Annotated in this window: 44 protein-coding genes and 4 tRNA genes (1 of these 48 running past the window's edge); 11 read left to right on the forward strand and 37 right to left on the reverse strand. The window is 37.6% G+C overall.

From position 1 onward, the window contains the following. The 3 genes from dnaA to OLM56_RS00015 are packed head-to-tail and all read left to right on the forward strand — an operon-like array spanning position 1 to position 2,659. Positions 1 to 1,428 (forward strand): chromosomal replication initiator protein DnaA, encoded by a 1,428-nt coding sequence (dnaA, locus tag OLM56_RS00005; RefSeq protein ID WP_121375030.1) that lies wholly within the window; start codon positions 1 to 3, stop codon positions 1,426 to 1,428. Positions 1,429 to 1,478: 50 nt separating this feature from the next. After that, entirely contained in the window at positions 1,479 to 1,946 is a 468-nt protein-coding gene (locus tag OLM56_RS00010) for a low molecular weight protein-tyrosine-phosphatase (protein ID WP_121375031.1), read from the forward strand. Further along, the gene (locus OLM56_RS00015; RefSeq protein WP_121375032.1) at positions 1,943 to 2,659 is read left to right on the forward strand and encodes an SAM-dependent methyltransferase; all 717 of its coding nucleotides are present in this window, start codon (positions 1,943 to 1,945) and stop codon (positions 2,657 to 2,659) included. Before OLM56_RS00010 ends, OLM56_RS00015 begins: the two co-directional genes overlap by 4 nt. Before the next feature lie 75 nt (positions 2,660 to 2,734). On the opposite strand, the gene OLM56_RS00020 is transcribed toward OLM56_RS00015, so the two are convergent. The 5 genes from OLM56_RS00020 to dapF form a co-directional block, all read right to left on the reverse strand. Continuing rightward, on the reverse strand, positions 2,735 to 3,376 hold the full coding sequence (locus tag OLM56_RS00020) for a peptidoglycan-binding protein LysM (RefSeq protein ID WP_121375033.1): 642 nt from the start codon (positions 3,374 to 3,376) through the stop codon (positions 2,735 to 2,737). A 97-nt stretch (positions 3,377 to 3,473) separates the two neighbouring features. Continuing rightward, positions 3,474 to 4,334, reverse strand: coding sequence for a YfiM family protein (locus OLM56_RS00025; protein ID WP_264527900.1), 861 nt, complete (start codon positions 4,332 to 4,334; stop codon positions 3,474 to 3,476). Positions 4,335 to 4,390: 56 nt separating this feature from the next. Further along, positions 4,391 to 5,431: an endolytic transglycosylase MltG gene (mltG, locus tag OLM56_RS00030; RefSeq protein ID WP_264527901.1), complete on the reverse strand. Its 1,041-nt coding sequence runs from the start codon at positions 5,429 to 5,431 to the stop codon at positions 4,391 to 4,393. Between the two features lie 17 nt (positions 5,432 to 5,448). Beyond that, complete coding sequence (locus OLM56_RS00035) at positions 5,449 to 5,982, reverse strand: GNAT family N-acetyltransferase (protein WP_264527902.1); 534 nt, start codon at positions 5,980 to 5,982, stop codon at positions 5,449 to 5,451. A gap of 22 nt (positions 5,983 to 6,004) precedes the next feature. Beyond that, positions 6,005 to 6,787: a diaminopimelate epimerase gene (dapF, locus tag OLM56_RS00040; RefSeq protein WP_264527903.1), complete on the reverse strand. Its 783-nt coding sequence runs from the start codon at positions 6,785 to 6,787 to the stop codon at positions 6,005 to 6,007. A gap of 181 nt (positions 6,788 to 6,968) precedes the next feature. On the opposite strand from dapF, the gene OLM56_RS00045 reads away from it, so the two are divergent. From OLM56_RS00045 to OLM56_RS00070, 6 genes are all read left to right on the forward strand, one after another. Then, on the forward strand, positions 6,969 to 8,360 hold the full coding sequence (locus OLM56_RS00045) for a S1C family serine protease (protein ID WP_121375038.1): 1,392 nt from the start codon (positions 6,969 to 6,971) through the stop codon (positions 8,358 to 8,360). A 153-nt stretch (positions 8,361 to 8,513) separates the two neighbouring features. Then, a complete protein-coding gene (locus OLM56_RS00050) occupies positions 8,514 to 9,962 on the forward strand; it encodes a glyceraldehyde-3-phosphate dehydrogenase (protein WP_264527904.1) in 1,449 nt (482 codons plus the stop codon). A gap of 165 nt (positions 9,963 to 10,127) precedes the next feature. Next, entirely contained in the window at positions 10,128 to 10,805 is a 678-nt protein-coding gene (locus OLM56_RS00055) for a C1q-like domain-containing protein (protein WP_264527905.1), read from the forward strand. A 77-nt stretch (positions 10,806 to 10,882) separates the two neighbouring features. Next, a complete protein-coding gene (locus OLM56_RS00060) occupies positions 10,883 to 11,350 on the forward strand; it encodes an OsmC family protein (RefSeq protein ID WP_264529031.1) in 468 nt (155 codons plus the stop codon). A 12-nt stretch (positions 11,351 to 11,362) separates the two neighbouring features. After that, positions 11,363 to 11,821, forward strand: a complete 459-nt coding sequence (locus OLM56_RS00065) for a GNAT family N-acetyltransferase (RefSeq protein ID WP_264527906.1) — start codon at positions 11,363 to 11,365, stop codon at positions 11,819 to 11,821. Continuing rightward, on the forward strand, positions 11,822 to 12,235 hold the full coding sequence (locus OLM56_RS00070; protein ID WP_264527907.1) for a DUF1801 domain-containing protein: 414 nt from the start codon (positions 11,822 to 11,824) through the stop codon (positions 12,233 to 12,235). It begins immediately after the preceding gene. A 50-nt stretch (positions 12,236 to 12,285) separates the two neighbouring features. Here OLM56_RS00070 and OLM56_RS00075 read toward each other — a convergent pair whose 3' ends face one another. The 6 genes from OLM56_RS00075 to OLM56_RS00100 form a co-directional block, all read right to left on the reverse strand. Further along, positions 12,286 to 14,553, reverse strand: a complete 2,268-nt coding sequence (locus tag OLM56_RS00075) for an aconitate hydratase (RefSeq protein ID WP_121375044.1) — start codon at positions 14,551 to 14,553, stop codon at positions 12,286 to 12,288. Between the two features lie 317 nt (positions 14,554 to 14,870). Further along, a complete protein-coding gene (locus tag OLM56_RS00080; RefSeq protein WP_264527908.1) occupies positions 14,871 to 15,998 on the reverse strand; it encodes an acyltransferase family protein in 1,128 nt (375 codons plus the stop codon). 80 nt (positions 15,999 to 16,078) lie between these two features. Continuing rightward, positions 16,079 to 17,032: an AAA family ATPase gene (locus OLM56_RS00085; protein ID WP_121375046.1), complete on the reverse strand. Its 954-nt coding sequence runs from the start codon at positions 17,030 to 17,032 to the stop codon at positions 16,079 to 16,081. Positions 17,033 to 17,083: 51 nt separating this feature from the next. Continuing rightward, on the reverse strand, positions 17,084 to 18,514 hold the full coding sequence (locus OLM56_RS00090) for a peptidylprolyl isomerase (RefSeq protein ID WP_264529032.1): 1,431 nt from the start codon (positions 18,512 to 18,514) through the stop codon (positions 17,084 to 17,086). Continuing rightward, on the reverse strand, positions 18,477 to 19,325 hold the full coding sequence (locus tag OLM56_RS00095; protein WP_264527909.1) for a hypothetical protein: 849 nt from the start codon (positions 19,323 to 19,325) through the stop codon (positions 18,477 to 18,479). Before OLM56_RS00095 ends, OLM56_RS00090 begins: the two co-directional genes overlap by 38 nt. Then, positions 19,326 to 21,296, reverse strand: a complete 1,971-nt coding sequence (locus OLM56_RS00100) for a peptidylprolyl isomerase (protein ID WP_264527910.1) — start codon at positions 21,294 to 21,296, stop codon at positions 19,326 to 19,328. A gap of 252 nt (positions 21,297 to 21,548) precedes the next feature. On the opposite strand from OLM56_RS00100, the gene OLM56_RS00105 reads away from it, so the two are divergent. Beyond that, positions 21,549 to 23,138 carry a peptide chain release factor 3 gene (locus OLM56_RS00105; RefSeq protein ID WP_121375050.1) on the forward strand — a complete coding sequence of 530 codons (1,590 nt, stop codon included), beginning with the start codon at positions 21,549 to 21,551 and terminating at the stop codon, positions 23,136 to 23,138. 69 nt (positions 23,139 to 23,207) lie between these two features. Here OLM56_RS00105 and OLM56_RS00110 read toward each other — a convergent pair whose 3' ends face one another. The 24 genes from OLM56_RS00110 to OLM56_RS00225 all read right to left on the reverse strand — a co-directional run bounded on the left by OLM56_RS00110 (position 23,208) and on the right by OLM56_RS00225 (position 52,740). Continuing rightward, on the reverse strand, positions 23,208 to 23,411 hold the full coding sequence (locus tag OLM56_RS00110) for a hypothetical protein (protein ID WP_121375051.1): 204 nt from the start codon (positions 23,409 to 23,411) through the stop codon (positions 23,208 to 23,210). Between the two features lie 12 nt (positions 23,412 to 23,423). Beyond that, positions 23,424 to 25,661, reverse strand: a complete 2,238-nt coding sequence (locus tag OLM56_RS00115) for a T9SS sorting signal type C domain-containing protein (protein WP_264527911.1) — start codon at positions 25,659 to 25,661, stop codon at positions 23,424 to 23,426. Positions 25,662 to 25,903: 242 nt separating this feature from the next. Beyond that, positions 25,904 to 32,848, reverse strand: a complete 6,945-nt coding sequence (locus OLM56_RS00120) for a T9SS type A sorting domain-containing protein (protein ID WP_264527912.1) — start codon at positions 32,846 to 32,848, stop codon at positions 25,904 to 25,906. A 952-nt stretch (positions 32,849 to 33,800) separates the two neighbouring features. After that, a complete protein-coding gene (locus OLM56_RS00125) occupies positions 33,801 to 34,112 on the reverse strand; it encodes a DUF3467 domain-containing protein (protein ID WP_121375054.1) in 312 nt (103 codons plus the stop codon). 3 nt (positions 34,113 to 34,115) lie between these two features. Next, a complete protein-coding gene (gene rpoC, locus OLM56_RS00130; RefSeq protein WP_121375055.1) occupies positions 34,116 to 38,417 on the reverse strand; it encodes a DNA-directed RNA polymerase subunit beta' in 4,302 nt (1,433 codons plus the stop codon). 96 nt (positions 38,418 to 38,513) lie between these two features. After that, positions 38,514 to 42,326, reverse strand: a complete 3,813-nt coding sequence (gene rpoB / locus OLM56_RS00135) for a DNA-directed RNA polymerase subunit beta (protein ID WP_121375056.1) — start codon at positions 42,324 to 42,326, stop codon at positions 38,514 to 38,516. 256 nt (positions 42,327 to 42,582) lie between these two features. Then, positions 42,583 to 42,954, reverse strand: coding sequence for a 50S ribosomal protein L7/L12 (gene rplL, locus OLM56_RS00140; RefSeq protein ID WP_121375057.1), 372 nt, complete (start codon positions 42,952 to 42,954; stop codon positions 42,583 to 42,585). A 53-nt stretch (positions 42,955 to 43,007) separates the two neighbouring features. Beyond that, on the reverse strand, positions 43,008 to 43,508 hold the full coding sequence (gene rplJ, locus OLM56_RS00145; RefSeq protein WP_182492643.1) for a 50S ribosomal protein L10: 501 nt from the start codon (positions 43,506 to 43,508) through the stop codon (positions 43,008 to 43,010). Positions 43,509 to 43,530: 22 nt separating this feature from the next. Then, complete coding sequence (gene rplA, locus OLM56_RS00150) at positions 43,531 to 44,220, reverse strand: 50S ribosomal protein L1 (protein WP_121375059.1); 690 nt, start codon at positions 44,218 to 44,220, stop codon at positions 43,531 to 43,533. Between the two features lie 8 nt (positions 44,221 to 44,228). Then, positions 44,229 to 44,669: a 50S ribosomal protein L11 gene (rplK, locus tag OLM56_RS00155; RefSeq protein WP_056069304.1), complete on the reverse strand. Its 441-nt coding sequence runs from the start codon at positions 44,667 to 44,669 to the stop codon at positions 44,229 to 44,231. 69 nt (positions 44,670 to 44,738) lie between these two features. After that, positions 44,739 to 45,290, reverse strand: coding sequence for a transcription termination/antitermination protein NusG (gene nusG / locus OLM56_RS00160; protein ID WP_121375060.1), 552 nt, complete (start codon positions 45,288 to 45,290; stop codon positions 44,739 to 44,741). Between the two features lie 8 nt (positions 45,291 to 45,298). After that, the gene (gene secE, locus OLM56_RS00165; RefSeq protein ID WP_056069298.1) at positions 45,299 to 45,496 is read right to left on the reverse strand and encodes a preprotein translocase subunit SecE; all 198 of its coding nucleotides are present in this window, start codon (positions 45,494 to 45,496) and stop codon (positions 45,299 to 45,301) included. Between the two features lie 15 nt (positions 45,497 to 45,511). Then, positions 45,512 to 45,582: transfer RNA gene (locus tag OLM56_RS00170), tRNA-Trp, on the reverse strand. Positions 45,583 to 45,641: 59 nt separating this feature from the next. After that, positions 45,642 to 46,835: an elongation factor Tu gene (tuf, locus tag OLM56_RS00175; RefSeq protein WP_121375061.1), complete on the reverse strand. Its 1,194-nt coding sequence runs from the start codon at positions 46,833 to 46,835 to the stop codon at positions 45,642 to 45,644. A 54-nt stretch (positions 46,836 to 46,889) separates the two neighbouring features. After that, positions 46,890 to 46,961, reverse strand: a tRNA-Thr gene (locus tag OLM56_RS00180). An 83-nt stretch (positions 46,962 to 47,044) separates the two neighbouring features. Continuing rightward, positions 47,045 to 47,125: transfer RNA gene (locus OLM56_RS00185), tRNA-Tyr, on the reverse strand. 34 nt (positions 47,126 to 47,159) lie between these two features. Next, positions 47,160 to 47,233 (reverse strand) — tRNA-Thr (locus OLM56_RS00190). Between the two features lie 91 nt (positions 47,234 to 47,324). Continuing rightward, positions 47,325 to 47,627 (reverse strand): ribosome hibernation-promoting factor, HPF/YfiA family, encoded by a 303-nt coding sequence (gene hpf, locus OLM56_RS00195; protein WP_121375062.1) that lies wholly within the window; start codon positions 47,625 to 47,627, stop codon positions 47,325 to 47,327. 32 nt (positions 47,628 to 47,659) lie between these two features. Next, positions 47,660 to 48,556, reverse strand: coding sequence for a tyrosine-type recombinase/integrase (locus OLM56_RS00200; RefSeq protein WP_264527913.1), 897 nt, complete (start codon positions 48,554 to 48,556; stop codon positions 47,660 to 47,662). A gap of 72 nt (positions 48,557 to 48,628) precedes the next feature. Beyond that, a complete protein-coding gene (rpsU, locus tag OLM56_RS00205) occupies positions 48,629 to 48,823 on the reverse strand; it encodes a 30S ribosomal protein S21 (protein ID WP_121375064.1) in 195 nt (64 codons plus the stop codon). A 72-nt stretch (positions 48,824 to 48,895) separates the two neighbouring features. Beyond that, a complete protein-coding gene (locus tag OLM56_RS00210) occupies positions 48,896 to 50,065 on the reverse strand; it encodes an acyl-CoA dehydrogenase family protein (RefSeq protein ID WP_182492645.1) in 1,170 nt (389 codons plus the stop codon). Positions 50,066 to 50,269: 204 nt separating this feature from the next. Next, positions 50,270 to 51,139, reverse strand: coding sequence for a ComEA family DNA-binding protein (locus tag OLM56_RS00215; protein WP_264527914.1), 870 nt, complete (start codon positions 51,137 to 51,139; stop codon positions 50,270 to 50,272). 48 nt (positions 51,140 to 51,187) lie between these two features. After that, positions 51,188 to 51,415, reverse strand: coding sequence for a hypothetical protein (locus tag OLM56_RS00220; RefSeq protein ID WP_056071361.1), 228 nt, complete (start codon positions 51,413 to 51,415; stop codon positions 51,188 to 51,190). Between the two features lie 56 nt (positions 51,416 to 51,471). Further along, positions 51,472 to 52,740: a DUF2851 family protein gene (locus OLM56_RS00225; protein ID WP_264527915.1), complete on the reverse strand. Its 1,269-nt coding sequence runs from the start codon at positions 52,738 to 52,740 to the stop codon at positions 51,472 to 51,474. A gap of 113 nt (positions 52,741 to 52,853) precedes the next feature. Between OLM56_RS00225 and OLM56_RS00230 the strand changes: the two genes are divergently transcribed. Further along, positions 52,854 to 54,527, forward strand: coding sequence for a PNGase F N-terminal domain-containing protein (locus OLM56_RS00230; protein ID WP_264527916.1), 1,674 nt, complete (start codon positions 52,854 to 52,856; stop codon positions 54,525 to 54,527). A 62-nt stretch (positions 54,528 to 54,589) separates the two neighbouring features. Here the strand turns inward: OLM56_RS00230 and OLM56_RS00235 are convergent, their stop codons facing one another. Both OLM56_RS00235 and OLM56_RS00240 read right to left on the reverse strand, forming a co-directional pair. Beyond that, a complete protein-coding gene (locus tag OLM56_RS00235; RefSeq protein ID WP_264527917.1) occupies positions 54,590 to 55,951 on the reverse strand; it encodes a pyridoxal-phosphate dependent enzyme in 1,362 nt (453 codons plus the stop codon). 127 nt (positions 55,952 to 56,078) lie between these two features. Then, positions 56,079 to 57,671: the 3' portion of a putative porin gene (locus tag OLM56_RS00240; RefSeq protein WP_264527918.1), read on the reverse strand. It continues 378 nt past the right edge of the window; 1,593 of the gene's 1,971 nt are visible here — the last part of the coding sequence; its start codon lies beyond the right edge, outside the window; it ends in the stop codon at positions 56,079 to 56,081.

Below are 57,671 nucleotides of genomic sequence, written 5' to 3' on the forward strand. Positions count from 1 at the left end.
ATGAACAAAACTGCGCAATCGGTATGGGAAAATTGTCTCTCATTTATAAAGGACAACATTCAAGATCAAGCCTACAAAACTTGGTTTGAACCAATTAAATCGGTTGAGCTAACAGACAATGCTTTATATATTCAAGTTCCTAGTAAATTTTTCTATGAATGGCTAGAAGAACACTACGTTAAATTATTAAAAGTTGCGTTGACAAAAGAACTTGGAAAAAACGCAAAGTTACTGTATAAAATCAAGATGGAAAACACTTATGGCAACAAACAGCCGTTTACGGAACAATTGCCAAGTGCTCATCGTTCTCCTGTAAAAGCTCAGGATGTCGACGTTCCATTGCAAAATAAAAATCCAGAGCTAAAAAATCCGTTTATCATTCCTGGAATCAGAAACGTAAAAATTGAATCACAACTAAATGCAAATTACAGTTTTGACAATTTTCTCGAAGGTGATTCTAACCGATTAGCGCGTTCTGCAGGTATGGCTGTTGCTAACAAACCAGGAGGAACTTCTTTTAATCCGTTGTTGATTTTTGGTGGTGTTGGTTTGGGAAAGACGCACTTAGCTCATGCTATCGGTGTAGAAATCAAGGACAAATATCCTGAAAAAACGGTACTTTATATTTCTGCCGAGATTTTCACGCAGCAATATATCGACTCGGTAAAGAAAAATACACGTAACGACTTTATTCATTTCTATCAATTAATTGATGTCTTGATTATAGACGATGTGCAATTCTTATCTGGAAAGACAGGAACGCAAGACGTATTTTTCCACATTTTCAACTACCTGCACCAAAACGGAAAACAAGTCATCCTTACTTCCGACAAGGCTCCAGTAGACATGCAAGATATCGAGCAGCGATTGCTTTCACGTTTCAAGTGGGGACTTTCAGCCGAATTGCACCAGCCTGATTACGAAACAAGGATTTCTATCTTAAAGAATATTTTGTACCGTGATGGTGTTGAAGTTCCAGAAGAAATCATTGAATATGTAGCCAGAAATATCAAATCGAATGTCCGTGAATTAGAAGGAGCTATTATTTCCTTGATTGCACAATCTTCTTTCAACAAAAAAGAAGTGACTTTAGATTTGGCAAAACAAGTCGTTGAAAAATTCGTAAAAAACGTAAAGCGCGAAATTTCGATCGACTATATCCAAAAAGTAGTTTCAGATTATTTCCAATTGGATTTGGACATGCTTCAATCAAAAACAAGAAAGCGCCACGTGGTACAAGCCAGACAGCTAGCCATGTTTTTCGCTAAAAAATACACAAAAGCCTCTTTAGCCAATATCGGATCTCAAATTGGAGACCGCGATCACGCAACCGTATTACACGCCTGCAAGACCGTCGACAATCTAGTTTCGACAGACAAACAGTTTAAGAAATTTGTTGACGATATCAATAAGAAATTATCTTTATAAGAATTCAGACCTTCTGAAATCCAAAATCTGATAACCTACATTTTACAATTATGCCTGTAAAAATCTTGATGGTCTGCCTCGGAAATATTTGCCGTTCGCCTTTGGCAGAAGGAATTTTACAATCTAAACTCCCTCGAGACAAATTCCTCGTAGATTCAGCCGGAACGGGCAATTGGCATGTTGGCAAACAGCCCGACTCTCGTTCTATAGCCATTGCAAAATTAAAAGGACTTGATATCTCAAGACAGAAAGGGAGATTATTTACAACAAAAGATTTTGAAACCAACGATTATATTTTTGTAATGGACAATTCCAATTATAAAGATGTGATCCGATTGGCTCCAAATGCAGAAGCAAAATCAAAAGTCAGCTTGATCCTCAACGAACTTTTTCCTGACGAAAATGTAGACGTCCCTGATCCGTATTTTGGATTGGAAGACGGATTCGCAAATGTATATGGAATGCTGGACGAAGTCTGCGACATCATAGCTGAAAAACTTATAGCAAAACATCAATGAAAATCCTAGGAAAATTATACCTGATCCCAACCACTCTTGGCGAAAGCGATCCGATGGACGTATTGCCTCAGACCGTTAAAAGAGCCATAGACTTCATTGATTATTATATTGTAGAAAACGAAAAAACAGCCAGAAAATCTATCAAAGCTGTCCATCCTGAAAAGAAACAGCCCGATTTAAAAATCAGCCTACTAAACAAACATACGGAAGTCAAAGAACACGCCCAAATGATTGCTCCTTGCCTTCAAGGAATCAATGTCGGGCTAATGTCAGAAGCCGGATGTCCGGGTGTTGCCGATCCAGGTGCTGCCATCGTCAAAATTGCGCATGAAAAAGGAATTCAGGTTGTTCCGCTTGTAGGCCCTTCTTCCATCTTATTAGCTCTTATGGGTTCGGGGATGAACGGACAAAGCTTTGCCTTCAACGGTTATCTTCCGATTGACAAATCGGAGAAGAAATCCGCCTTAAAAAATTTAGAAAAACTATCGCACGACAAAAACCAGTCGCAGCTTTTTATAGAAACACCTTATAGAAACAATAAACTTTTAGAAGACATTCTTCAGACTTTACAGCCGAACACACATTTATGCATCGCATGTGATATTACGCTGCCGACTGAGTACATCAAGACTTTAAGAGTAGCGGATTGGAAGAAAACAAAAGTCGATTTGCACAACCGACCTTGTATTTTTATCATCCATAAAATGTATTAGGCTAAAATAGATCTAAATAAAAAAGGAAGACTGACAAAATCAATCTTCCTTTTTTATTTTAAGCAAATCTGACGATTAGTTCAGCTTCACCTTTGCGTTCATATTGGCAATGATATGCGAAGTATCATACCCTCCAAATAGTTTAAAATAACTTTTCATTGAAGTACCAAAGCCGTCTTTGAATTTGCGTCTTCCGTTGCTATTCAGATAGCTTTTTACAGAACCCGCGCCGCCTAAATGTGCTGCAGCCAAGATTCCAGATTCGGTAATTTTTACGCCGTTGATAATCTTTCCTTCAAATTTTTCAATTTCTGCCGCAAGCTGTGCTTTGTTGATAGAAAGCAATGCTTTGAAAGCTTTTTCTTGAAGTCTTGGACTATTCAGGAATTCTACTTTGCTTTTAATTCCAATAGAACGCAAGGCAGACATACCAAATTGGTATTTTCCCATGTATCCGAAAGAATTAACTAACTTGTATTGGCCTTGAGATTCTCTGATGGCGATTGCCTGTTTAAAGCCGGTGTACGATTTCCCTGTGTAAGGAAGTTCTAGATTAACATATTGGCTTTCATCTTGTGTGGGAACGGTGCAAATGATTTCTTCATCTTCTCCTACATAAAACCAAGAGTTTTTTTCTGATTCTTTAGATGTAAAACCTAAAGTAATGAATGCGACTGAGACTATCAGACCCGCAAAAAAGTAACATTTTTTTATCATAAATTTGATTTCTCAAGCCCTGTCACCATCTTGAAATTTCTACGGGGCAAATATACGATAAATAATATGAATCTGAAAATCAGGCTGTTAATGTTTTCTAAAAATAGACGAAGTGCCATTTTACACCGCCTAACTCCCTGAATTCTAAAGTAGGGGCAGGAACTTTCACAGAATTAAAAATGGAAAAAAGCGTCTTTAAAAAGTGAGAATTGGTGTTAATTTTAGTCAAGTCAACATCCAAACTCAGGTAAAATTGTCTTGTTCTTTCCTTTTCTGGAAGAAAAATAGTGTTCACTAGCTCATCGTTTGCGGTAATCATTCCTTCACCTCCGTAACCAACGGCAACGTTCAGCCATTTCGGAATTTTTGACTCTTTAAAAAAGGAATGGATATTTGCCGAAAGCCAATACGTCTGTCCATTATAATCTTTCAAGATTTCTTCAGAAAAAGAAGTGCCCAAAACATCAGGCCTTGCTTTAGCATATGGAGTTCGATGAAAGGAGAATTTAGGAACTATACGCTGCTCTTTCCATAGCAGTTCTTGAGAAACGTATAATGCGGTTCCTGAAGCATTTGCTGCAACATCGCCCCAAGAAAATCCCCATTCAGAAGAATAACCATCTAGGATTTCAACAGCTGTCAGAAACACGAAACCTGTCGTGGCGCCATAAATGAGCTGGTCTTCTTTAGAAACGCCGCTCCAATCCAAAAGCTCGGCTCCAAAACGGCCAATATGATAGGACGAATAGACGTGCCCAGCTTTGTCCATCTGCAGCCAATGGGCATTGTCATTTTTAAAATGGAAGCTTGATTTTTCGTAATCGCTATACCAAAGCTGATTCAATCCGACTAAAGCCCCGCCAATTGCTATGCTTTCTGAGATTACGACGGTATTTCTTCGGGGAATATTTAAACTATCAGATGGCTTGAGAAAATCCTGAAATTGATTTTGCGCCAAGCCATCTGAGACTATTAGAAAAAATAAAAAATATACTACTTTAGAGAATCTCAAAACTATCTCTTGATTCCTTGTTTGTTAACCCAAGCCACATATTTCTGGCGATTTACTTCATGCTGTGCAGGAGTTACCGCAAACTCATGGTATCCAAAATTAGTAACACTGGCACAGAAATAAATATAATTGTGTTTTTCTGGATTCAAGACCGCATCGATTGCCGTCACGTCGGGCATTGCAATCGGCCCAGGAGGCAATCCAGTGTTTCGATATGTATTATAAGGAGAAACGGTCTCCAAGTCTTTGTACAAAACTCTTTTGATAACTCGATTAAAATCATTGGCTTCTTTTTTAACGGCATAAATAACCGTCGGATCCGCTTCCAGCTTCATTCCAGACTGCAGTCTGTTTAAATAGACACCTGCAACTCTAGGTCTTTCATCTGTTTTTACTGTTTCTTTATGCACGATTGAAGCCAAAGCTGAAACTTCAAGCGGCGTAAGATGTAGTGCTTCGGCCTTTGCCTTTCTGTCTGCATTCCAAAAATTGCGGTATTCTTTTGCCATTCTATCGCGGAATTTTTCCGCAGACGTATTCCAGAAAAATTCATAGGAATTGGGAATAAACATGCTCAATACATTTTCTTCCGTAAATCCGTTTTCTTCTAAAAATGTCTTGTCTGTAAACGCTTTCATCAAAGACGTGCTGTCGGCTTCAATCTGAGAACCAATTCTTCCCGCAAAATCTTCTAATCTTTCTTGATTATTGAAAGCGATTTTTGTTTCTAAAGGTTGGCGTAAGGAGTTAATAATATCGTTATTATTCATTCCTTTTTTCAAAAGAAATTTTCCTGCTTTTACATTCGTTACATACGATTTTTTCTCGGCAACCATTTTAAAGTTGTCCATATTATCAATGTATGGCGCCACAATTTTCTCTACAGAGGCATAATCAGAATCGGTAGGAATATATACGAAAACTTCTTTTTCATCAAATTTTGTATTGGCAGAAAAAATCTTTCTGTAAAGCATATAGCCGTAAATAGACAAGGCAAGCACTAAAAGCACTGAAAATATGACAAGGATTTTTTTAATTTTCACTTTGTAAATGTTTTTTTTTAAGATTGCTGATTGATTAACTGAAACATCGCTTCGTCTTTATAAACGCCGTCGATGAGATTCCATTGTTTTTTTATTCCGATTTTTTGAAAGCCAAAATTAGTAAAAAGCGTGATACTTGCTTCATTCTCGGGATTGATATTTGCAAATAGCTGTTTTACGTTTAATTGCTTGAAAGAATAACCTATTAGGAGTTCAAGTGCTTGTGAACCGATACCTTGATTTCTATTTCCTTCATCTTTGATAATAATTCCGATACCCGCACGATTATTTCTCGGATCGTATTCGAATAAATCAATCAATCCTACCGCTTGAAAAGTATCATTTTTACAGATTGCCAAACGCAATTGTTTTGCCTCATAAATGTCTTGATGTGCATTTTCTAGATATTGCCGGATGAGAAAACGACTGTATGGCGTCTGCGTATTGCTGAATTCCCATATCGATTCATCGTTTTCAATCGCAAAGATAAACTCAATATCTTCAGGTTCTAGAGCACGCAGGTAGATGTTTTTTCCTTGCAGGGTTATCATTCCGATTAAATTAGGCGTTAGATTAGACTGAAATATTTCCTTCAAAGACAAAGGCAGCTGGGCCTTTCAAGAAAACATCAACATATTTCCCTTCAGTTGGAGTAAAAGAAACTTCGAGTTTTCCGCCTTCTACATTCAGGTTGATTTTGTTAGATTCCGTCTTTTCCAAAGCTTTCATGGCTATGGCTACAGCTGTCGCGCCAGTTCCGCAAGAAAGCGTCTCATCTTCAACACCTCTTTCATAGGTTCTTAGTGAAAAAGTGTCAGCAGATTTTTGACTTACAAAATTCACATTACTTCCTGCCTTGCCATATAATTCGCCATATCGGATTGCCGCGCCTTTTTCTTTTACTTCGAAATGCTCTAAATCTTCTACCAATTGCACATGATGCGGCGAACCTGTATCTAAAAATACGTAATCATGTTCGATTCTGACTTCATCGACATCTTTCATCTGCAAGGAAACAATTCCGTCATCAGAAATAGTAGCATGATGCAGTCCGTCTGTAGCAATAAAAGTTGCTTTATTTTCGATAATCCCTAAGCTTTTAGCAAAAGCAACCAAACATCGTCCTCCGTTACCGCACATGGAACTTTGGTTACCATCAGAATTGTAATAGACCATTTTGAAGTCTGTCGAATTGTCATTTTCTAAAAGAATCAATCCGTCAGCACCTATCCCGAAACGTCTGTCGCAGAGGCTTTCTACCAGTTTGGTATTATTTTTGGAAAATACATCTTGACGATTATCAATCATGATAAAGTCGTTCCCGGTTCCTTGATATTTATAGAAATTGATTTGCATTTCGAAATTTTATTTTATTCAACCCTGTCAGAGTTCTTAACTCTGACAGGGTAAAATTAATTACAACAAAAGTACGAATATTAATGAAAAGTTAATCATTGTTAATCGTGAGTTAAACTCAAAATCACGATACAATTTTCAATCTATATTTACGATTAAATAACTTAATTATTAACATACTATGAAAAGATTTTCCGGTTTATTCTTAGTGTCCCTATTAAGTGGCGCGACCACTTTGGGCGCTTACAAGCTGTTTATCGAAAATGACGGCTTATTATCTAACAACAAAAAATCAATCGTAACCTCGGCCCCCGCCAATTATACCAAAAATGTCGGACTGGGTGCTGAAGCAGTTGATTTCACTGCCGCCGCAGACAATGCGGTCCATACCGTAGTCCATGTGAAGAATCTTTCTTACAGGACTGTGACCAATCCGATGCTTGAATATTTTTACGGTTATAAAGGAGGCCAGCAGCAAGCGCAAGTCGGGACTGGATCTGGAGTCATTATTTCTGAAGATGGCTACATTGTGACCAACAATCACGTAATCCAAGATGCTTCAGAACTTGAAGTAACCCTAAACAATAGCGATACCTACAAAGCAAAGCTGATTGGAACTGATTCTAAAATGGACATCGCCCTGCTCAAAATTGATACAGGCAAAAAAATGCCTTATGCTGTTTTTGGAGATTCTGACAACGTGAAAGTTGGGGAATGGGTTCTTGCTGTAGGAAATCCTTATAATCTGACCTCAACAGTTACGGCTGGAATCGTTTCTGCTAAAGCTAGAAATTTGGACCAAAGAGGAATCCAATCTTTTATCCAAACTGACGCGGCTGTAAACCCAGGAAATAGCGGAGGCGCTTTGGTAAATACAAGAGGAGAGCTTATCGGAATCAACACTATGATTTCTTCAATGACAGGTTCTTATGTAGGGTATTCTTTTGCCGTTCCGTCGAATATTACTCGAAAAATTATCGAGGATATTATGGAATATGGAAATGTTCAAAGAGGAATTTTAGGCGTTCAAGGCGGCGAATTGAACAGTGCCGCTTCTAAAGAATTAGGAGTTTCTGAAACCAAGGGTTTTTATGTAAATGATGTTACCGAAGATTCTGGAGCCCAAAAAGCGGGTCTTAAAAAAGGTGATATCATCATTAAACTTGACAACCAGAATATTGCCACGTATGCAGAGCTTTCAGCATTTGTAAATACAAAAAGGCCGGATGATATTGTCAAAGTTACCTATTTGAGAAACGGAAAAGCTTTTGAAGTTCCTGTAAAACTTTCTAAGAATGAGTTTTTCAGCTATGATTATAACGGATTGCAGTTAGAAAATATCAGCTCTGATGACAAGAAAAGAATGAACTTGTCGTACGGAGTCAAAATCAAGGATGTTGCTAGCGAATATTACAGAGGCTTAGAAGGAAGTATTATCCTAAAAATTGACGACATAAAAATTGAGGATGTTAAAAAAGCATCGAGCGTGCTGTCTAGAAAACAGCAAAATGAGCCGACAAAAATCGAAATGCTAAATAGAAATGGGCAAATCGAGCGCTATATTTTCAGATAAAAAAACAAAAATTTCTTTTGCGAAAAGCCAGTTGACAAAGCTGGCTTTTTTTATGCAAAATTTTTGGCAAAATACTTTACGAAAACGTTTGAAATCTATACTTTTGCGCCATCGAAATATATTACAACACAACTAAACTACATTTTTTACATTATGACAAAGAACGCGTTATACGAAAAAGAGCTTTCTTTTCAGGCAGACCGAAGAAGAGCTGGCGTAGAATTCATCAAAATCATCAGCGATTTATGGTATGATAAATCTATCGAATTGGTTCTTTTCAAAAACCAGCTGATCAACACAAACGTGAGCGATATTATCAATCTTCACGAATATGCTGGAGAATTTGTCGGGAAGCCGATTAATGTTTTTGATTCTGTCGAAATTGCTCGTGCTATCTTATCACTAGACTTGCCACCTGCAAAATTGGACATCGGAAAGCTGACGTATGAATATCACTTGGAAGACAACAAGTACAACGACGCAAAGGCTTTTGTAATCGACAAATTAAGAAATGCAAAAGATTTCAAAAACAACAAGCCGAAAGATGTCGTATTGTATGGTTTTGGACGTATCGGAAGATTATTGGCTCGCGAGCTGATGTCTAAAACCGGAAAAGGAACACAGTTACGATTGAGAGCTATCGTAGTTCGTGAAAAAAATGATGCTACAAGCTTAGAAAAAAGAGCCTCTCTTTTGAGATACGATTCTATCCACGGAGATTTCCAAGGTTCTGTTGCTGCCGATCCAGAGAACAATGCTTTGATTATCAATGGAACAACCGTTCATATCATCACAGCAGGAAGTCCTGAAGAAATTGACTACACGACTTACGGAATTTATGATGCTTTGGTAATTGACAATACGGGTGCTTTCACGACTCAGGAAGCTTTAGCAAGACACTTGAAATCTCAAGGCGTGGACAAAGTTTTGCTAACTGCTCCAGGAAAAGGCGTTCCAAATATCGTACATGGCGTGAACCACACAGAATACAATCCGGATGAAGTTAATATCTTCTCTGCAGCATCTTGTACTACCAATGCCATTACTCCTATTCTAAAAGCTGTAGAAGATACTTTGGGCGTGGTAAAAGGACATTTAGAAACGATTCATGCCTATACTAACGACCAAAACTTGGTCGATAACATGCACAAGAAATACCGTCGTGGAAGAGCTGCTGCTTTGAATATGGTTATTACAGAAACAGGTGCCGGAAGTGCCGTTGCAAAAGCATTGCCAAGCCTTGCTGGAAAACTAACTTCAAATGCTATCCGTGTTCCAGTTCCAAACGGATCATTGGTCGTACTAAATCTTGAAGTAAGCAAAGAAACTTCTGTTTCAGAAATCAACGAAATCATGAAACGTTATGCTCTTGAAGGCGAGTTGGTGGAACAAATCAAATATTCGCTTAACAACGAGCTTGTTTCTTCAGACATCGTAGGAACTTCTGCTCCATCGATTTATGATAGCAATGCAACGATTGTTTCTGGCGACGGAAAAAATATTGTACTATACATTTGGTATGACAACGAATATGGTTACAGCCACCAGGTAATTCGCCTTGCGAAATACATTTCTAAAGTAAGAAGATATTCTTACTACTAGTGGTTTTTTGAATTTTAATTTTGGTAAAAATCCGTCGTAGCAATATGGCGGATTTTTTTATCTTAAAAACATTCTCAAAATGAAACCTTAAAAACACTTATATTCTCATTTTGAGATTTTATAGATTTATTTCGTAACTTTGATTTGCCACCAAATCTAAAATTTATGAAATCACTAGTGCTCAGCCTTATGATCCTACTTCCTATTCTTGGCTTTTCCCAAATAGGAATCGGCACGACAACTCCAACAGCAACTTTGGATGTAAATGGAGATTTTAGGATACGCACCACTACCAGCAATACCCGTGAAACTGCCGCGAAAGATTCTATAATGGTGGTAGATGCCTTGGGAAATGTGCAACGAATTTCTGCTAAGAAAGTCATCGAAAGCCATCTTAAGACTTTTATCAAAGGAGGATTTGTTTCTGGAAGTCCGGCCACAATTAGCTTGAGCATTCTAGCCAATTCCTACACCACTATACCTTTCAATACTATAGAATTTGACACCAATAGCGAATACAACACAACAACCAATACTTTTACCGCAAAACAACCCGGAATCTATTCTGTCTATGTTGCGATTAAGGCAAATCCTGGCCTTGTTGCAGCAAGTGATTTTGGGGTAGCAGTATTCAAAAACGGCATTATAAATGCTAAGGAAAGTTATATTAATGTCCAGCTTTTAGGAATTAATATTAATCCGCCCAATCGGTCTATCCAGACTTTGATGCAACTGAATACGGGCGACACTATAAGCTTTAAAGGCTATAGCGGCGGAGTTCTTACCGTAGGCATATTAACTAGTGGAGACGAATCTTATTTTACCATTCATCAGGTACGGTAAATTTTCTCTCATAAAAAGGCAATGAGACTTTATCGAAATTAGCTAAATTTGTGAAGCAACCAATTCATCTTCACAACATGCATCCAGAACACAATTACCAACTTACAGTCCGATGGACAGGAAACAACGGAACAGGCACTTCAAGCTATAGGGCTTATGAAAGGAGCCATACAATCCAAATTGACAATAAAGTTGACATCAAAGGTTCGTCAGATCCTGTATTCCATGGAGACAAAACCGTCCATAACCCAGAAGATCTTCTGCTCGCTTCGCTTTCGGCTTGCCACATGATGTCGTATCTTCATGTATGTGTCAAAGCCGGGATAGTCGTAACCGATTACATTGACAATGCTACAGGAAAGATGGCCGTCAGCGATGACGGATCGGGTCATTTTACAGAAGTCACCTTAAACCCTATCGTAACAGTAAGCGATTCTTCCATGCTTGAAAAGGCGAATGAACTGCATAAAACGGCCAATCAATTATGTTTTATCGCCAACTCTGTAAATTTTCCGGTAAAACATATTCCGAAAAGCAAAGTTTAATCACCTTATTCTATGTCAATTAAAAGAACAAATTCTGAAGACAGCCACTTTCAAAAACTTGTTATTCTTCTCGACCAAGACCTTAAGATCAAAGACGGCGATGAACATTCCTTCTTCTCACAATACAACAAGCTCGACCATATAAAAAACGTTGTCCTCTATTATGACGAAGGTCTTGCTGCAGGATGTGGAGCTTTTAAACATTATGATGATACTACTGTAGAAATCAAAAGGATGTTTGTGCTTCCTGAAACCAGAGGAAAAGGAATCGCTTACAAAATCTTGAAGGAATTAGAAACGTGGGCAAAAGAACTAGGCTATTCCGCCTATATACTTGAAACCGGACAAAAGATGGTCGAAGCTATCAAGCTGTATGAAAAAGCAGGATACCATCGAATTCCTAACTATGGACAGTATGAAAATATTGAAAGCAGCGTATGTATGGCGAAAAGTCAAGTAAAAACAATATAGATGGCAAAATCAAAAGGTACTAACGAAGAGCAGGTAACAGAATATATCCAACAACTTAATCCGACACTTGCGAAAACAATAACATTTCTAAGACAGACTGTCTTAGCTGTAGATAAAGAAATTGGCGAGCACATCAAATGGAATTCTCCAAGTTTTTATTACTCTGGAGAAATGAAGCCTTTTGACCCGAAGGAATATAAAAGGGACATCTTGGTACTTAACATTCATCGCAAGGAAACCATTTTGCTTGTCTTTCCGACAGGAGCAAAAATCAACGACTCATCCGGATTTCTTGAAGGAAATTATACTGACGGAAGAAAAATTGCCCAGATAAAGGATTTAGAAGATGCAAAAAGCAGGCAAAAAGATTTAGAAAATGTACTAAAGGATTGGCTGAGCCAAGTTGAAAAATAAAAAAACTCCCGATTTCTCGGGAGTTTTTTTATTTATAAAAGAAATATCAATTAAGCATTTCCTGCAGCCGCGATCAAGTTCAATGCAGAACCTGCAACGAACCAGCCGATCTGACCTTCATTATAGGTATGATTTGCCAAGATAGTTTCTGTTGTTCCATTATCATGGAAAAGCTCGATTGTAAGAGGCTTTCCTGGAGCAAACTCTTTCAAATCTACAAAATTGAAAGTATCATTTTCTTGGATTTTATCATAATCTGCTTCATTAGCAAAAGTAAGCGCTAACATTCCTTGTTTTTTCAAGTTTGTCTCGTGAATACGTGCGAATGATTTCACCAATACCGCTTTTACGCCAAGGAAACGTGGCTCCATTGCCGCATGCTCTCTAGACGAACCTTCACCGTAGTTATGGTCACCCACAACAATTGTCGGAACTCCAGCAGCTTTGTATTCTCTTTGAACCGCAGGAACTGAATCGTATTTTCCATTCAATTGGTTTTTCACAGAATTTGCTTTTTGATTGAAGGCATTGATTGCTCCGATAAGCATATTATTTGAAATATTATCTAAATGTCCACGGAAACGCAACCAAGGTCCAGCCATAGAAATATGGTCAGTTGTACATTTTCCGAAAGCTTTGATAAGCAATTTAGCTCCGATAATGTTTTCACCGTTCCAAGGCTCGAAAGGTGCTAATAGCTGCAATCTTTCAGAAGTCGGGCTCACAACAACCTGAACACCAGAACCATCTTCAGACGGCGCTTGGAAACCAGGATCTTCAGCATCAAATCCTTTTGGAGGCAATTCATTACCAGTTGGCTCGTCAAGCATTACTTCTTGTCCATCTTCGTTGATCAATTTATCAGTAAGCGGGTTGAATCCTAAATCACCTGCAATCGCCAAAGCTGTAACCAATTCCGGAGAACCTACGAATGCCAAAGTATTCGGGTTACCATCGGCACGTTTTGAGAAGTTACGGTTGAACGAGTGAACGATTGTATTTCGTTCTTCTTTTTCAGCTCCTTCTCTATCCCACATTCCGATACATGGTCCGCAAGCATTTGCGAAAACGGTAGCACCAATCTTATCAAATGTGTCGATAAATCCGTCTCTTTCGATAGTATAACGAACAACTTCAGAACCTGGAGTGATTGTGAATTGTGCTTTTGTTTTTAAATTTTTGTCAGCTACTTGCTTAGCCAATGAAGCGGCACGAGAAATATCTTCGTATGAAGAGTTTGTACAAGAACCGATCAAACCTACTTGGATTTGCAATGGCCAGTTATTTTTTTCAGCTTCTTCTCTCATTTTAGAAATTGGCGTAGCCAAATCCGGCGTGAAAGGACCGTTCAAATGCGGCTCTAATTCAGAAAGATTGATTTCGATAACTTGGTCGAAATATTGTTCCGGATTTGCATAAACTTCAGCATCTCCAGTCAAATAAGGAGCAACTGCATCAGCAGCTTCCGCTACATCAGCTCTTCCTGTAGATTTTAAGTAACGACGCATTGAATCGTCATAACCGAAAGTAGAAGTCGTAGCACCAATTTCTGCACCCATGTTACAAATAGTACCTTTTCCAGTACAAGACATTGCTGTTGCACCTTCGCCAAAATATTCTACTATGGCACCCGTTCCACCTTTAACGGTAAGAATTCCTGCTACTTTCAAGATAACATCTTTTGGAGCTGTCCAACCTGATAATTTTCCTGTCAATTTGATTCCGATTAGTTTAGGGAATTTTAATTCCCAAGCCATACCCGACATTACGTCAACAGCATCAGCACCACCAACACCGATAGCTAGCATTCCCAATCCACCAGCATTTACTGTATGTGAATCGGTACCAATCATCATTCCTCCCGGGAAAGCGTAATTTTCAAGAACTACTTGGTGGATGATTCCTGCACCTGGTTTCCAGAAACCGATTCCATATTTATCTGAAACTGATGAAAGGAAATCAAAAACTTCATTACTTTGTGTTTTTGCTCTCGCCAAATCGGTTGCAGCATCAACTTTTGCTTGAATCAAGTGATCGCAATGAACTGTAGTAGGCACGGCAACTTTATTTTTTCCGGCGTGCATAAATTGCAATAGCGCCATCTGTGCCGTTGCATCTTGGCACGCTACTCTATCTGGAGCAAAATCAACATAATCTTTTCCTCTTGTAAAAGCTTGGGTTGGGTTTCCTTCCCAAAGATGTGAGTACAAAATCTTTTCTGAAAGCGTTAACGGGCGACCCACCAACTGACGTGCTTTATCAACACGTTCTGCCATTGTCCCGTATGCTTTTTTAATCATTTCAATATCAAAAGCCATAATGTGTAATTAGTCTATTTTGTTTATATTTTAGTTTGTTTCTTTGCACTGCAAATTTACTGAATTCCGCTCACATTTGAACTATTTTTAATAAAAGCGGGATTTCAAAAGATTATTATTCCTAAAATCTAATTTTTAGTGATTATTATTAAATTATAATTAAAATTGAATTAATTTTTTCCGTTTTTGTTAATTTAAAAAGTTTTTTTTGTCAAATTCGAAATTGAAATGGACTGAAATAGGAGCTTTAAAATTAAGAATGTTTCTAAATTACAGGCACTAGGCAGAAAACTGTAAAAAAAGCGCACTTTGGGGCATTATTTTTTTGATTTCTCTCTCAAATCCATAATAGGTTTTTCATAAAAGACATAGAGTCCAAAACTGAAAATTATCGTCAGTAGAAGATATACAATTGTAAAAATATGCAATTGAATTTCCGAAAAATCATTAACAGGAAAAAAGTATTTCATCAGCTGAAGTATTACGCTATAATGCAGTAAATAAATCGAATAGGAAATCAGACTGATAAAAACGATTGGTTTCTTTGCTATTGAGTTTTCAGATTTCCACCCTGACAAAAAAGGAAGAAATAGCGCTATGCATGCAGAAACTGCCGGAAGGTATATTGTATACAAAATGATGTTCTGGCTTTCGGCAGTCAAGGCCATTTTTCCAAACCCGAAAAATATAAACAAGAGCCCAATGATTCCAATCAGCAAGAAGACTGCTTTATTTTTTTTCCAGAAATCATAGTATTGGCAATATATCCAGCTTGATAGTACACCATAAAGAATAGCATCTAGTCGATAGACAACTACAGCTTTTAATGAAACATTCCAATCGTTTAGGCTTGCAACCGCAGTATTTCTATATAAATACATCTTTGCCACTAAAGACAGAATCAGCAACAAGCACAAAAGGATTATAAAAAAGAGTGATTTGTTTTTTGGCTTTGCGATATAGGCCGCAGAAAGCAGCAAAAATGGCAATAGCACATAAGCCCATTCTTCGACGGATAAGCTCCAAGATTCAGGAAAAAAGGCTGGCATAGGACCTGAGAAATTTTGGAGGAAAAAGAAATATTTCCACAACGACTCAATCTTATAGCCTATGATTCCTGCTATTATTATATTGGCAAGCAGAATAAGGAAATAATTAGGAAGTGTTCTAAACCATCTTCTCTTTAGAAATTTCATTATGTGGGAAAACGAAAAATCGTGTTTCAGAAAAGACTGCAACAGTATCTTACCAATAAGAAATCCGCTTAAGACAAAGAAAATTTCTACTCCTAAAAAACCGAACAATTTCAGCAATTGCGCAAAAAAACTATTGCTTTCAGGATAAATCCAAAGGCAATGCGAACTCAAAACCATTAAGATGGCTATGGCTCTCATAAGATCCAAACCGAAAATGCGACGGGAATCGTTTAGTTGTTTTTTCAGCAATTGTATTTGTATTTCTACTCAAATATAAATACAAATTGTGAATTAATCTGATGCGATAGAATTTGTTATTACAAACAAACTTACATCAGTTTTTGGATAATCATTTCTTCCGTAATTCCTTCGGCATCTGCCTTGTAATTCTTGATGATTCTATGACGAAGAATTCCAGTTGCAACTGCTTTCACGTCTTCGATATCTGGAGAAAATTTCCCATTGAATGCGGCATGAGCTTTTGCGGCCAATATTAAGTTTTGCGAAGCTCTTGGCCCTGCACCCCAATCTAAGTAGTTTTTAATATATTCATTAGACAGTGGATTGTCTGGACGTGTTTTGCTTACTAAAGTCACGGCATATTCAATCACATTATCTGCTACAGGAATACGGCGTATGAGTTGCTGAAAGTCGATAATTTCTTGTGCAGAAAAAAGCGGATTTATTTTTTCGGTAAAATCTGTCGTCGTGCTTTTTACTACTTGGACTTCTTCAGAGAATGATGGATAATCCAATTTTATTGCAAACATAAAACGGTCAAGTTGGGCCTCCGGAAGCGGGTACGTTCCTTCCTGCTCGATTGGGTTCTGTGTTGCTAAAACAAAATAGGGCAATGATAATTTATAGTGTTGACCAGCAATTGTAACTGCTCTTTCTTGCATTGCTTCTAAAAGCGCTGCTTGCGTTTTAGGAGGCGTTCTGTTAATTTCGTCCGCTAAGATTATGTTGGAAAAGATCGGTCCTTTTATAAATTTAAACTGCCTGTTTTCATCAAGAATTTCGCTTCCGAGAATATCAGAAGGCATTAAGTCTGGCGTAAACTGTATACGTTTGAAATCTAGTCCTAGTGCTTGAGAAATAGTATTGACCATCAAGGTTTTTGCTAATCCAGGAACCCCTACCAAAAGGGCGTGCCCTCCAGAAAAAATACTTAACAAGATTTGGTCAACAACGACTTCTTGTCCTACAATTATTTTTGAGATTTCTTTCTTTAGCTCTATTCTTTTCTGAACTAAATTCTGTATTGCAGCGACGTCTGACATCCTATGAATTGTGTTAGTTAAAATTTCGGTTTTACTATTGCAGTACGCTAATTATTTTTTAACCCAGTTGTTTACAAAAGTACAGTCTCTGTATTCACCGTTGATTTTGATATAGGTTTCTTTGATTTTTTCTTCAGTCCAATCACCAATTGCCTTAATCTGTTTTTCTTTTAAAGCCAAGTCTTTTATTTTCAAATAATCCAAGGCATAATCGGCAGTATGTGCATCATAGCGTTTTGTAACTGTAATTAGCTTATAGGTTTTACGACCCAATCTATCTTCATCAACAATAGGCTGTGACACTTGTCCTTCTTGCAGATCAGAAACTTGAACATACAGAGAAGGATCCATTTTTGTCAAATCAAAACGCGGATCTAATGTCTGAGGATTTGTAAGAACCCCGCCATTTGCTCTAGTTTCTTTTTCATCAGATGAGCTTCTAGCTGCGTCGGCAAATGTAATGTCTCCATTCACTATTTTATTCCTGATTCCTACGATTTCGTCTTTAGCCTCTTGCATTGCTTCTTCAGAGATTTTCGGGATTAATAAGATGTGTCTCAAATCGACATCCTGTCCACGGATTTTTTCAACCATGATGATGTGCCAGCCATATTCTGTTTCAAAAGGTTCAGAAATCTGGCCTTCTTCAAGACTGAACGCTCTTTCTTTAAATTCTTTGACCAAATTATTTTTCCTGTTGACCCTCATGAAACCGCCGTTGGATTTCGTTCCTTCATCTTTACTGTACAAAACAGCCTTACTAAAAAAGCTACCATTTCCTGAAAGCACATCGGTCCTGAATTCATTGAGCTTGTCAATGACTTTTTGCTTTTCTGCTTTTGTAACTTCAGGGTTTATGACTATTTGAGAAACCTCAATCTCAGCTCCAATTTGCGGCAAGTCTTCTTTTGGAAACTTTTTGAAAAAAGTTCTTACTTCTTCTGGAGTGATTTCTACAGCTTCAATGATCTTATTTCTCATTTCGGAGGTAAGCTTGCCCATTTTCAAGATATCGAAAAAATAGGTTCTAAAATCTTCTTCAGTAGGTCTTTTGTATATCTTAAGCAATTTTTCCATTGATCCTGCACGTTCCACAAAAGCATCGATTCTTTCTTCCATCATATTATTGATTTCGGCATCGGTCACAACGATACTATCTTGGATTGCTTGGTGCGCATATAATTTATCTTCCAGCAATTTGCCAAGAATCTGGCAACGAGTAATATCTTTTGTCGGATTTCCTTGACTTGTAATTTCTATATAAGCAATATCAATATCAGAATCTAAAATCACATAATCACCTACTACGCCAATAACGCCATCGATTTTCTGTTTTTGGCTCACAGGCTTCGGAGCAACAGTTTTTACTGTATCGCTCTGAATAATTTCCTGTGCATTTGCAGCATTGAAAAACGCAGCAAAACCAAAAACCAGGCAAGCATTTTTAATTATAGATTTCATACTTCTCATTTTTAATGGCATCATCGGTAATATCTTTTTCAAATTTTTTTATTAATTCTAATTTTCTTTTGTTTAAAATCACTTGCTCCAATGTGGGCTTTATGTATTCGTACGGGCTTACTTGATTTTTATCTAAAACATTCGTGACTTTTACAAGATAGACGTCTAGAGAATCTTGCTTTTCAATAGATTTCCCGCTTGAAATATATTGTGCTCTGTTGTCTGGAGTGATAAAAGGCAATTTTCTATAGACCTGATTCATTTCTACCCAAACGGAGTCATTCAGTACGAAGCTTTTGAACTGCATCCCATACGTATCCCAAAATTTCTTGTCTGATTTTCTATAATCAAAGAATTTGCTTTTTATGGTCTGGAATTTCGGATGATCTTTCGGCAAATGAATATAACGCAGTTTGACCAAAGTTCCGTCTGTCTTGAAATTCTCTTTATTTTCTTTATAATATTCTTTTAATTCTGCTTCCGAAATTACCGTATCGACTGTTGTTTTTACGATTTCTTCTAGATAGCCTTTTGTATATAAATCGATTTTATACTGCCTGATCAGCTCATTGTATTCTGCTTGTTTTTCAGAACTCAAGTTAATCTCTGCTGCGTTCATCATCAGTTTTTGTGATGCCCAGCGGTCGATAAAACTTCTTACGATGACAATACTGTCTTCCTTTGAAGTTCCAGGCGGTACCAGATCCTTGATTTCATCTTTAAACAAGTAGGAGTCATTTACTCTTGCAATTGCCTGTGGCTTTGCTTCTGGCTTAAAATAGCTGCATGAAACAAAAAGCAATAGCAAAATTATGACTGCGTACTTTATCATTTATGATTTGATCTGCTTTTTTACTTTTTCAAAAGCAGGCTGGTTTACGTTTACCTTAAATTCCTGTTTTAAGTCACCTACCCATTTCTCTTCGAGATACTGCTGATAATCGTTGATTACCTTTCCTCTTGCTTCGTCCAGCGTTTTTGGTCCGGCTTCCAGATGCTTGTTTATTTTCACGATAAAATAGTATTCCCCATCTTTTATGATGTCAGAAACTCCGTCTTTTTTCACCAATCCTTTTGGCAATGCGTCGCTATTTTCTTCGAAAATCCCAGCATTTGACATTACATCTACTTTGCCATTCAGGTTCAATTTTTCTTTTATAAAGTCAGCTGTTTTTCCTTGTTTCAATAGTTTCTGTGCTTTTTTAGCAACATCCATTTTTGTAGAAGTCAGCACTACAGCATCCAACCTATTCCCCCAACGGTAATTATTTATACGGGATTCATAAAAATTCTGCAATCCGATAGTATCAGTTTTTGCTTTTTCCCAAATTTCTTTTTCCATCAGGTCAAAAAGCAACAGGCCGTCACGGTACTCTTCCATTACGGCAGCAAAATCAGGAAACTCGTTCTCTAAATTATTATTATACAATTCATTGACTTTTACATCAACAAATTCTTGGTATTTTTTATCCACCAATTTACCAATTGGTTTAATCGTATTTTCGCCTCGCTGTTGGGTTGCCAAAAACTTAAGGAACTCTTCTCCTGTAATTGCTTTTTTGTCGATTGTAACTAAATCTCCGGCAAAAGGTTTTGTGTTTTCAGGAAGTTTCCACTCTCCCATGTAGAATTTATCAGTTACTGTTTTTGAAAGCGCAGCATAAAGCTTGTCGTTTCTTTTTACAGCATATTTCTTTTTCAGTTTTTCTGTCAAGGAATTGGTAATCAACCTTGAACGCTCGTCTTTTCTGATCTTGTTATCTAACTCTGCTTGCATTTCCTCCAACGTCTTAACTGGATGTCTTTCAATCAACTTTATGATATGCCAGCCAAAGTTACTTTCTATTGGAGCCGAATAATCATTAGGATTTTTTAATGCAAACGCAGCGTCTTCAAACTCTTCAGAACTTAGCTGTCCAGAGCCAAAACGGTTTAATAAACCACCTTTAGAAGCAGAAGATTTGTCTTGAGAGAATTGTTTTGCAAGGCTTTCGAAGTTCTCGCCTTGCTGTAATTTAGTATAAATTTCTTGTATTGTGTTTTTTGCTTTTTCAGATTCTTCAGGATTCTGATTCTGCGGCTTCAAAATCATGATGTGCGCAACCGTAAGTTCGCCACGGTTGTCTCTCACGTCTTCCACTTTAATTATATGATATCCGAAACGTGTTCTTGTGATTTTAGAAACTTGTCCTTTTGGAGTTTTATAGGCCGCCGATTCAAAAGGATACACCATTCTGAAAGCAGAAAAATAGCCTAATTCGCCTTTGTTTTCTTTAGCAGATGGATCTTCAGAATATTTAACCGCTAGCTCTCCAAAATCTTCTCCTTTTAAAGCTTTTTCTCTTACCTCAACTGCTTTTTTATAGGCTTTCAAGGTATCTTCAGGAGAAGCATTTTCATCGACCATAAACAAAATATGAGCGGCCTTGATTTCTTTTAGCGATCTTTTGTAGCTTTCTTCAATAAGTTCCTGAGTCACTTTTGAATCGGTCAGATAATTTTTAGAAAGCTGATTTCTGTAAGATTTCAATTCAGCTTGGTAAGCCTGTCCGTTTTGAAGACCAAGTTTGTTTGCTTTGTTAATCTTCAGTTTGTAACCAACGAATAAATCGAGATATTGATTCAAATCTTTTTGAGATTCATCTTTTACCAAATCAATATTCTTGTTATAAACCCTTGCAAACTCGTCAGTATAATAAGGCTTATCATCAATTGTAAATAAAACTTCCTTATTGGCATTTTGAGCAAAACTCGTAAAATTCGCAGAAAGCAGTACTCCGAAGAACAATTGTTTTAAATTCATTATGTAAATTCTATAAGTTGGAAAAAAATTAATTTAACGCCTAGATAGCAATCAACAAAAGTAACAATTCAATTGCATTAAACAAGTACGGCCCTTACTATTAACAAAAATTTATTAACAAATTATTAGAGATATTTTCATCAATTAAGAAGCTGTATTTGCAAAAAAGCATAACTCCGATTTTCTCTTATTATTATACGCTGATTATTTGTTTAATAAATAGTATTTTTGCAATCCATTTTTATACAGGATATGAGTTTTCAAAAAGAAATAGAAAGAAGAAGAACTTTTGGGATTATTTCGCATCCCGATGCCGGAAAAACGACACTGACAGAAAAATTGCTTTTGTTTGGAGGCGCGATACAGGAAGCTGGGGCCGTAAAAAACAACAAAATCAAAAAAGGGGCTACTTCCGACTTTATGGAAATCGAGCGCCAAAGAGGAATTTCGGTTTCTACGTCTGTTTTGGCATTCAATTACAAGGATAAAAAAATCAATATTCTCGATACTCCCGGCCACAAGGATTTTGCTGAGGATACTTATAGAACACTTACAGCAGTCGATAGCGTTATAGTCGTAATCGACGTTGCAAAAGGGGTTGAGGAACAGACGGAAAAATTAGTCGCTGTCTGCCGTATGAGAAATATTCCAATGATTGTTTTCATCAACAAATTAGACCGCGAAGGAAAAGATGCTTTTGACTTGATGGACGAAGTGGAACAAAAATTAGGCTTGACTGTAACGCCATTGAGCTTTCCGATCGGAATGGGATATGATTTCCAAGGAATTTACAATCTTTGGGAGAAAAATATCAACCTTTTCAGCGGAGACAGCCGTAAGAACATCGAAGAAACGATTGCTTTTTCTGATGTGCAAAGTCCTGAATTGGAAAAAATCATCGGCCAAAAACCGGCTGACAAACTTCGTGAAGAATTAGAGCTAATCGATGAAGTCTATCCTAAATTTGACAGAGGAGCTTACCTAGAAGGAAAATTACAGCCTGTGTTTTTTGGTTCTGCGTTAAACAATTTCGGGGTGCGAGAACTTTTGGACTGTTTCGTAGAAATAGCGCCATCGCCAAGACCAAAAGAATCAGAAACAAGACTGGTCGATCCTTATGAAAATAAGATGTCAGGATTCGTATTTAAGATCCACGCCAACATGGATCCAAAACACCGCGACAGATTGGCCTTCGTAAAAATCGTATCTGGAACATTTGAAAGAAACAAGCCGTACTTGCACGTACGTCAAAATAAAAACCTGAAGTTTTCAAGCCCGAATGCTTTCTTCGCAGAAAAAAAGGAGATTGTCGATATTTCATATCCAGGCGATATCGTTGGATTGCACGATACAGGAAATTTCAAAATCGGTGATACGTTGACAGAAGGTGAATTGATGAGCTTTAAGGGAATACCAAGCTTTTCACCAGAGCATTTCCGTTACATCAACAATGCAGATCCAATGAAATCCAAGCAACTTGACAAGGGAATCGACCAATTGATGGATGAAGGCGTTGCACAGCTTTTCACCTTAGAAATGAACAACAGAAAAATAATCGGTACCGTTGGGGCTTTGCAATATGAAGTTATCCAATACCGACTTGAACACGAATATGGTGCTAAATGCTCTTATGAGAATTTCCCTGTGCACAAAGCTTGTTGGGTAAAACCTGATGATGCCAAAAACGAAGAGTTCAAAGAGTTTAAGCGTATAAAGCAAAAGTTTTTAGCTCATGATAAATACGGACAGTTGGTATTTTTAGCGGATTCTGATTTTACCATCCAAATGACGCAGAGTAAATATCCGACAGTGAAATTATTCTTTACTTCGGAATTTGAATAAAGATAAGATTACAAATAAAAAAGGCTGTACGATTTGTACAGCCTTTTTTGTGAACCTTAATAATAAAGCTTACGCTTTTTTGGTTTTTCCTTTGATGAAAGAATAGCCCAAGATTACGCCTGCTAAAAGCATAGGAACGACATAATCATTAATTGGCGCTTGTGGTCCATCTTCGTCATCTGGTGCTTCAGAAGGATTTTGTGCAAAAGCGGCAGTACTTAAGAATAATAGAAATAATAAGCTTGCTATTTTTATTGTAATTGAGTTTTTCATATTCCCTATATATTAGTAAACGATTTTTTTGTTAGCCGTTCCATTTTCGGCAGTAGTAATTTTTACAACCAATACTTGGTTTGCGATAGCAAGATTTGAAATCACGGCAGTAGCAGCATCAACATTATTTCTTGAATAAACTAGACGGCCGCTGATATCATAAAGCTCGATTTTGTTCATGATATAATTTCCTGAATTGATAACAAGGCTTCCATTCTGCTTATAAACAACGATATTATTTGCAGCGATAGTTGGAACATTAACACTAAGCAAAGATCTGTATGCAATTTCGAAACGGTTGTTGAAAACGCCTGCTTCAGTTGCAAAAGAATATGCTGATGCTTTAATATTATGGATTTGTCCTGTGAAATTATCTTTCAAGAATATATCTTGGCTTCCCGCAAAAAGACCGTCAACATGGTCAAGCGTTATAGAGTAGTTTCCTGCTACGTCTGTCTTAAAGCTCATTGGAACAACATCTTCAGTGGTAAACGGAAGGCTTCTTCCTTGGATGGCAAATTCTTGATTTTCCAGGTATGATGTAAATGCAATTGGACTATCGTTAAAATATTTTCCTTCAATTCCATAATCAACTCCAGCAGTCGCACCAGTCATATATCCTAACAAAGTTTGCCCGATTACTTCTGAACCATTAGAAAGGTTTAGCCAGATTCTGTGTCTTTCCACTTCATCTGAAGAGGCATTAGAATTTCTAAAAAAAGAACCTCCTGTTACATTAGAGCGAAGTGTATTGTCAAAGTTCAAGGTAGTTTGAGTAGGTGCAGATTTTACTTTTACGAAAAATCCTTGGCCAGCACCGATTACTCCATTTGGATTGAGTGCAGCAGCTTCTGGCTGAGCACTTGTCACTCCCATTCCTGTTGAAGTAGCATAACCACTTCCTGACGCTCCATTTCTTTTTCTCCAAAACCAGATTGTTCCGTCAATAGCGTTAGAGTTTAGAGTAAACAATTGTGAGATAGAGATTGCTGATGGATATGGATTACCAACAAGATTAAATCCAGTATTTGCAGCTGAAAGTGCTACGTTAACGTTTTGGTTGTATGGCGTTCCTGTAAATTCTGCATTAATTGCTGTTCCAAGATTTCCTTCAACATAGGCCGGATGCGAATCTGGAGTTCTGATTAGGTATCCTTTTCCTGCTTCAAAACTATAAGTTCCTTCGCTTTGTGTTGGGAAAACAGCCACATAATCGCCATTAGCTCCTGTTGCAGTATTGTAAGTATAAAACCTGTTTGAAAGCGTTGCTGAAGAGAAAGCCTTAAGATTTTGCCCAACTACAGGAGAAGACCATAATGTATAATCAAAACGGTAGAGTGGATTGCTAGTTCTTTTTACTTTAATTGCTCCAGTATTTGTCGCAGCAGTATTTTGAATCAAGTTTGCATTGTTCTCAACAATAAAATTGTTTGAGTCTGCATTATTGACAATCGCATTTTCAACAGTAACTGATGTTGCTGATGCTACTGTAAAAATTCCTGAATTTACTGTTAGAGATTTTGCAGTAAATGGCCCTTGTGGAGACGCTGTTCCAGTTGAATAATTTGCTGCTATGATTGCATCAAGAGATGAAGTTGGCGTTCCGTTTGACCAAGAAGTTCCGTCCCAAGTTGTTGAAGTTGGTGCACCGTATATATGAACTCCTATATATTCCGAAAGAGTATTGTCTGCTGAGGCTACTTGAGCCAATGTTTTAGATGTCCATTCTGAGATAGTAAAAGTGCTATTTGCAGAAAGCACATTTGCATTTCTGTGATATGAAATATCTTTATTATTTATTCCAACACCAAACGCATCTACAATTGTACTTGTACCTGTAAAAATTGCCAATGCATCATTACCATTAAAACCAGCAACAGTCGTATTCGCAACGTTTGCAGCGGGCATCGGGCTATGAGGAACCGTTGTTGATGAGCCCGTATTTTTTATTAAATAAATACCTCCAGGCGCCAATGTTCCAGATAAATTAATACTAGTTGTTGGAGTTCCGCTCATGGTCGCATTTCCAGTATCACTACCAGTATTCCACATTCCAACCTTATATTGAATCGGCGATGCCAAATCAATCGAAGTTGATCCTACGTTTGTTATCTCAATCCATTTGTTATTACTTAGTCCTTCATAAACCTGGCTGATTATTATCTGCCCAGACGATTCATGAACAAAACCGAAGAATAAACCTAAAAAGAATACACGCGTAATGTAATTAAAAAGTAAAGTTTTTTTCATTATAAATTTGTTTTCCACAAAGTTAACGATTCGTTAATAAAAAATTAAACAATCACATTATCTTTTTGTTAAGAAATAACAAAATATGCTTTTTATCGAACTAATTGAACTTTAGTCGTTTATAATCTATTTTTTTAACAATAAAATTCTTCGACTAAATCTAAGATTTAACTTTCATAACCTTTTATAAACAAAAAAAAGCCTCCCGAAGGAGGCTTTCTTACTTTATTCATAAAGCTAAATTATTGATTTTTTATCAATTTAACCATTTTAGATTTACTACCTACAGATACTTCTAATAGGTAAGATCCAGCTGGCAAATGAGACATATCAATTTGAGTTTCATTTGAATTTACAGATTTTGTGATAAGCTGCTGTCCAACCATGTTATACAATTTAAGACCTGTGATAGCCTCAGTATAAGACACTGTCAAAATATTGTTGACAGGGTTTGGATAGTACTTAAAGTTAGCATTATCAAACCCATCAACTTTAAGCATCGTACCTGCTTGTACAGGCAATCTTAGCACACTCTCACAACCACCAACAGTTTGAGAAGCATAGTATGTGGTTCCGGCAACGATTGGAGTCGAAGCTGGCAACACTGTACCTAATGAACTTGCACTATACCAAATGATTCCAGTACCATTAACTGTAAAGCTAGCCAACGTTGCTCCTGCAGGGAAATCTTGAGGAGAAGTACCAGTTGGAGCTGGAGTTGTTGTTACGGTTACATTTAATGTTTGTGTTGTTGCACATTGACCTGTAGTTGGTGTAAACACATACGTACCATTTGCAGTATTGCTTACTACAGCTGGCGCCCAAGTTCCTGTAACTCCATTTGGAGAAGTAGTTGCTAGAGTTGGAGCTGTAGATCCTTGGCAAATAGATCCGATTTCAGCGAAATTAGGAACTGTAGCAGGAGTAACGACAACATTCAATGTTTGAGTTGTTGCACATTGACCTGTTGCAGGCGTAAATACGTATGTACCATTTGCACTATTGCTTACTACAGCTGGTGCCCAAGTTCCTGTAACTCCATTTGGAGAAGTCGTTGCTAGAGTTGGAGCTGTAGATCCTTGGCAGATTGTTCCAATTTCAGCAAAGTTAGGAGTCGTGCTAGGCGTAACAGTAATCAAAGTACTGTCTGTTGACGAGCAAGTTCCAATTGCGACAGTAGCCGAATAAGTCGTATTACCTACTGGCTTAGCATAAACTTTCGCTGCACCATTTCCTGAAACATAAGGAATTGTACCCGCTGCATCTGTAAATAAATCTCCTGAACCTGTTGAACTCCAAGTTACTTTAGGCAATACGTCAAAGGTAACGTCAGTTCTAGCACTATAAGTATAGCTTGCAGCACCAACATAAGCATCAACAGTTGCTGCAGTTTGGGTATCTACTCTATAATAAATTGTACTTACGAAAGTTGTAGGACTATGCTTAGCTGTGTTATAAGCTACCGTACTACCACCATTATTATTACTATAATTCATCTCAATGATTAAATTATCAGTACCATTCCATGCAAAAGGAGTATCTAACACAAAGTTATTTACACCAACAGATGGAGTATGGGAAGCTGCTGCTTTAACAATGACCATACCTGATTCCCATGAAGTTGTTGTAGCAAAACTTGCTGTAGGTGAGTTTTTCATTTTCACAACAACATTATTAAGTACATTGGCTGGATTTGCAGTAACTAAGTTTAGTTTTATAGCACTAATTTGTGCGTTTGCTTCAAAGCCTAAAGCCGTCAGTTCAGCAGCAGTATAAATCCACTGTTGTTTTGTACCTCCGTAATAAGCTTGTAATGGATTTGGCCCTAGAGTTGCTCCAGTAGCATTAGTACCTGATGTATCTGTTCCTGCTCCCGACACAATAGGTCGTGTAACAGTATTTCCTGACACAGTCAACTCTTGGATACTTCCTTGACAGATTGTTGGCAAATCTGGCACAACTGTAATTGCTGGCGGAGTTGTATTTATTGTAACAGCAACTGTCGCAGTTGCAGCACAGCCAGACACAGTATTAGTTGCAGCAAGAGTATAAGTAGTCGTTGTCGCTGGATTAAATGTCCAACCTGTAACAGCATTTCCAGAAACACCTGTAGATGGTGTCCATACATAAGTATCATAATCTGCAGCACCCGCAGTAATAGTTACCGCTGCAGTTGAAGCTCCTCCACAAACAGAAGCTGGATTTCCACTCAATGTAAAGGCCGGTGCTGTAGTTACAGTAGCAACTACAGGAACTCTTGGAGAAGAACAGATAGATTGTCCGTTGATTGTAAACTTAGGTCTAAAACTACTTGTACCATCTACCACAGTTTCAGCAAGCATAGCCGCTGGAGTAAAACTATCTCTTCGTCTGTAAGCAGAAGAAACAAATCCTACATTGTCAACTTTCATAGTAGAACTACTTGCCGTAGTAGCACTAGGAACACTACTCCATGAAATTGTAACGACAATATTAGAACTTCCGTCCCAATTAAATACTGATGCTGAACCTGCACCTGTACCAAATGTCAATGTATTTACAGTATTAGCTGCTGGAGTATAACCTCCATTTGTTCCTGTTCCTGCATACACTTGAACCATTGGATCACTACTAAAAGTAGTTGTTGAAGCTGACGCAGCAGTCGTATGAGCAACATGTACTGTAAACCCTTGATAAGCTTGACCTGAAGTTGTAGGTTCAAATCCTAAACTAGTCAGATTAGTTGTACCTGTAAATCCTGCAGCAGTAAGCTCAGCAGCTCTAATAATATACTGAGTTTTGGCTCCTCCCCAGCTTCCTGGGAAAAATGACTGACCTTCAGTAGAAGAATTGGTTCCTCCTGCTCCAATAGCAGATGATGCTGGAGGAGTAGAAACTTCAGCTGCAGCATAATATGTTGTAGTTGCAGAAATTGAAGGAGTTGTAAAAGTATTTCCAGTTGCTACTGAAAGACCTCCAGTTGCAGCAGTATACCAATTGATAGTAGCACCTGTGCTTGGCGTAGCTGCTAACTGTACAGTTCCTACACCACAACGTGAACTTGGTGTATTTGTAGCAACTTCATTAGCAAAAACAATATGTACAGGAGCTGAAGTTCCTGTAGCTGGACCAGCTGAACAAGTTACCACACATTGATAGTAAGTAGCAACGGTTGGTACTACAGTTAATGTAGGTCCAGTAGCTCCTGAAATATCATTATACGTTGTTCCGTTGATAGAACTTTTCCATTGGTAAGAAACACCAGAACCAGAAACTGCATTTTGCAAGCTTAATGCTACTGAAGCACCTGCACAAATTGAAGTACTAGAAGCTATTGTGTTTCCTGGGTTCGGAGTACCGCTACAAGAATTCGAATCAGCAAAAGATATATATCCTGTGAAATTTGCTGCCGATATTGGTGTATTAGACTGCGTCGTATTAGGAGTTCCTGCAACATAAGTAGCCACACTTCCAAAAGCATTCGTATAAACACCAGCAGGAGTAAGTCCTTGAACCGGAATACTAGTGCTTACTATTGAAGCATCTCCTAATCTTACGTTCATATCAGTAATTGTACCTGACATTAAAGGAGTTTCCCATCTTCTTGTCGAAGACAAGTTAAGCAAGCTGACATCAGCAGTACCTGTATTTGAATCAAAAGCTTCTGCTTTAAGGTTAGAAACTGCAGTAGTTGCAGGAGCTAGCCAAATTGGAGCATAAGCAGCCTTTCCTACTGGATAGTACTGATAGCTAGTATTTGAATTGCCAGTTGCTATAGTTCTTGCAAGCGGTCCATTTACATACGCTGTAGCGCTTCCTCCAGAAATAGTTCCAGAAGCTGTAGCTGTACCAATTGTCAATAAATTAACATTGGTCGTATTAACTTTCCCACTTGTAAGAGTTAATGTTCCGCTAAGTGATAAAGGAACATCTAAAGTCAGTCCTGTTGTATTGGTATTGTTAACCGTTAACGATGTCAAATTAGCTGTTGGGCTAGTCGCAAGATTTCTAAACACCCCTGCTCCTGAAATAGTCTGAGGGTTTGTAGATGCTACTGCAGCACCATTATAGTCATTAATGTTTAATGTACTTCCAGCAGTTAATATTCCATTATTAGTAAGGTTACCTCCTAAATGCGTTGTACTACCCAATTGGTATTCTCCTGATATAATGTTCAAGTTATTTTTGATTGGCACAGTAGAAGTTGTTCTTACAAATCTATTAGTACCAATAGTTCCTGCATCTACAACAACATTTCCTAAACCATAAAGGAAGCTTCCTGGGAAAAGATAAACGTAAAATCCGTTACTTCCCGTTGTACTGCTATCGTTAGATACCCCATCTCCAAACTTAATTGTATGGTTAACACCTGCCGAGTTGAATGCTCCACCTTGAGAAATTCTCAAAGCGTAAATTGAAGTACTTGAACTTTGAGGAGGGTCGACAATAGTAATTGTACCACCTGTAAGATTCAAGTTAGAGACTGCTGATGCAGTAATATTTAATAAGGATACTGTTGAAGCAACAGAATTTGCAGCATTACCAGCATCATTCCCATCAATATTGATGTTACCACCGCTTTGGTTGAAAGTTGAACCAGCATTATGAATCATGTTACCAAAAACATTTACTGTCCCTGACGTAACCGTCATGATTCCATTGTTTGCGAAAGTACGGTTGTTTGCTCCCGCAGCAGACAGATTAAGCGTACCTCCTCCAACGGTAAGAGTAGCGCTAGTAGCATTTGTAATACCTGTAGTACTCGCTGCTGTAACATTTAAGCTACCACCTGTAACATTTAATATGCTATTATTTGCAACTGTACCAGAGGCTGTCAAGTTAGCACCAGAGATGTTTACTGTACCACTGTTTGTAAGTGAAGTAAAATTAAGAGCTCCAGTTGCAGCTGTTAAAGTACCTCCAGTTGCTAGAGTTAAGCTTGTGATAGTATTAGTACCATCTAAAGTTACGTTAGTAGCATTAGCGATAGTAACCGTATCTGTTGCACCAGGCACTGCATTTTTATTCCATGTGGCCGGAGTAGTCCAGTTTCCGTTAGCAACAGAAATAAATGGAATATCAGAAGATGAAACTCCTACATATAAAGGGCCTGAAAGCAAATCTGTTTGGGATACCGTTATTCTTTGCGCACCAGGAGTAGTCGTACCATTTTGATGCGTACCTCCGATTGCGGCATTAGCAAACATAACTCTTGCATTTCCATTCGATAATCCTGAGAATGCGTTTTGTGCTAATAGAACAACTGTATATGAACTTGAAGCGACAGGAGTTCCTTCATTTGAAACTACCCAATTTCCATCATATCTTTCATTTACTGTATAAGCACCATCAGCCACAGACAATCCTGAAGTAACTCCAGCAGCATCGTTATACACAACCGCTAACTCCCCAGCTACACCGCCTGTAGCATTAGTTCTTGTAATATACATTGCTCGGTTTGCGCCAGCAGCATTGATAAACGGATATCTGCTCGTTGCATTTGTTGGATCAGTCGCAATTGTAACTGTCGATCCGATTGCAGCTGCCGTCCACCATCTAGAGAATTTACCTCCTGACAAGAATCCTGTACCTACAGGAGCCGTAAGAGTACCACCTGCAGCACCAGCACCAAAAGTCATTTTATTTGTTCCTAAATTGACTCTTGCTCCAGTAAGGTTTAAGTTATTAGCTATTTTAACATCATTAATAAGCCAATTAATATTTGGAGTAGCCGTATTCGTATTGCTGAAGGTTAAGTTTCGGATTACACCTGTATTAAACGTTCCCGAACCACTTACTGTTTGTACAGCTGTTCCAGTCAATGTCAGTGTTGCTGCAGTTGTAGTACCTACAGAAAAATCAAGTATACCATTGTTTTGGATATTTCCTGCAACCGTAAGCGTTTTACCTGTTGTTCCATTAAAGGCATTAATGATTCCACCATTCGCTACAGTCAAGTTATTGTTAACCGTGAAATTTGTAGGTGTGGTCGCATAGGCTAAAGTTCCTTGAACAGAAAGATTATTTATAGACAAACCAGTCGCATCGATTGTAACTGTATTCCCTGCAGATATTACTGCATTATCAAAAGAATTTGGAACACTTCCTGCATCCCAAGTTGTTGGAGAATTCCAGTTTCCTGTTGCGACTGAAGTATAAGTTCCAGGAGGATTAGTTGCCTGAACACCATCTAAATTAGTACTTAAACCTCCTTCACTAATAGCATATACACGCCATGAATAAGAAGTACTTGGCGTTAAACCTGTAGCATTATATGTAGTAGTTCCTACATTTACACTACCTGCTAGCGTATAAGTAGCCCCACCGTCTGAAGATCTCAAAATAATGTATTTTAACACATCTATGTTTGGAGAAGATTCTGCCCAATTTAATGTCATACTACCTCCTGCAACACTTGAAAACGATAGAAATGTTGGCGGAGGGATAACCGTAGCCAATGCATTACCTGGGTTTCCAGGAGGTATCAATTGGTATACTCTTCTGCTTCCATCGGCAGAAGAACTTAAATTAGCAATAGCTCCCAAAGCAGCAACAGCTGGATTGGCAGCATAAGGTGTATTTACTGAAACTGTATTACCTGCATATAGAATTGAAGCAAAAGCTCCTGAAGCCGATCCTGTGTAGAAACCAACAGAAGGAGATCTATTTGCTGCGCCATTTCCAATGTCAACAGCAGAAACAGTTCCATAAGCATATTCTATGTTTCCTTTTTCATAAAGACGCATTTGCCAAGTAGAAGTTCCTGCCATTGCCGCACTCGTATAGAAAAGCTGCATATTAAAAAATTCTACAACCAACACACGGTTTGGCGCAGTTCCTACGACTTTGTAGTGGATTTTTCCTGTAGTCGAACCTGTTCTGAAATCAGCATTCAAAGCTGATAGCCTTGGAGATGTAGCTGAACCTCCACTTATTGTATAAGTATTAGTTGGAGCTGCTGTAGCGCCTAACTGCAAGATACCATCTTCCTGTACAGAAAATTGCGTAAATCTTGTACCCATAAAGTGGAAATCGAATCCGATGTTAGTAACAGCAGACGCTGCTGCATCAAGGCCAGGGCCTACTAATTGTGTAGTACCTGCACTCATATCAATGGCCGTACCATTCATATCAAGGGCTAGTGATCCTGTCGTATTCGTAGCAAAAGTATAATTTGCCGAAGACTGGGCCCAAACTGAATGATTCATAGCCATTAGCATGACTATAAAAAATAAGCTAATCCACGAGGGCCTAGCTAAGCGAGAAATAGAATCAGGCCGAGGGGCAGCCGAATTCGCAATCTCTTTTTTGAGTCTAGACGGTTGTCTAAGACCCGAAGGATTGTAATAATTCATCATAGTTTAAGTAAATTGATTAAAAATAAGGTAAGAACGTTTTGTTAACTAAAGGCATTAATTTACAATAATAAGTATCGAAACAAATCAAATGATTCATTCAGACATCCTTTAATATTTATATAAAAAAATGCGATTCAATCAACACGGAAAATTAATATAAAATTTAACACAAAATTATAGTTTTGATAAAAAACTTATGAACAAAGGAAAAATCACCTGCAATTAGCCATGAAACATCCTTTTTTAAACACTTTTAGTAACAATAATTTATTCTAAATTGCATAAACAAATCCATAACTTTTAAACAGATTCTAGTGATTTTACTGATTCCCGTATTTAATGGTAAAATCTAGGCACAAAAAAACTCTCCATCTCTAATTTGGCACAAATAGGAAGAAGAGTGTTTTTTTACTTAACTAAAAACCTTTATAATTATTTAAGCAGTTATCCGAAAAGACCAGCACTACTCAATATAAACAAGACCATAAAGACAAAAAACCTAATAATGGTATTGTTTGATATTGCCGAACTATTTTCTCGGTTTGCAACTTGCGATTCTCTATACAAAATTTTCATTACAAATAATTAAATACATTAACGCTAGTCTTAGGAATAACACATTGACATGTGGTAGTATCAACAGTATTTGTTATGAAATTTTAATTCTTAGATAAACTTAGGCAAAACCCTATCTATAAAAAAATAAATCCGATGAAGTTCAATAAAAAACGTTTAAGGTAGTTAATGGAACATAATGGGATGGAAATAAAAAAGCCTCCTAAAATTAGGAGGCTTTTTTTATCTATGCTTGCCCAGCCGGACCAAAATTCAAAGGAATCGGAGGCTGTTCGGTGTCTTTTATTTCGCCATGGGCGCTTTCAAAACGGTGAATGTTTTCTCCTATCGCCTTTAGTAGTCTTTTGGCGTGCTGCGGCGTCAAAACGATTCTAGATTTCACTTTTGCCTTTGGAATTCCTGGCATTATGCTTACGAAATCTAATACAAATTCTGATGCTGAATGGTTGATGATTGCCAAATTAGAATAAATTCCTTCGGCTGTTTTTTCATCCAATTCAATATTAATCTGACCTTGTGGTTGTTTTGAATCGCTCATATCTTAATAATTATATTCTTCTTTTGCGGCCATTAGCTCATTGTATTCTTCTTTAGAACCTACGATCACGTTATCATAGTCTCTCATACCTGTACCTGCAGGAATTCTGTGACCAACGATAACATTTTCTTTCAATCCTTCAAGTAAGTCTACTTTTCCAGCAACAGCAGCTTCGTTCAATACTTTAGTTGTTTCCTGGAACGATGCCGCAGAGATGAATGATTTAGTCTGCAACGAAGCTCTAGTGATACCTTGTAATACCGGAGTTGCAGTAGCCGTGATAACGTCTCTTGCTACAACTTGATTTTTATCCGTACGCTTCAATAGTGAGTTTTCATCACGCAATTGGCGAGGAGAAATAATCTGTCCTGGTTTCAAGTTTTCAGAATCGCCAGCATCTTCAACTACTTTCATTCCGTAAAGCTTATCATTTTCAACGATAAAGTCTTTGGTATGGATCAATTGATCTTCTAAGAATAGCGTATCTCCTGGATCTTCAACTTTAACTTTACGCATCATCTGGCGGATTACAACTTCAAAATGCTTGTCGTTGATTTTTACCCCTTGCAGACGGTAAACTTCTTGAATTTCATTAACCAAATATTGCTGAACAGCTGATGGTCCTTGGATTCTCAAGATATCATCTGGAGTAATAGCACCGTCAGACAATGGAACGCCTGCTCTTACGAAGTCATTTTCTTGTACAAGAATTTGGCTTGAAAGTTTTACAAGATATTTCTTGATTTCACCAAATTTAGATTCGATAACAATCTCACGGTTACCTCTTTTGATCTTACCAAAAGAAACAACACCATCAATCTCAGAAACAACAGCTGGGTTCGAAGGATTACGAGCTTCTAACAACTCTGTAATTCTTGGAAGACCTCCCGTGATATCTCCTGCTTTTGAAGAACGGCGTGGTATTTTTACCAAAACTTTACCTGCTTTAATCTTCTCACCATTTTCAACCATCAAGTGGGCACCCACTGGCAAGTTGTAAGAACGGATCAATTCGCCATCTTTACCATAAATCAATAAAGTCGGGATTAATTTTTTGTTTCTTCCCTCAGAAATTACTTTTTCTTGGAAACCAGTCTGCTCATCGATTTCAACTTGGAACGATTGTCCTTGTTCTAAATCTTCGTAAGCTACCTTACCCGTAAATTCAGAGATAATTACACCGTTATATGGATCCCATTTACAGATAGTCGTTCCTTTTTCAACTACATCTCCGTCTTTAACGAAAATACTAGAACCGTAAGGAATGTTATGTGTATTAAGGATGATTCCTGTTTTAACGTCAACTAATTTCAATTCTGTAGAACGAGAAATTACGATATCTGTGGTGTTTCCTTCAAGATCTTCACCTTTTACAGTTTTCAAATCTTCAATTTCAAGACGACCGCTGAATTTCGTAGTAATGCTTGATTCTTCAGAAAGTCCTCCCGCAACCCCACCGACGTGGAATGTACGAAGTGTCAACTGTGTTCCTGGCTCACCGATTGACTGTGCAGCAATTACACCGACAGCTTCTCCTTTTTGAGTCATTTTTCCAGTTGCTAAGTTTCTTCCGTAACATTTAGCACAGATACCTTTAGTAGCTTCGCAAGTCAATGGCGAACGAACTTCCACTTTTTCGATTGGAGATTCGTCGATCAATTTAACGATAGCTTCTGTAATCTGCTCTCCAGCTGAAATTAAAACTTCGCTAGTAAGTGGGTTGATTACGTCTTGTAATGCCACACGTCCTAAGATTCTTTCGCCTAGAGTTTCTACGATTTCTTCGTTCTTTTTCAATGCTCCTACTTCAACACCTCTCAATGTACCGCAATCTACTGTGTTTACGATAACGTCTTGAGAAACGTCGTGCAATCTTCTTGTCAAGTAACCCGCATCGGCCGTTTTCAAAGCCGTATCCGCAAGACCTTTACGAGCACCGTGAGTAGAGATAAAGTACTCAAGAATCGAAAGACCTTCTTTAAAGTTAGACAAGATCGGGTTCTCGATAATTTCACCACCGCCGGCAGTTGATTTTTTAGGCTTAGCCATCAAACCACGCATACCTGTCAGCTGACGAATCTGTTCTTTAGAACCCCTTGCTCCAGAGTCAAGCATCATATACACAGAGTTGAAACCTTGTTGGTCTTCTCTAATGTTTTTCATCGCTAATTCTGTAAGCAAAGCATTAGTTGAAGTCCACACGTCAATAACTTGGTTGTAACGTTCGTTATTGGTGATAAGACCCATGTTATAGTTCATTGAGATACCATCAACTTGTTCGTTGGCATCGTCAATCAATGATTGTTTTTGTTCTGGAATCTTAATATCTCCTAAACTGAATGACAGACCACCACGGAAGGCGAATCGGTAACCCATATCTTTCATATTATCAAGGAAGGCGGCTGTTGTAGGAACATCAGTCACACTCAAAATTCCACCGATAATATCTCTTAACGATTTTTTAGTCAATACTTGGTTGATAAATCCAGCTGCTTCTGGCACTACTTCGTTGAAAAGTACACGTCCGGCAGTTGTTTGGATGATTTTATAAACCAATTCTCCATTTTCATTGAAATCTTTAGCTCTGATTCTTACTCTTGCGTTCAATTCCAATCTTCCTTCGTTCAAGGCGATATTTACCTCTTCAGCAGAATAGAAAGTCAAGCCTTCTCCTAAAATTTTGTGCTCAGGAGTTGACAAACGCTCTTTGGTCATGTAGTACAGACCCAAAACCATGTCTTGAGAAGGTACAGTGATTGGCGCACCGTTTGCAGGATTCAAGATATTATGAGAAGCCAACATTAATAATTGAGCTTCTAGAATAGCTTCTGGTCCTAATGGCAAGTGAACCGCCATCTGGTCACCATCGAAATCCGCGTTGAACGCCGTACAAACCAATGGGTGAAGCTGAATCGCTTTTCCTTCGATCAATTTTGGCTGGAACGCTTGGATACCCAATCTGTGCAACGTAGGAGCACGGTTAAGTAATACTGGATGTCCTTTAATTACGTTTTCAAGGATGTCCCAAACTACAGGCTCTTTTTTGTCAATGATTTTTTTAGCAGACTTCACTGTTTTTACAATTCCTCTTTCGATCAATTTACGGATCACGAAAGGTTTGTAAAGTTCAGCCGCCATATCTTTTGGCAAACCACATTCGAACAATTTCAATTCAGGTCCAACGACGATTACCGAACGAGCAGAATAATCCACACGTTTACCCAAAAGGTTTTGACGGAAACGTCCTTGCTTACCTTTTAACGAATCAGAAAGCGATTTTAATGGTCTGTTTGATTCTGTTTTTACTGCAGATGCTTTTCTTGTATTATCGAATAACGAGTCAACAGATTCCTGCAACATACGTTTTTCGTTTCTCAAAATTACTTCTGGAGCTTTGATTTCCATCAATCTTTTCAAACGATTGTTACGGATGATTACTCTTCTGTATAAATCATTCAAATCGGATGTAGCGAAACGACCACCATCAAGCGGCACCAATGGACGCAATTCTGGCGGGATAACTGGAACCACTTTCATAATCATCCATTCTGGACGATTTTCGCGGTTTTCGTTAGACTCACGGAATGACTCCACAACTTGAAGTCTTTTTAGAGCTTCAGTCTTACGTTGTTTAGATGTTTCGTTGTTGGCAGAGTGACGCAATTCGTATGACAATTCATCCAAATCGATTCTTGCCAACAAGTCCATGATACATTCAGCACCCATTTTGGCGATGAATTTATTTGGATCGCTATCATCAAGATATTGATTTTCCATCGGAAGCGTATCTAAAATATTTAGGTACTCTTCTTCTGTCAAAAAGTCTAGCCTTTGCAATGATTCTCCGTCAGGATTTTTAGCAATACCTGCTTGGATTACTACGTATCTTTCGTAGTAGATGATCATATCTAATTTTTTAGACGGAAGTCCAAGGATATAACCAATTTTGTTTGGAAGTGAACGGAAGTACCAGATATGAGCAATTGGCACAACAAGGTTGATGTGACCTACTCTGTCTCTACGTACTTTCTTTTCTGTAACTTCCACACCACAACGGTCACAAACGATACCTTTGTAGCGAATTCTTTTATATTTACCACAAGCACATTCGAAATCTTTAACCGGACCGAAAATTCGTTCGCAGAAAAGACCATCACGCTCTGGTTTGTGTGTTCTATAGTTGATAGTTTCTGGCTTCAAAACCTCACCTCTTGACTCGGCCAAGATGGATTCTGGAGAAGCTAATCCTATCGAAATTTTGTCAAACCTTTTCACTTGGTTTTTATCTTTATTTCTGTTCATCATAGTCTTTACTATTGATATTGTGATAATTGAAAACCTTTTATTTGTTTAAAGCCTAAAGTTTAAGGCTATACAACCTTAAACTTTAGGACTAAAAAACTATTCCTCTAATCTGATGTCTAATCCAAGACCTTTCAATTCGTGCATCAATACGTTGAACGATTCTGGTAATCCTGGTTCTGGCATAGTTTCACCCTTAACGATTGCTTCGTAAGTTTTCGCTCTACCGATAACGTCATCCGATTTAACAGTCAAAATTTCTCTAAGCGTGCTTGATGCACCATAAGCTTCAAGAGCCCAAACCTCCATCTCTCCGAAACGCTGACCTCCAAATTGAGCTTTACCTCCAAGTGGCTGTTGCGTGATCAATGAGTATGGTCCGATAGAACGTGCGTGCATCTTATCGTCAACCATATGTCCTAGTTTCAACATATAGATAACTCCAACGGTTGCAGGCTGGTGGAAACGCTCTCCAGTTCCTCCATCATAAAGATAGGTATGTCCGAATCTTGGAATTCCGGCTTCGTCAGTCAATTCATTAATTTGGTCAAGTGAAGCACCGTCAAAGATTGGCGTAGCGAATTTTCTACCCAAGTTTTGTCCAGCCCATCCAAGAACCGTTTCATAAATCTGACCGATGTTCATACGTGAAGGTACCCCAAGCGGGTTCAACACGATATCAACAGGTGTTCCGTCTTCTAAGAAAGGCATATCTTCGTGACGAACGATTCTAGCAACAATACCTTTGTTACCGTGACGTCCTGCCATCTTATCTCCTACTTTCAACTTACGTTTCTTAGCGATATATACTTTCGCTAGTTTCAAGATTCCAGCTGGAAGTTCATCTCCAACAGTAATCGTGAATTTTTCTCTACGCAAAGCACCTTGTAAATCGTTCAGCTTAATTTTGTAGTTGTGGATTAGATCGTTCACCATTTTATTGGTTTCATCATCTGCAACCCACTGACCTTTGCTTAAGTGAGCGAAGTCTTCAACAGCGTTTAACATTTTTTGAGTGTATTTTTTACCTTTTGGCAATACTTCTTCACCCAAATCATTCATAACTCCTTGCGAAGTTTTTCCGTTTACGATGTTGAAAAGCTTGTCAACCAATTTGTCTTTTAATTCTACAAATTTGGTTTCGAACTCCATTTCAAGGGCAGCCAAATCGTCTTTGTCTTTGCCTCTCTTGCGCTTATCTTTTACCGCTCTCGCGAATAATTTTTTATCTAAAACCACACCATGCAATGAAGGAGAAGCTTTCAATGAAGCATCTTTCACGTCACCTGCTTTATCACCGAAGATTGCTCTTAACAATTTTTCTTCAGGAGTAGGATCTGATTCTCCTTTTGGAGTGATTTTCCCGATCAAGATGTCGCCAGGTTTTACTTCGGCTCCAATTCTGATCATACCATTTTCATCTAAATCTTTGGTAGCTTCTTCAGAAACGTTTGGAATATCATTCGTTAATTCTTCGTTACCTAATTTAGTATCTCTAACCTCTAATGAATAGTCATCAACGTGGATAGACGTAAAAATGTCATCACGAACCACTTTTTCAGAGATTACGATTGCATCCTCGAAGTTGTACCCTTTCCAAGGCATGAACGCTACTTTAAGGTTTCTACCTAAAGCAAGCTCTCCGTTTTGAGTTGCATAACCTTCTGAAAGTACTTGTCCTTTAACAACTCTGTCCCCTTTTCTTACGATTGGTTTTAAGTTGATAGACGTACTTTGGTTGGTTTTTCTAAATTTGATCAAATTATAAGTCTTGTCATCAGAGTCAAAACTTACCATTCTTTCTTCTTCAGATCTGTCATATTTAATAGTGATGATATTAGCATCAACATACTCAACAACTCCAGGACCTTCAGCATTGATCAATACTCTAGAATCAGACGCTACTTGTCTTTCAAGACCTGTTCCAACAATTGGAGCTTCTGGTCTCAACAAAGGTACCGCCTGACGCATCATGTTCGATCCCATCAACGCACGGTTCGCATCATCATGTTCCAAGAAAGGAATCAAAGATGCAGAAATCGAAGCGATCTGGTTTGGAGCAACGTCAGTATAATGAACAACAGTTGGGTCAACAACTGGGAAGTCACCTTCTTCACGGGCAATTACTTTATCAGCAGTAATTTGTCCATTATTGTCCATTTCGATATTTGCTTGGGCAATCATCTTGCCTTCTTCTTCTTCAGCGCTTAAGTAAACTGGCGTAGATTCTAAATCCACTTTTCCGTTAGTTACTTTACGGTAAGGTGTCTCGATGAATCCCATTCCGTTTACTTTAGCATACACTCCAAGAGATGAAATCAAACCAATGTTTGGTCCCTCTGGTGTTTCAATCGGGCATAAACGTCCGTAGTGCGTATAGTGAACGTCACGTACCTCGAAACCAGCTCTTTCTCTCGAAAGACCTCCAGGTCCAAGGGCAGACAATCTTCTTTTGTGCGTGATCTCAGCTAATGGATTCGTTTGGTCCATGAATTGAGATAACTGGTTCGTTCCAAAGAAAGAGTTGATAACTGACGATAATGTTTTAGCATTAATCAAGTCAATTGGTGTAAACACCTCGTTATCTCTAACGTTCATTCTCTCACGAATGGTTCTTGCCATACGAGCCAAACCAACACCGAATTGAGCAGAAAGTTGTTCACCAACTGTTCTAACACGACGGTTTGACAAGTGATCGATATCATCAATCTCTGCTTTAGAGTTGATCAATTCGATTAAGTATTTAACAATAGTAATGATATCTTCTTTGGTCAAGACTTGCTTTTCCATTGGGATATCCAAACCAAGTTTTTTGTTCATTCTGTAACGACCTACTTCACCTAAGTTGTAACGTTGGTCAGAGAAGAACAATTTATCGATAATACCACGAGCGGTTTCTTCATCAGGCGGCTCTGCATTACGCAACTGACGGTAGATATGCTCAACGGCTTCTTTTTCAGAGTTCGTCGGGTCTTTTTGAAGCGTATTATGAATGATAGCATAATCACCTTGATTCGCATCTTCTTTGTGCAACAAAATAGTTTTTACGTTCGCATCGATAATTTCTTCAACGTTATCTTTGTCGATAATCGTATCACGGTCAAGGATGATCTCGTTACGCTCGATAGAAACTACCTCGCCAGTATCCTCGTCCACGAAATCTTCGTGCCACGTATTCAAAACACGCGCAGCCAATCTTCTGCCTACGTATTTTTTAAGACCTGTTTTTGAAACTTTGATTTCTTCTGCAAGGTCAAAAATTTCAAGAATATCTTTATCTCTTTCAAAACCAATTGCTCTAAATAGAGTTGTAACTGGTAATTTTTTCTTTCTATCGATATACGCATACATTACGCTGTTGATATCGGTAGCAAATTCTATCCAAGAACCTTTGAAAGGAATTACTCTGGCAGAATATAATTTGGTTCCATTTGCGTGGAATGATTGTCCAAAGAAAACACCTGGTGATCTGTGCAATTGCGAAACAACAACACGTTCAGCACCATTGATAACAAATGTACCACTTGGCGTCATATAAGGAATTGTACCAAGATAAACATCTTGAACAATCGTTTCAAAATCTTCGTGCTCTGGATCTGTACAGTATAATTTTAGCCTAGCTTTTAAGGGAACACTATATGTAAGTCCTCTTTCTATACATTCTTGAATTGTATAACGTGGTGGATCAACAAAGTAATCTAGGAATTCCAACACAAATTGATTTCTTGTATCTGTGATTGGAAAATTTTCCATGAAGGTGTTATAAAGTCCTTCGTTGCCTCTTTCGTCAGATTTGGTTTCCAATTGGAAAAAATCCTTAAAAGATTTAACCTGAATATCCAAGAAATCTGGGTAGTCAGGAATATTTTTTGTTGAGGCAAAATTCAATCTTTCAGTCTGATTTGTTATCATCAATGGACAAAATTTTGATTAAAAAAAAGTGATTTTTTGTGTGTAAACACTAAGTAATCCTTACTTTCTTTTATAATCGGTACATCTTTAAAAATAAACCAAGTTGGAGTTTATTTCTTTCTTCGTACGGATTAAAAGCTTTTCGTATTCAACTCAATGACTAATAAAACCGGATATAATTTTATTATACGAAAAATGGTTTAGGCCATTGAGCATCAACTCAAGACCTAAACCTAGTTCTTAAAACCGAGTAAACTTATTTAAGTTCAACTACAGCTCCAGCTTCTTCTAAAGATTTTTTAAGACCTTCTGCTTCGTCTTTAGAAACACCTTCTTTAACGTTTGCAGGAGCACCGTCAACTAAGTCTTTTGCTTCTTTAAGACCTAAACCTGTAAGTTCTTTTACAGCTTTAACTACAGCTAATTTAGAAGCACCAGCATCTTTCAATACTACAGTGAATTCTGTTTGCTCTTCAGCAGCTGCGCCAGCATCACCACCACCAGAAACTACAACAGCAGCTGCAGCTGGTTCGATACCATACTCGTCTTTTAATATTGTTGCTAAATCGTTAACTTCTTTTACAGTTAAGTTAACTAATTGTTCTGCGAATTGTTTCAAATCTGCCATTTTTTCTATCGTTTAAATGATTTTGTAAAATATAATTTATTTGTGCGTACTGATTAAGATTCAGCTCCTTCTTCGTTTGCGAATTGGTTCTTAAGAGCAGAAATAACTCTTTGAGCCGGAGACTGAAGTAATCCGATGATTTCTCCAATAACTTCTTCCTTAGATTTAAGTGAAGCAAGAGAATCTAAAAGGTTATCTCCAATGTAGATTTCACTGTTGATATAAGCCCCTTTAAAAACTGGTTTATCAGATTTTTTACGGAATTCTTTGATAATTTTTGCAGGAGCGTTCGCCACGTCTGCAATGAATATAGAAGTGTTTCCTTTCAAAACTTCTGGTAGTTCACCGTAGTTGTTTTCAGAAGCTTCCATTGCTTTTGTAAGCAACGTGTTCTTAACAACTTCTAATTTGATACCAGCTTTGAAGCAAGCTCTTCTTAAGCTTGAAGTAGTTTCTGCATTTAGTCCAGAAATATCTGCTACATAAACAATATTTGTACCAGCTAACTGTGCAGTTAAATCTTCAATCGCGATTGATTTTTCTTCTCTAGTCATACTAAAAATTTTTAACTACCAATTATACAGCTTTAGGATCTAAAGCTATAGCAGGGCTCATTGTTGATGAGATGTGGATACTTTTAATATAAGTACCTTTCGCTGCAGTTGGTTTCATTTTGATTAATGTTTGAATAATTTCATGCGCATTTTCGGTAATCATGTCAGCTCCAAATGAAACTCTTCCGATTCCTGCATGAACGATACCAGTCTTATCAACTTTAAAGTCGATTTTACCAGCTTTTACTTCTTGAACTGCTTTCGCAACATCCATAGTAACTGTTCCTGTTTTAGGGTTTGGCATAAGACCTCTTGGTCCTAAGATTCTTCCTAATGGACCTAATTTACCCATAACAGCTGGCATAGTGATGATAACATCAACATCTGTCCAACCATCTTTGATTTTTTGTAAATAGTCATCCAATCCAACGTGGTCAGCACCAGCTGCTTTAGCTTCAGCTTCCTTATCTGGAGTAACCAATGCCAAAACTCTAACGTCTTTACCAGTTCCGTGAGGCAATGTTACTACACCTCTTACCATTTGATTTGCTTTTCTTGGATCTACACCCAATTTAACAGCGATATCAACAGACTCATCAAATTTTGCAGAAGCAACAGTCTTGATTAATGCAGAAGCATCTTTCAAAGAATATAGCTTGTTTTTTTCAATTTTAGATGCAGCCTCTTTTTGTTTTTTTGTCAATTTTGCCATGTCTTTTCTTAATTAGAAGGAGCGTCTCCAGTTACAGTTATACCCATAGATCTAGCTGTTCCAGCAATCATGCTCATAGCAGACTCAATTGTGAATGCATTCAAATCAGCCATCTTGTCTTCAGCGATAGCTCTAATCTGATCCATAGTAACTTTCGCTACTTTTTTACGATTAGGCTCTCCAGAACCAGATTTCAATTTTGCAGCTTCTAATAGTTGAATAGCAGCAGGTGGTGTTTTTACAACGAAGTCGAAAGACTTATCTTTGTATACAGTAATTTGTACTGGTAACACTTTGCCAGGTTTATCTTGTGTTCTAGCATTGAACTGCTTACAGAACTCCATGATATTAACACCAGCAGCACCCAGAGCAGGTCCAACCGGTGGCGACGGGTTCGCAGCACCTCCCTTAACTTGTAGTTTAACTACTTTACTAATCTCTTTAGCCATTGTTTAAAAAATTTAACGCATCTTCATTGGAAGCGATAGATACGGTTCTATTATATGTGTAACAAAAAATTATACTTTTTCAACTTGCATAAAGCTTAACTCTAATGGTGTTTTTCTTCCGAAAATTTTCACCATTACTTCAAGCTTACGCTTCTCTTCGTTGATTTTCTCAACAGTTCCATTGAAACCATTGAAAGGTCCATCAACCACTTTAATTGTCTCGCCAATAGTGAAAGGAATAGAATGATTGTCTGTTTTCACAGCAAGCTCATCTACTTTTCCTAACATTCTATTTACTTCCGACTGTCTTAAAGGCACAGGATCTCCTCCTTTTACTTCACCTAGAAAACCGATAACGCTAGTTATAGACTTAATAATATGAGGTATTTCGCCAACAAGATTAGCCTCAATCATTACATAACCAGGAAAATAGACTTTGTCTTTGCTGATCTTTTTCCCATCCCTTACTTGCACTACTTTTTCAGTAGGCACAAGTACTTGAGAAATATAATCTGCCATTCCCAATCTGTTGATCTCAGTTTCGATATAAGCTTTGACTTTATTTTCTTGTCCGCTTACCGCTCTGACCACATACCATTTTTTCACATTATTATCCGCCATCTCAAAAATTAACCTTTTATCAAATTAAAGAAACCAGCTAATGCTTTTGCGAAAACAACGTCTACTCCCCATGTTGCCAAGGCGAATATTACAGAGAAAACAGCAACTACAATTGTCAAGCGCTGTACTTCTGCCCATTCTGGCCAAGTAACATTATTTTTTAATTCACCGAAAGCTTCGGTTATGTAATTAACAACTTTTGTCATTGTAATTTATTTTTGCACGGGCGGAGGGATTCGAACCCCCATCAACGGTTTTGGAGACCGCTATTCTACCCTTGAACTACGCCCGTTTATTAAAAACCAGCAGCATCCGATAGGCGCTGCTGGTTCTTTAAATATAGTATTCTAATTATTCTACGATTTCAGTCACCTGACCAGCTCCAACCGTTCTACCACCTTCACGGATAGCGAAACGAAGACCTACGTTCATAGCGATTGGGCTTAACAAAGCCACATCAATAGTTAAGTTATCACCTGGCATTACCATCTCTACACCTGCTGGCAAAGAGATAACTCCTGTTACGTCAGTTGTACGTACGTAGAACTGTGGACGGTAGTTATTGTGGAATGGCGTGTGACGACCACCTTCTTCTTTTTTCAAGATATAAACCTCTGCTTTGAATTTAGCGTGTGGTTTTACTGAACCTGGCTTAATAATAACCATACCTCTTTTGATATCAGCTTTATCAATACCTCTTAACAACAAACCTACGTTATCTCCAGCTTCACCTCTGTCAAGGATTTTACGGAACATCTCAACTCCTGTAATTGTAGAAGTCAATTTGTCAGCTCCCATACCGATGATTTCAACAGCATCTCCTGTATTAGCAACTCCAGTTTCGATACGACCTGTAGCAACAGTTCCACGACCTGTAATTGTAAATACGTCCTCAACTGGCATCAAGAATGGTTTAGCAACGTCACGAACTGGCTCTTCGATCCAGTTGTCAACAGCTTCCATCAATTCCATAATTTTAGGAACCCATGTAGCATCTCCGTTCAATCCACCCAAAGCAGAACCTTGGATAACTGGACCGTTATCTCCATCATATTCATAGAAAGACAACAAGTCTCTGATTTCCATTTCAACAAGCTCTAACAACTCAGCATCATCAACCATATCCACTTTGTTCATGAATACAACGATTCTAGGAATACCTACCTGGCGACCTAAAAGGATGTGCTCACGAGTTTGTGGCATTGGTCCGTCTGTAGCAGCTACAACCAAGATAGCACCGTCCATTTGAGCAGCACCAGTAACCATGTTTTTCACGTAATCCGCGTGACCTGGACAGTCAACGTGAGCATAGTGACGGTTAGCTGTTTCATACTCAACGTGAGATGTATTAATTGTAATACCTCTTTCTTTTTCTTCTGGAGCATTATCAATCTGATCGAAAGATTTTGCAGCTGTTTTAGAAAAACCTGCTTCTGCCATTACTTTAGTAATTGCAGCAGTCAATGTAGTTTTTCCGTGATCCACGTGTCCAATTGTACCTATATTTAAGTGCGGTTTGGAACGGTTAAAATTCTCCTTTGCCATTTTACTTAATTTTAATCTTAGTTATATATTAGTGTTCAAATTCTTTCTTACTTGAGCCAATGACGGGATTTGAACCCGTGACCTCTTCCTTACCAAGGAAGCACTCTACCCCTGAGCTACACCGGCAGGGAATCCTGATTAAAGGATTTATGATTTCAGATTTAAGACTTAGATAAATCAAAAATCTTAATTCACAAATCTTTTTTTTGTGGGGAGAGCAGGATTCGAACCTGCGAAGTTTTCACAGCAGATTTACAGTCTGCCCTCGTTGGCCGCTTGAGTATCTCCCCTTAACCATTTTATTGTCAATCTAATAAAGAACTGAGCCGATAGAGGGACTCGAACCCACGACCTGCTGATTACAAATCAGCTGCTCTAGCCAACTGAGCTACACCGGCAAACTCAATAAAAAAAGTCCGCTATTTCTAACGGACTGCAAATGTATATCTTTTTGTTTCTTAATCAAAATATTTTTGAAAAAAAATTATATTATATATGTGTTCTTATCTTTTCTTTTCGTTTCAGCAATACTCTCTCTAAGGCTTCTGACGAAAGCTCAACACCTTCCTCAAATGTTTTACACTGCTTTTTAACAATAAACTCATCTCCAGGAACATGAATTTTCACCTCTACTATCTTATTTTCCTTATCGCTCGTCTTTTCTACCTTCAAAAAAACGTCTGACGAAACCACTCTGTCATAGTACTTTTCCAACTTATCCATTCTGTCTTGAATGAATCCTACAAGTTTTCCGTCAACATTAAAGTTAACTGCATGAACGTTTACCTTCATAATAAAATTTTTATACGGTTGAACATTTTGAATTATTTCCGGTTCCTCGGATGCGCATCTCCGTAAACTTTTTTCAGCTCTGCTAAACTGCTATGCGTATAAATCTGCGTAGATGCCAAACTAGAATGCCCTAATAATTCTTTTACTGAATTTAAATCTGCTCCATTGTTTAACATATGAGTCGCAAAGGTATGTCTTAAGATATGCGGACTCTTTTTTACTTTCTCGGAGACATTACTAAAGTACATATTTATTAGTCGATACACAAGCGAATCATTTAATTTAACGCCTTTTAACGTAAGAAAGAAAAACGACTCATCCTTAACCTCCTTCAAGCTAGCTCTTTCCGAAAAACAAAGCCTAAACTGATCTTGTATTATTGGTAACAACGGAAGGATTCTTTCCTTATTTCTCTTCCCAAGCACCTTCAACACTCCTTTTGAAAGGTCTATGTTTGATACTTTTAGATTAATCAGTTCCGCTCTTCGAATTCCTGTCGTGTAAAACAAATCGATAATAAGCTTGTCACGGACACCTTCGTAACCTTCAGGATACGTTATAACATTCAGCACATTGTCTAATTCCTTTTCAGAAAAAGGAATCTGCAGTTTTTTTGGCGTTTTTAAAGCTTTATGCTTCAGCAGCGGACTCGCATCTACTTGCTTTATTTTTAAAAGAAATTTATAGAATGACTTTAGCGAAGAAATTTTTCGGTTTACAGAAGTATTTGAAATTCCAGCATCGACTAATGAAACAATCCAGCTTCTGATCTGGCTATAATTTACTTCGTTTAACTCATCTTGGTCAAAATTCTGTTTTAGGAAAAATTCAAAATCAGACAAGTCGTTACAATAAGCCGTAACGGTATGAAGCGAATAGTTTTTCTCTTTCTGAAGATAATCCTTGAATGATTCTTTGGTAGTAAGCATAAAAAAACCGTTAGCATCAAAGGTATTAAACTTTCATGACTAACGGTTTTGTATCCTGAAGAAAATTAATTCTTAATTTTCTAATTGATCTCTTAGGTTTTGGATATAACCAGCTTTTTGAATTTGGGCTCTCTTGATTACAGATGGCTTAATAAAAGCTTGACGTGCTCTTAATTGACGAACTGTTCCAGTTTTATCAAATTTTCTCTTATAGCGCTTTAATGCTCTATCGATATTTTCTCCGTCTTTAATTGGTATAATTAACATAATATGACACCTCCTCTCGTTAAGGGTGCAAACTTATAAAATTATTACGAATTATGAATCACGAATTACAAATTATTTTACAGCAGGTTTATAATTCTGCTTGTCAATTATCATTTTTGACAAAATTTCTTTCAAAATTTCTGAAGTTCCACCTCCAATTGGCCCTAAACGGCTGTCTCTGAACAAACGTGCCAAAGGATATTCTTCCATGTAACCATACCCTCCTAGCATTTGCAGACAGCTATAAATTGTTTCGTCGGCTACTTTTGTAGATTTCAATTTTGCCATTGTAGCTTCTTTAACTACATATTCTTTCTGATTTAGTCGTGCAACTGCTGCATAATTAAACAGCTTGCAGTGCTCCACATCGGTTGCATGCTCTACAATAGTATGTCGTAAAGCCTGAAATTTATCTATTGTTTTTCCAAACGCTTCACGTTCTGACATATATCCGATAGTGTATTCAATTGCATACTCTGCTCTAGCGTGAGCATTTATTGCCATGATTAGTCGTTCTAGCGCAAAATGCTGCATAATATAAGGGAAGCCTTTTCCTTCTTCGCCCATTAAATTTTCTTCAGGGATTTCAACATTGTCGAATGCAATTTCGGCAGTATCAGAAGCTCTCCATCCTAATTTATCTAATTTTGTAGCCGCTATTCCTTTCAGGTTTGCATCCACCAAAAACATACTGATTCCTTTATTACCAGATTCTGGATTTGTTTTGGCTGCAACTACATAATAATCGGCATAAACTCCGTTTGTGATAAAAGTTTTCGAACCATTAATAATGTATTTATTGCCTTGTTTAACCGCTGTCGTACGCATTCCTGCAACATCACTTCCGCCAAAAGGCTCTGTAATACATAAAGCTCCTATTTTGTCTCCCGAAATACTTGGTGCTAAATACTCTTGTTTGATTCTCTCGCTGCCTTCTGCATTTAAATGCGTCATCGCTAAGTAAGCATGTGCCCACATTGCTGCGGCAAAACCAGAAGATTTAATTTTTTGAAGTTCTTCTAAAAAGACTACCGTATAGAATAAATCCAAGCTCATCCCTCCATAGGCTTCAGGATAATTGATTCCGAAGAACCCCATTTCGCCAAATTTTTTCCAAATAAAACGCTCGATTGTTCCTGTTTTTTCCCATTTTTCAATGTGCGGAACTACTTCTTTTTGCAAAAAATCCTGTAAGCTCTTCCTAAATAATTCGTGCTCTTCAGTAAAATATATTGAATTCATATTATAACAAGGGGTATTTTTATATCTTATTTTTTTAGAAATCCAAATATAAGGCAATTGTTTTTTTCTTTTCAACAGAAAAGCTATTATTTTTTATCAAATCCGCAATTTAACAAATCATTTAGTACTTATTTAAACAAAATTCACAATTAGAGTTTCTTATACTGCTTGCATTTCAATTTAGATATTACATTATTCCAATAATTAATACTCTAGATATTTTTCGATTATTTTCACTTTCTCCACAGGGAAGCCTTTTATCTTTATTAAATCTTCACTACTAGAAATCCCTCCATTCATACTTCTATAGGTGACAATCTCTTTACTGATTGGATATCTGAAATAAGGAAATTGGGAAAGTTCTTTTACGGAAGCATCGTTGATTTTTATTTTCTTGACATTTGGAACAACTCCTATCTTAAATTGGGCGTTTAGTTTTTCTATAACTTCAGGCGAAAGTCCCCAGACATCATTCATTTGTTCCATGCTTACAAAGCCTCCCAAAATTTCTTTCTGCTTTAAAATTCTTTCTGACAAGCCAGGCCCGATGCCATATATCTTTATCAAATCTTCCTGTGTCGCTTTATTAATATCGATTAGGATAATCTTTTCATTTTTTACAAATGATTGTTTTTCATAGGAAGTAAAACTGCTTTTTTTATTTTTAACCCAATCGGGAAATTTAAAATAAGGCGCAATTGCATTTAGCAACGAGTCTGAAACTTTTGTCACTGCTTGGAATTCCTCGGCCGAATTGACATATTTATTGCCTTCTCGGAATTTCAAAAGCCTGTCTATTTCAACTGTAGACATCCCTAATTTGTAGCCTTTAAAATCGGTTATGAAATTCGGGTTGAAAGGATAAATTTTGGGCTTGAAATCAATCTTGGCCTTTTTCATCTTGTCAATTTCTGGCTGTAGCGAAAGCCATTCTTGTTTTTCGACAGAATTATCTTCTTCGATTTCTACATCGATACAATAATAGGCTAACTGTATTCCTGCGATAATAAGGATCAGTATAAAAATGCCGGTACGTTGTTGGGAATCAAACTTGAAGAATGAATTGGTTGGCATGGAATAAAAATTTTAAGTGGCGGAGAGATAACATAATGGAATATAGGATTACAAATCAAAGACGGAACTTCGCTTCGTATAGACTAGATCTTTTAATCTGACGAGAAAGGCAAGCGTCAGGTACACACCAAACCAGAGACCGACAGTAAAAAAAGAAATATAGATGAAAAACAAACGTACGCTCGATGCTCTCATCCCCAAGCGGTCAGCTAAACGGGACGAAACTTCAAAGCCGTGCTTTTCAAAAAAGTGCCTGATGTTGGTTATAAATGACATACTAAAAAAGTCAAAATTCAAATTTAAGAATTTCTGATTTCAACAGCTAATAAATTTTAACTTTTCATCAGCTCTAGACCAATAGCGCATTCGAGGCAACGTTTCTTATTGCAATATTCGTTCTTGAGTTGCAATAAGGACTGTGTTTCATAAGCGTTCTTAGCCGTTATTCTAAAGCTATGAAATTTATCAATGATGCTATTTTTCTCGGCAGGAATGTCTGCAAGCAATCGTATCATCTGTTCCGAAACGTCATTTCCCTGAGAACTGGCATAAGCAAACTTCAACGGGACAACCGTATTGATAAGCAAAAGGTCGATAAAAGAATTCGTGAGTTTCTTTTTCTTTTTAGGGCTTCGCTTGTCAAACTGATAATGATTATCCCAATAGTCTGAAGCGGCAATATTGAATATGTCATAGAACTCCAAGAGCGTTTCCGCTTTCATCATATCTGAAAATAAATTTTGTCTCGAATGATACAGATTTGCCAACTGAGAAAGCCTTATTGTCGGAAAATTATCAGGACGATGCTTAAAAAACTGCATCGGCTCGACATAGACTTTTTTCAAGTCGTGCTTTTGCAAAAGATATTCCCAGCGTTCTTTCAGTTCTGTAAAGTAAAAATCTTCGCATTCTTTCATAAACAGGCCTGCCCTGCCATAGAACATAGCTTCGAGATTCTGGACATCGAAACTTTCTTTTCTGATTTTATGAAACGGAATAGAATTGGCAATTTTGAAAAAAATCTCTCCATTTGTATTCAATCCGAAATTTTTAGCCAGCAAGCAAAACAGTACAGCCTCCCAATCCTTTATAGTTGCTGAAAATAGTTTCTCAATAGGCTGATATTTCTTTTCAAGCCTTTCAAAAAACAGACGCTCCAGCCAATTTTTAAAGACAAAATTATCAATAGAGTCAATCTCATTCTCACAAAAAATCCATGTCTTTGATGCAATAAGAGATTGATAATTTTCAAGCACTTTCTTAGAAACGTATTCCTTGAGTTCCAAAACCGCAATCTCGGTATTGTCTTTTCGGAAAACTTCGGTATCATGTTCCCAGACTACATGCAGAATGACATTTTCATAATTGGGATCGGTTTCGTGGTGATGGACATACCAATCGGAAGACTTGAGATGTATTTCTATATTTCCGGCCCATTTCTGAGTGCCAATTACAATCTGAGCATTAAAGAAATCAGGCCCGGCTTTTTGAAGGTACTGTCCGGAATTAATAATCAGGAGTTTTTCACCTTGTGTAGTATGCAGTTTTGTAAAATCAAAGTTTTTAAACTGCCAGATATAATGCAGAAAATCTTCTTTCATTTTGTATGGATTTTAAAAAATTCTAGGCGTTTATCATTCAAAAGATTAACTAATGTAGCAAAATTTATTTAACAAACAAACATATATTTGCTATTCTAACTATCATAATCACCATGAGATACTACATTTTATTGCTCTTTGCTTTTTTTACAATTGCTTCTACAGCCCAAAAGAATAACAAGGCTTATAAAATAAGCTACTCCAGATCCTCCAACGGAAAAACAATCGAAGGCCAAGATCCAATTTTAGTTTTTTCTGATTCGAAGGAAACGATTATCACTTCAGAAAATAATATTATGGGCAAAGCAGATTTTCCATTTGAAGAAACTTTTATTGCTCAAGATTCAAATGCTATAGTCCAGTCAGCACAACTTTCAGCTTCAAAAAAAATAGTTACGATTGACAGCTTATCTTTAGGAAAACAGACATTTGAAATCAGCAATGAAACAAAGACCATTTTAGGCTACAAATGCAAGAAGGCAAAAACAATCGTAAATTCAAACACCATCGAACTATGGTATACCAATGACCTAAACGTAAAAGGCGCCCCATCAGTTTTAGGCCAAAAATTAGGTTTGGTATTAGAGATGGTCCGCAACAACAATTATGTAATTACCACTACCAAAATCGAAAAGATCAAAGCGATTCCTGCTAACTTATCGGCTTTAAAAACAAAATTCACGGCTATTGACTTGCTAACGTTTAGAGACTTGTTATGGAAAAGCCGATTTACGACTATCCCTGTTTTTGAAAATGAAGTCATTAATTTTTCGGAAGAGTCAAAATCAAACGACAGTATTTTTCGATTCGCCAACGGAACCATCATCCTAAAGAAGATTAAATTTCCAGAAATCAAACCTGGAAGCCAAGTATTTGTTGACCTGAAAGAACAGTCAAATGGTGATGCGTATGATAGGACAGGTTCGGTTTTCGCAATTCCAGCAAAAGAGAAATTCTCTTTCCTGAACGGATTGCAAGAAGGAGCCAAAACGCTTCCTATTTATGAAAATGGAAACGGAAAGCAGTATCAAGGTGTCGTAAAAACAGGCAATTATCTTCCGCTATTGGAATTGATGCGTTTTTTCACACCTTTCGGCATAAAACAATACGGACACATTCAGTTGAAAGATAAAACTTGGCATGAAAGCGTTCCGTATCGTCAAGATATTTCCGAGCTGCAATCAGCGTTGAGCAATCAAGAAATATATGTAGGTGCTTTTATCGGGACCTACGACAAAGGAGGCCATAAAATAAGCTTGAATATCACAATCCACAGCGAAGAAAAGCAAAATCCAAAAAACACTTTCTTACTGCCGCTTTTCAACACGACTAATATCATGGAAATGGCAGGCCAAGAATATGCTACGATGTTCAATAACGAGAAAGGAATCGAAGTTAGCTTTACTTTGGAGAAAGACATAAAAAACGCAAAGCTTCGCTACATTACGACCGGACATGGCGGCTGGGAAAACGGTGATGAATTTGTCCCAAAGAAAAACACGATTCTTTTAGATGGCAATGAAGCTTTCAGTTTTGTGCCTTGGCGAATGGATTGTGGTTCTTACCGTCTTTTTAATCCGGCTTCAGGTAATTTTGGAAACGGATTGTCATCATCAGACTACAGCCGTTCGAATTGGTGCCCTGGAACGGTAACCAATCCTAACTTAATCGACTTAGGGGATTTGAAAGCAGGAAAGCATACAATTCAGGTGAAAATACCGCAAGGAGAAAATGAAGGCGGAAGCTTTAGTTCTTGGAATGTTTCTGGCGTTTTGATTGGAGAATAATTTAGTTGATATAACTAAAAAAGCCTAGCAATGTGCTAGGCTTTTTTTATATGATAGGATTGTTATTTTATAGAACCAATAATATCGTATTTGGTAATGATATGATGTTTGCCATTTCCTAAATCAACCAACACCGCTTGATTGTCTTTGCTGAACAATTTGGAAACTTCTTCGATCGAAGTTCCAGTTTTTACAATCGGGTAAGGTTTTCCCATGACTTCTTTGATTGGTTTTTCAGCCACATTTTTATCCGAAACATAACTTTGGAACAAATCGGTCTCATCGACAGAACCTACAAAACCATTAATATCGATTACTGGAATCTGAGAAATTTTATACTTACGCATTCTTTCAATTGCATGAGAAACCAATTCTTCGGTACGAACAACCACAAGCGGCTTATCGATATGATCTTTGATTACATCTTCTGCTTTGGTAATATCTTCGTCTAAGAATCCTCTTTCGCGCATCCAGTCGTCGTTGAACATCTTGCCTACATAACGGCTTCCTGAATCGTGAAAAAGAACAACGACTACGTCTTCTGGTTTGAAATGCTCTTTTAATTGCAACAGTCCTTTTATAGCCGACCCTGCAGAGTTTCCGACAAATATTCCTTCTTCCAAAGCAATCTTTCTGGTATAAACGGCCGCATCTTTATCGGTTACTTTTGTAAAACCATCAATTAGCGAAAAATCAACATTTTTTGGAAGGATATCTTCACCGATTCCCTCAGTGATATACGAATAGATTTCGTTTTCATCAAAGATTCCTGTCTCATGGTATTTTTTGAATACTGAACCGTAGGTATCTACTCCCCAAATCTTGATGTTTGGATTTTTTTCTTTTAAGAATTTTGCAACTCCAGAAATTGTTCCTCCAGTTCCAACACCTACTACAAAATGCGTGATCTTGCCTTCGGTTTGTTCCCAAATTTCAGGTCCAGTCTGCTCATAATGTGCCAATGAATTTGACGGGTTGTCGTATTGGTTTACATACCAAGAGTTTGGAGTTTCTTCTGCCAGCCTTTTCGAAACTGAATAGTAAGAACGTGGATCTGTAGGCTCAACGTCAGTCGGACAAACCACGACTCTTGCGCCAACGGCACGAAGAATATCCATCTTTTCTTTTGACTGCTTGTCTGAAATTACGCAAATCAGCTTATATCCTTTTACTATTGCACCTAAAGCCAATCCCATTCCGGTATTTCCTGAAGTCCCTTCAATGATGGTTCCTCCTGGTTTTAGACGTCCATCTGCTTCAGCATCTTCTATCATTTTCACGGCCATCCTATCTTTTACAGAATTGCCAGGATTGAAGGTTTCTACTTTTGCCAAGACCAAAGCATCGACCTCTTTAGTTACCTTGTTTAATTTTACTAGAGGCGTATTTCCAATAGTTTCTAATATATTATTTGCGTATTTCATTTATAATTCGTGATTATTTAAGTCGCAAAGATAGGAACTACAAAATTAATTACGAATTATGAAGCATAAATTATACATTCCGTAATTTCATTAAATTACAGTTTCGCAATAAACAGCTTAAAAAAAATTATGAGAAGAAGTTCCATACCAATCCAAAACGCACGATAAAGTCACGGTAAGGATAATTAGGAGCCGAATAGAAATCATTGCCAGTAAAGCTAGAGTTGAAATGTTCTGCTTTTAGATAGACTCTTGTCTGACGGATTTTAGCATTGATAAAAAAATCAAATGTTGGAAAGCCACCTATTTCTCTTTGATTTTGTATATAAAAATCGCCAATAACCGGATTATAATCATTTGCATAGAATTTAGAAAAATAGCTAAATGTAATTCCGGTCTGCAAAAACAAAGCTTTTTTGAAAAGATGGTCTGAATAGTACAGTGTATTTCTCGTAACCAACTGTGGAACGTTCAAGATATCATCTTCTTGATCTGCTTTTTGGTAAAGAACAGTATTATCAAGTGCCCATTTCCTGAATTTAAACTCTTTAGAGACTTTTAAAGAGATATAGTTAATCGTTTTGGAATATTGGCCTGGTTTTACAGTAAGCGTGTCTGCAACGGTACTTTCATTAAAGAAATACAAATGATTCTTTAAGCTTGAAACCTGCAACGAGGCGCTTGCCCATTGTGTATTCGCGTTAACTGTCAAGCTGTTTATCTTTTCGTTTTTGAAATTATTAGACCAGTTATAATCTACGTAGCTGCTTTGAAAAAGATTAAACAAATGGTCTGGCACTTTGCTTAAATTTTGGTATTGGAAATGCACATTGTTTCTGTCATCAAATTTATACGACAGATTGGCGTCAAGAGTAGACATTTTTTGGTCGGAAATGGAACTTGAAAACAAAAATCTTCCATTCCAATTATTCTTCTGATAAGTATATTGGCCACCGACTACATTAAATTCATCCGACAGAAGGTTTTGTACCGTATTTGTAGGATTCACAATGATGCGATTGTAAAAATAATTATACCTGAAATCTTCTATAAAAAACTGGAACTGTCCGAGCGTGCTGTTCTCATACGTTGCTCCTACTTTATTGTACATACGGTTGTATCTAGTCTTATCGTTTATATTACTAGATCGATAGGATGTTCCAAATCTTGACAACCTAATAGTCCCTTGTGCAGGAGTAGTTATCGTAGTGATAATTGTCGGCTGAGTATATTCGAAAAATTTATTTTCGTAATTAAATTGATGATTAATGTAGAGATTGTTTCCTCCTTTTTCTTTATTAATCCTAAAATAATGATCGAAAAAATAGCGGTTCCCTTTTAGGATCGAAGTAGCATCAAGCGAATATACATCCAATCTGGCTCTATCGTCAAACTCACTATCGCCTCCTTCAAAATCTTCCAGACTTACGATTCCGCCATTTTCGCCATTAGTCAAATCCTGACCCGTAAAATGGGCTTTCAAGAAATACCGTTCGTTTGAAGTATTATAGCTTGTCATGAATTTAAAATTCCCATTGCTCGAAAGCTGATTTACGTACTTTCCGAGCGAACGAAGTCCACGATAGCCTATTGAAAAATTTAATCTTTCGGAAGTATTCAACGTAATAAAAGCATCAATCATCTGGCCTTGTTCCATAACCGTCTTGAAATATAATTCAGTCATCGGAGTGGCAACATTATAATATTTTATGTCATCGAC

The sequence above is a fragment of the Flavobacterium sp. N2550 genome, from assembly GCF_025947265.1.
In the GTDB taxonomy this organism is placed as follows: domain Bacteria; phylum Bacteroidota; class Bacteroidia; order Flavobacteriales; family Flavobacteriaceae; genus Flavobacterium; species Flavobacterium endophyticum.

Bases quoted from the DNA above. Each gene is read 5' to 3' on its own strand.
- dnaA (WP_121375030.1), top strand. From the start codon at position 1: ATGAACAAAACTGCGCAATCGGTATGGGAAAATTGTCTCTCATTTATA.
- OLM56_RS00010 (WP_121375031.1), top strand. From the start codon at position 1,479: ATGCCTGTAAAAATCTTGATGGTCTGCCTCGGAAATATTTGCCGTTCG.
- OLM56_RS00015 (WP_121375032.1), top strand. From the start codon at position 1,943: ATGAAAATCCTAGGAAAATTATACCTGATCCCAACCACTCTTGGCGAA.
- OLM56_RS00020 (WP_121375033.1), bottom strand. From the start codon at position 3,376: ATGATAAAAAAATGTTACTTTTTTGCGGGTCTGATAGTCTCAGTCGCA.
- OLM56_RS00035 (WP_264527902.1), bottom strand. From the start codon at position 5,982: ATGATAACCCTGCAAGGAAAAAACATCTACCTGCGTGCTCTAGAACCT.
- dapF (WP_264527903.1), bottom strand. From the start codon at position 6,787: ATGCAAATCAATTTCTATAAATATCAAGGAACCGGGAACGACTTTATC.
- OLM56_RS00045 (WP_121375038.1), top strand. From the start codon at position 6,969: ATGAAAAGATTTTCCGGTTTATTCTTAGTGTCCCTATTAAGTGGCGCG.
- OLM56_RS00050 (WP_264527904.1), top strand. From the start codon at position 8,514: ATGACAAAGAACGCGTTATACGAAAAAGAGCTTTCTTTTCAGGCAGAC.
- OLM56_RS00055 (WP_264527905.1), top strand. From the start codon at position 10,128: ATGAAATCACTAGTGCTCAGCCTTATGATCCTACTTCCTATTCTTGGC.
- OLM56_RS00060 (WP_264529031.1), top strand. From the start codon at position 10,883: ATGCATCCAGAACACAATTACCAACTTACAGTCCGATGGACAGGAAAC.
- OLM56_RS00065 (WP_264527906.1), top strand. From the start codon at position 11,363: ATGTCAATTAAAAGAACAAATTCTGAAGACAGCCACTTTCAAAAACTT.
- OLM56_RS00070 (WP_264527907.1), top strand. From the start codon at position 11,822: ATGGCAAAATCAAAAGGTACTAACGAAGAGCAGGTAACAGAATATATC.
- OLM56_RS00075 (WP_121375044.1), bottom strand. From the start codon at position 14,553: ATGGCTTTTGATATTGAAATGATTAAAAAAGCATACGGGACAATGGCA.
- OLM56_RS00085 (WP_121375046.1), bottom strand. From the start codon at position 17,032: ATGTCAGACGTCGCTGCAATACAGAATTTAGTTCAGAAAAGAATAGAG.
- OLM56_RS00090 (WP_264529032.1), bottom strand. From the start codon at position 18,514: ATGCCATTAAAAATGAGAAGTATGAAATCTATAATTAAAAATGCTTGC.
- OLM56_RS00095 (WP_264527909.1), bottom strand. From the start codon at position 19,325: ATGATAAAGTACGCAGTCATAATTTTGCTATTGCTTTTTGTTTCATGC.
- OLM56_RS00100 (WP_264527910.1), bottom strand. From the start codon at position 21,296: ATGAATTTAAAACAATTGTTCTTCGGAGTACTGCTTTCTGCGAATTTT.
- OLM56_RS00105 (WP_121375050.1), top strand. From the start codon at position 21,549: ATGAGTTTTCAAAAAGAAATAGAAAGAAGAAGAACTTTTGGGATTATT.
- OLM56_RS00110 (WP_121375051.1), bottom strand. From the start codon at position 23,411: ATGAAAAACTCAATTACAATAAAAATAGCAAGCTTATTATTTCTATTA.
- OLM56_RS00115 (WP_264527911.1), bottom strand. From the start codon at position 25,661: ATGAAAAAAACTTTACTTTTTAATTACATTACGCGTGTATTCTTTTTA.
- OLM56_RS00120 (WP_264527912.1), bottom strand. From the start codon at position 32,848: ATGAATCATTCAGTTTGGGCCCAGTCTTCGGCAAATTATACTTTTGCT.
- OLM56_RS00125 (WP_121375054.1), bottom strand. From the start codon at position 34,112: ATGAGCGATTCAAAACAACCACAAGGTCAGATTAATATTGAATTGGAT.
- rpoC (WP_121375055.1), bottom strand. From the start codon at position 38,417: ATGATGAACAGAAATAAAGATAAAAACCAAGTGAAAAGGTTTGACAAA.
- rpoB (WP_121375056.1), bottom strand. From the start codon at position 42,326: ATGATAACAAATCAGACTGAAAGATTGAATTTTGCCTCAACAAAAAAT.
- rplL (WP_121375057.1), bottom strand. From the start codon at position 42,954: ATGGCAGATTTGAAACAATTCGCAGAACAATTAGTTAACTTAACTGTA.
- rplJ (WP_182492643.1), bottom strand. From the start codon at position 43,508: ATGACTAGAGAAGAAAAATCAATCGCGATTGAAGATTTAACTGCACAG.
- rplA (WP_121375059.1), bottom strand. From the start codon at position 44,220: ATGGCAAAATTGACAAAAAAACAAAAAGAGGCTGCATCTAAAATTGAA.
- rplK (WP_056069304.1), bottom strand. From the start codon at position 44,669: ATGGCTAAAGAGATTAGTAAAGTAGTTAAACTACAAGTTAAGGGAGGT.
- nusG (WP_121375060.1), bottom strand. From the start codon at position 45,290: ATGGCGGATAATAATGTGAAAAAATGGTATGTGGTCAGAGCGGTAAGC.
- secE (WP_056069298.1), bottom strand. From the start codon at position 45,496: ATGACAAAAGTTGTTAATTACATAACCGAAGCTTTCGGTGAATTAAAA.
- tuf (WP_121375061.1), bottom strand. From the start codon at position 46,835: ATGGCAAAGGAGAATTTTAACCGTTCCAAACCGCACTTAAATATAGGT.
- hpf (WP_121375062.1), bottom strand. From the start codon at position 47,627: ATGAAGGTAAACGTTCATGCAGTTAACTTTAATGTTGACGGAAAACTT.
- OLM56_RS00200 (WP_264527913.1), bottom strand. From the start codon at position 48,556: ATGCTTACTACCAAAGAATCATTCAAGGATTATCTTCAGAAAGAGAAA.
- rpsU (WP_121375064.1), bottom strand. From the start codon at position 48,823: ATGTTAATTATACCAATTAAAGACGGAGAAAATATCGATAGAGCATTA.
- OLM56_RS00210 (WP_182492645.1), bottom strand. From the start codon at position 50,065: ATGAATTCAATATATTTTACTGAAGAGCACGAATTATTTAGGAAGAGC.
- OLM56_RS00215 (WP_264527914.1), bottom strand. From the start codon at position 51,139: ATGCCAACCAATTCATTCTTCAAGTTTGATTCCCAACAACGTACCGGC.
- OLM56_RS00220 (WP_056071361.1), bottom strand. From the start codon at position 51,415: ATGTCATTTATAACCAACATCAGGCACTTTTTTGAAAAGCACGGCTTT.
- OLM56_RS00225 (WP_264527915.1), bottom strand. From the start codon at position 52,740: ATGAAAGAAGATTTTCTGCATTATATCTGGCAGTTTAAAAACTTTGAT.
- OLM56_RS00230 (WP_264527916.1), top strand. From the start codon at position 52,854: ATGAGATACTACATTTTATTGCTCTTTGCTTTTTTTACAATTGCTTCT.
- OLM56_RS00235 (WP_264527917.1), bottom strand. From the start codon at position 55,951: ATGAAATACGCAAATAATATATTAGAAACTATTGGAAATACGCCTCTA.